The organism is Rhodococcus sp. AC861 (assembly GCF_979256035.1).
Genome location: NZ_CEEDMW010000001.1, coordinates 854,448 through 912,118 on the forward strand (window position 1 = coordinate 854,448; position 57,671 = coordinate 912,118).

50 protein-coding genes and 2 pseudogenes (1 of these 52 only partly in view) are annotated in these 57,671 nt (G+C 66.0%); 23 read left to right on the plus strand and 29 right to left on the minus strand.

The genetic code is table 11. The features are described 5' to 3' along the window. Positions 1-308, plus strand: partial view of a pyruvate carboxylase gene (locus tag AC0IX4_RS04095; RefSeq protein WP_056071165.1) — the final stretch only. Its footprint begins 3,076 nt before the window's first position; the window shows 308 of its 3,384 coding nt (coding positions 3,077-3,384); its start codon lies off the left edge, out of view; it ends in the stop codon at positions 306-308. 19 nt (positions 309-327) lie between these two features. Here the strand turns inward: AC0IX4_RS04095 and AC0IX4_RS04100 are convergent, their stop codons facing one another. Genes AC0IX4_RS04100 through AC0IX4_RS04115 form a run of 4 tightly spaced genes read right to left on the minus strand, consistent with a single transcriptional unit; the run spans position 328 to position 4,987 of the window. Continuing rightward, positions 328-1,380 (minus strand): acyl-CoA dehydrogenase family protein, encoded by a 1,053-nt coding sequence (locus AC0IX4_RS04100; protein WP_471828129.1) that lies wholly within the window; start codon positions 1,378-1,380, stop codon positions 328-330. A gap of 9 nt (positions 1,381-1,389) precedes the next feature. Beyond that, entirely contained in the window at positions 1,390-2,580 is a 1,191-nt protein-coding gene (locus AC0IX4_RS04105; protein WP_056071159.1) for an acyl-CoA dehydrogenase family protein, read from the minus strand. Next, entirely contained in the window at positions 2,577-3,347 is a 771-nt protein-coding gene (locus tag AC0IX4_RS04110) for an enoyl-CoA hydratase-related protein (RefSeq protein ID WP_056071156.1), read from the minus strand. The genes AC0IX4_RS04105 and AC0IX4_RS04110 overlap by 4 nt, the downstream gene beginning before the upstream one ends. A gap of 8 nt (positions 3,348-3,355) precedes the next feature. Next, positions 3,356-4,987 carry an AMP-binding protein gene (locus AC0IX4_RS04115; RefSeq protein ID WP_056071153.1) on the minus strand — a complete coding sequence of 544 codons (1,632 nt, stop codon included), beginning with the start codon at positions 4,985-4,987 and terminating at the stop codon, positions 3,356-3,358. A 113-nt stretch (positions 4,988-5,100) separates the two neighbouring features. Between AC0IX4_RS04115 and AC0IX4_RS04120 the strand changes: the two genes are divergently transcribed. The 9 genes from AC0IX4_RS04120 to AC0IX4_RS04160 all read left to right on the plus strand — a co-directional run bounded on the left by AC0IX4_RS04120 (position 5,101) and on the right by AC0IX4_RS04160 (position 16,149). Further along, positions 5,101-5,820 (plus strand): FadR/GntR family transcriptional regulator, encoded by a 720-nt coding sequence (locus AC0IX4_RS04120; protein WP_056071150.1) that lies wholly within the window; start codon positions 5,101-5,103, stop codon positions 5,818-5,820. A gap of 1,209 nt (positions 5,821-7,029) precedes the next feature. After that, positions 7,030-8,478, plus strand: a complete 1,449-nt coding sequence (locus tag AC0IX4_RS04125; protein WP_056071001.1) for an APC family permease — start codon at positions 7,030-7,032, stop codon at positions 8,476-8,478. Between the two features lie 4 nt (positions 8,479-8,482). After that, positions 8,483-9,319, plus strand: a complete 837-nt coding sequence (locus AC0IX4_RS04130; RefSeq protein WP_471828130.1) for an alpha/beta fold hydrolase — start codon at positions 8,483-8,485, stop codon at positions 9,317-9,319. 103 nt (positions 9,320-9,422) lie between these two features. Continuing rightward, a complete protein-coding gene (locus AC0IX4_RS04135; protein WP_471828131.1) occupies positions 9,423-11,351 on the plus strand; it encodes a primary-amine oxidase in 1,929 nt (642 codons plus the stop codon). Next, complete coding sequence (locus AC0IX4_RS04140) at positions 11,342-11,833, plus strand: hypothetical protein (RefSeq protein ID WP_471828132.1); 492 nt, start codon at positions 11,342-11,344, stop codon at positions 11,831-11,833. Before AC0IX4_RS04135 ends, AC0IX4_RS04140 begins: the two co-directional genes overlap by 10 nt. 80 nt (positions 11,834-11,913) lie before the next feature. Beyond that, a complete protein-coding gene (locus tag AC0IX4_RS04145; protein WP_471828133.1) occupies positions 11,914-13,098 on the plus strand; it encodes a multidrug effflux MFS transporter in 1,185 nt (394 codons plus the stop codon). 75 nt (positions 13,099-13,173) lie between these two features. Further along, the gene (locus AC0IX4_RS04150) at positions 13,174-13,962 is read left to right on the plus strand and encodes a 2-keto-4-pentenoate hydratase (RefSeq protein WP_471828134.1); all 789 of its coding nucleotides are present in this window, start codon (positions 13,174-13,176) and stop codon (positions 13,960-13,962) included. A gap of 55 nt (positions 13,963-14,017) precedes the next feature. After that, a complete protein-coding gene (locus AC0IX4_RS04155; RefSeq protein WP_471828135.1) occupies positions 14,018-15,541 on the plus strand; it encodes an aldehyde dehydrogenase family protein in 1,524 nt (507 codons plus the stop codon). Positions 15,542-15,576: 35 nt separating this feature from the next. Continuing rightward, the gene (locus AC0IX4_RS04160) at positions 15,577-16,149 is read left to right on the plus strand and encodes a TetR/AcrR family transcriptional regulator (RefSeq protein WP_471828136.1); all 573 of its coding nucleotides are present in this window, start codon (positions 15,577-15,579) and stop codon (positions 16,147-16,149) included. 7 nt (positions 16,150-16,156) lie between these two features. Here AC0IX4_RS04160 and AC0IX4_RS04165 read toward each other — a convergent pair whose 3' ends face one another. Both AC0IX4_RS04165 and AC0IX4_RS04170 read right to left on the minus strand, forming a co-directional pair. Further along, positions 16,157-16,492, minus strand: coding sequence for an indolepyruvate ferredoxin oxidoreductase subunit alpha (locus AC0IX4_RS04165; protein WP_056070978.1), 336 nt, complete (start codon positions 16,490-16,492; stop codon positions 16,157-16,159). A 33-nt stretch (positions 16,493-16,525) separates the two neighbouring features. After that, positions 16,526-17,521 (minus strand): NAD(P)/FAD-dependent oxidoreductase, encoded by a 996-nt coding sequence (locus tag AC0IX4_RS04170; RefSeq protein WP_471828137.1) that lies wholly within the window; start codon positions 17,519-17,521, stop codon positions 16,526-16,528. A 241-nt stretch (positions 17,522-17,762) separates the two neighbouring features. On the opposite strand from AC0IX4_RS04170, the gene AC0IX4_RS04175 reads away from it, so the two are divergent. Genes AC0IX4_RS04175 through AC0IX4_RS04205 form a run of 7 tightly spaced genes read left to right on the plus strand, consistent with a single transcriptional unit; the run spans position 17,763 to position 24,239 of the window. Then, positions 17,763-18,977 carry an aromatic ring-hydroxylating oxygenase subunit alpha gene (locus AC0IX4_RS04175; RefSeq protein ID WP_471828138.1) on the plus strand — a complete coding sequence of 405 codons (1,215 nt, stop codon included), beginning with the start codon at positions 17,763-17,765 and terminating at the stop codon, positions 18,975-18,977. A gap of 50 nt (positions 18,978-19,027) precedes the next feature. Continuing rightward, the gene (locus tag AC0IX4_RS04180; RefSeq protein ID WP_235579539.1) at positions 19,028-19,969 is read left to right on the plus strand and encodes a DODA-type extradiol aromatic ring-opening family dioxygenase; all 942 of its coding nucleotides are present in this window, start codon (positions 19,028-19,030) and stop codon (positions 19,967-19,969) included. Continuing rightward, entirely contained in the window at positions 19,966-20,862 is an 897-nt protein-coding gene (locus AC0IX4_RS04185) for an alpha/beta fold hydrolase (RefSeq protein ID WP_056070973.1), read from the plus strand. The genes AC0IX4_RS04180 and AC0IX4_RS04185 overlap by 4 nt, the downstream gene beginning before the upstream one ends. A gap of 22 nt (positions 20,863-20,884) precedes the next feature. Then, positions 20,885-21,028, plus strand: a complete 144-nt coding sequence (locus AC0IX4_RS04190) for a hypothetical protein (protein WP_156388265.1) — start codon at positions 20,885-20,887, stop codon at positions 21,026-21,028. Positions 21,029-21,058: 30 nt separating this feature from the next. Next, positions 21,059-21,934, plus strand: a complete 876-nt coding sequence (locus AC0IX4_RS04195; RefSeq protein WP_056070966.1) for an alpha/beta fold hydrolase — start codon at positions 21,059-21,061, stop codon at positions 21,932-21,934. Beyond that, the gene (locus tag AC0IX4_RS04200; protein ID WP_471828139.1) at positions 21,931-22,917 is read left to right on the plus strand and encodes a quinone oxidoreductase family protein; all 987 of its coding nucleotides are present in this window, start codon (positions 21,931-21,933) and stop codon (positions 22,915-22,917) included. Before AC0IX4_RS04195 ends, AC0IX4_RS04200 begins: the two co-directional genes overlap by 4 nt. Next, positions 22,914-24,239 carry a M20 family metallopeptidase gene (locus AC0IX4_RS04205; RefSeq protein ID WP_471828140.1) on the plus strand — a complete coding sequence of 442 codons (1,326 nt, stop codon included), beginning with the start codon at positions 22,914-22,916 and terminating at the stop codon, positions 24,237-24,239. The genes AC0IX4_RS04200 and AC0IX4_RS04205 overlap by 4 nt, the downstream gene beginning before the upstream one ends. A gap of 3 nt (positions 24,240-24,242) precedes the next feature. Here AC0IX4_RS04205 and AC0IX4_RS04210 read toward each other — a convergent pair whose 3' ends face one another. The 6 genes from AC0IX4_RS04210 to AC0IX4_RS04235 all read right to left on the minus strand — a co-directional run bounded on the left by AC0IX4_RS04210 (position 24,243) and on the right by AC0IX4_RS04235 (position 31,765). Further along, a complete protein-coding gene (locus tag AC0IX4_RS04210) occupies positions 24,243-25,019 on the minus strand; it encodes an enoyl-CoA hydratase/isomerase family protein (protein WP_471828141.1) in 777 nt (258 codons plus the stop codon). Continuing rightward, entirely contained in the window at positions 25,016-27,295 is a 2,280-nt protein-coding gene (locus tag AC0IX4_RS04215; RefSeq protein ID WP_471828142.1) for a CaiB/BaiF CoA-transferase family protein, read from the minus strand. Before AC0IX4_RS04215 ends, AC0IX4_RS04210 begins: the two co-directional genes overlap by 4 nt. Positions 27,296-27,305: 10 nt before the next feature. Continuing rightward, entirely contained in the window at positions 27,306-28,847 is a 1,542-nt protein-coding gene (locus AC0IX4_RS04220) for an AMP-binding protein (protein WP_471828143.1), read from the minus strand. Further along, positions 28,844-29,869 (minus strand): 4-hydroxy-2-oxovalerate aldolase, encoded by a 1,026-nt coding sequence (gene dmpG, locus AC0IX4_RS04225; protein WP_471828144.1) that lies wholly within the window; start codon positions 29,867-29,869, stop codon positions 28,844-28,846. Before dmpG ends, AC0IX4_RS04220 begins: the two co-directional genes overlap by 4 nt. After that, on the minus strand, positions 29,866-30,819 hold the full coding sequence (locus AC0IX4_RS04230; RefSeq protein ID WP_471828145.1) for an acetaldehyde dehydrogenase (acetylating): 954 nt from the start codon (positions 30,817-30,819) through the stop codon (positions 29,866-29,868). The genes dmpG and AC0IX4_RS04230 overlap by 4 nt, the downstream gene beginning before the upstream one ends. Before the next feature lie 112 nt (positions 30,820-30,931). Next, entirely contained in the window at positions 30,932-31,765 is an 834-nt protein-coding gene (locus tag AC0IX4_RS04235) for an IclR family transcriptional regulator (protein ID WP_056070943.1), read from the minus strand. A 235-nt stretch (positions 31,766-32,000) separates the two neighbouring features. Here AC0IX4_RS04235 and AC0IX4_RS04240 point away from each other — a divergent pair, with 235 nt between their 5' ends. Then, positions 32,001-33,446: an aldehyde dehydrogenase family protein gene (locus AC0IX4_RS04240; protein ID WP_056070940.1), complete on the plus strand. Its 1,446-nt coding sequence runs from the start codon at positions 32,001-32,003 to the stop codon at positions 33,444-33,446. Between the two features lie 1,106 nt (positions 33,447-34,552). Here the strand turns inward: AC0IX4_RS04240 and fdxA are convergent. The 4 genes and pseudogenes from fdxA to AC0IX4_RS04260 form a co-directional block, all read right to left on the minus strand. Continuing rightward, positions 34,553-34,834, minus strand: a pseudogene (gene fdxA / locus AC0IX4_RS04245) (ferredoxin); the annotation flags it as partial. Beyond that, positions 34,831-35,850: an arsenic resistance protein gene (locus AC0IX4_RS04250; protein ID WP_471828146.1), complete on the minus strand. Its 1,020-nt coding sequence runs from the start codon at positions 35,848-35,850 to the stop codon at positions 34,831-34,833. The pseudogene fdxA and the gene AC0IX4_RS04250, both read right to left, overlap by 4 nt. Then, positions 35,847-36,281 (minus strand): MerR family transcriptional regulator, encoded by a 435-nt coding sequence (locus AC0IX4_RS04255; RefSeq protein ID WP_471828148.1) that lies wholly within the window; start codon positions 36,279-36,281, stop codon positions 35,847-35,849. Before AC0IX4_RS04255 ends, AC0IX4_RS04250 begins: the two co-directional genes overlap by 4 nt. Before the next feature lie 63 nt (positions 36,282-36,344). After that, positions 36,345-36,551, minus strand: a pseudogene (locus AC0IX4_RS04260) (ArsR/SmtB family transcription factor); the annotation flags it as partial. A 288-nt stretch (positions 36,552-36,839) separates the two neighbouring features. Here AC0IX4_RS04260 and AC0IX4_RS04265 point away from each other — a divergent pair. Beyond that, entirely contained in the window at positions 36,840-41,321 is a 4,482-nt protein-coding gene (locus AC0IX4_RS04265; protein ID WP_471828149.1) for an EAL domain-containing protein, read from the plus strand. A 303-nt stretch (positions 41,322-41,624) separates the two neighbouring features. Here the strand turns inward: AC0IX4_RS04265 and AC0IX4_RS04270 are convergent, their stop codons facing one another. Continuing rightward, positions 41,625-42,251, minus strand: coding sequence for an alpha/beta hydrolase (locus tag AC0IX4_RS04270; protein ID WP_471828150.1), 627 nt, complete (start codon positions 42,249-42,251; stop codon positions 41,625-41,627). 48 nt (positions 42,252-42,299) lie between these two features. Next, entirely contained in the window at positions 42,300-43,031 is a 732-nt protein-coding gene (locus AC0IX4_RS04275) for a GAF and ANTAR domain-containing protein (protein WP_235579498.1), read from the minus strand. Between the two features lie 463 nt (positions 43,032-43,494). Here AC0IX4_RS04275 and AC0IX4_RS04280 point away from each other — a divergent pair, with 463 nt between their 5' ends. Continuing rightward, positions 43,495-44,169 carry a hypothetical protein gene (locus tag AC0IX4_RS04280; RefSeq protein WP_471828151.1) on the plus strand — a complete coding sequence of 225 codons (675 nt, stop codon included), beginning with the start codon at positions 43,495-43,497 and terminating at the stop codon, positions 44,167-44,169. 69 nt (positions 44,170-44,238) lie between these two features. Further along, positions 44,239-44,763 carry a hypothetical protein gene (locus tag AC0IX4_RS04285; protein ID WP_471828152.1) on the plus strand — a complete coding sequence of 175 codons (525 nt, stop codon included), beginning with the start codon at positions 44,239-44,241 and terminating at the stop codon, positions 44,761-44,763. Positions 44,764-45,339: 576 nt separating this feature from the next. Here the strand turns inward: AC0IX4_RS04285 and AC0IX4_RS04290 are convergent. After that, positions 45,340-45,477 (minus strand): hypothetical protein, encoded by a 138-nt coding sequence (locus tag AC0IX4_RS04290; protein WP_156148860.1) that lies wholly within the window; start codon positions 45,475-45,477, stop codon positions 45,340-45,342. 193 nt (positions 45,478-45,670) lie between these two features. On the opposite strand from AC0IX4_RS04290, the gene AC0IX4_RS04295 reads away from it, so the two are divergent. Next, the gene (locus AC0IX4_RS04295) at positions 45,671-46,369 is read left to right on the plus strand and encodes a hypothetical protein (protein ID WP_156148861.1); all 699 of its coding nucleotides are present in this window, start codon (positions 45,671-45,673) and stop codon (positions 46,367-46,369) included. 324 nt (positions 46,370-46,693) lie between these two features. On the opposite strand, the gene AC0IX4_RS04300 is transcribed toward AC0IX4_RS04295, so the two are convergent. The 4 genes from AC0IX4_RS04300 to AC0IX4_RS04315 all read right to left on the minus strand — a co-directional run bounded on the left by AC0IX4_RS04300 (position 46,694) and on the right by AC0IX4_RS04315 (position 50,536). Then, a complete protein-coding gene (locus AC0IX4_RS04300) occupies positions 46,694-47,482 on the minus strand; it encodes an alpha/beta fold hydrolase (protein ID WP_471828153.1) in 789 nt (262 codons plus the stop codon). A 692-nt stretch (positions 47,483-48,174) separates the two neighbouring features. Beyond that, a complete protein-coding gene (locus AC0IX4_RS04305) occupies positions 48,175-48,708 on the minus strand; it encodes an ABC transporter substrate-binding protein (RefSeq protein ID WP_156148862.1) in 534 nt (177 codons plus the stop codon). Further along, on the minus strand, positions 48,612-49,142 hold the full coding sequence (locus tag AC0IX4_RS04310) for an ABC transporter substrate-binding protein (RefSeq protein WP_042574335.1): 531 nt from the start codon (positions 49,140-49,142) through the stop codon (positions 48,612-48,614). The genes AC0IX4_RS04305 and AC0IX4_RS04310 overlap by 97 nt, the downstream gene beginning before the upstream one ends. 542 nt (positions 49,143-49,684) lie before the next feature. Beyond that, a complete protein-coding gene (locus tag AC0IX4_RS04315; protein WP_471828154.1) occupies positions 49,685-50,536 on the minus strand; it encodes a helix-turn-helix transcriptional regulator in 852 nt (283 codons plus the stop codon). A 102-nt stretch (positions 50,537-50,638) separates the two neighbouring features. Here AC0IX4_RS04315 and AC0IX4_RS04320 point away from each other — a divergent pair, with 102 nt between their 5' ends. Beyond that, on the plus strand, positions 50,639-51,400 hold the full coding sequence (locus AC0IX4_RS04320) for an SDR family NAD(P)-dependent oxidoreductase (protein ID WP_471828155.1): 762 nt from the start codon (positions 50,639-50,641) through the stop codon (positions 51,398-51,400). A gap of 77 nt (positions 51,401-51,477) precedes the next feature. Here the strand turns inward: AC0IX4_RS04320 and AC0IX4_RS04325 are convergent, their stop codons facing one another. The 6 genes from AC0IX4_RS04325 to AC0IX4_RS04350 form a co-directional block, all read right to left on the minus strand. Continuing rightward, the gene (locus AC0IX4_RS04325) at positions 51,478-51,648 is read right to left on the minus strand and encodes a hypothetical protein (protein WP_471828156.1); all 171 of its coding nucleotides are present in this window, start codon (positions 51,646-51,648) and stop codon (positions 51,478-51,480) included. A gap of 166 nt (positions 51,649-51,814) precedes the next feature. Next, positions 51,815-53,005 (minus strand): GDSL-type esterase/lipase family protein, encoded by a 1,191-nt coding sequence (locus AC0IX4_RS04330; protein ID WP_042574339.1) that lies wholly within the window; start codon positions 53,003-53,005, stop codon positions 51,815-51,817. A gap of 32 nt (positions 53,006-53,037) precedes the next feature. Continuing rightward, positions 53,038-53,865, minus strand: coding sequence for a class A beta-lactamase (gene bla / locus AC0IX4_RS04335; RefSeq protein ID WP_471828157.1), 828 nt, complete (start codon positions 53,863-53,865; stop codon positions 53,038-53,040). 104 nt (positions 53,866-53,969) lie between these two features. Then, the gene (locus AC0IX4_RS04340; RefSeq protein ID WP_042574340.1) at positions 53,970-54,239 is read right to left on the minus strand and encodes a metal-sensitive transcriptional regulator; all 270 of its coding nucleotides are present in this window, start codon (positions 54,237-54,239) and stop codon (positions 53,970-53,972) included. 59 nt (positions 54,240-54,298) lie between these two features. After that, entirely contained in the window at positions 54,299-54,718 is a 420-nt protein-coding gene (locus AC0IX4_RS04345; RefSeq protein WP_042574341.1) for a DUF302 domain-containing protein, read from the minus strand. Between the two features lie 18 nt (positions 54,719-54,736). Beyond that, positions 54,737-56,803: an MMPL family transporter gene (locus AC0IX4_RS04350; RefSeq protein ID WP_471828345.1), complete on the minus strand. Its 2,067-nt coding sequence runs from the start codon at positions 56,801-56,803 to the stop codon at positions 54,737-54,739. Between the last annotated feature and the right edge of the window lie 868 nt (positions 56,804-57,671).

Consider the following 57,671-nt stretch of genomic DNA (forward strand, 5'->3'; position numbering starts at 1 on the left):
TTCTGTGCATCCTCAACGGACAGTTGCGCCCGGTGCGGATTCGTGACCGGAGCATCGAGACCACCACCCGGTCCGCCGAGAAGGCCGACCGCACCGACCCCGGTCACCTGCCCGCACCCTTCAGTGGCGTCGTGACGCTGTCGGTGAAGGAGGGTGACGTGGTCGCGCAGGGTGAATCGGTGGGCTCGATCGAGGCCATGAAGATGGAAGCGACCATTACCGCGACCAGGGCCGGCACGGTCACCAGAGTTCCGATCGGCCGCGCGGCCCAGGTCGACGGTGGGGATCTGCTGTTGGTGGTCGCCTGACCTCAGCCGCCGCCCTGATTCAGATCAGGTCGGCGGCAACGGTTTCGGCGTGCACGGTGGTGGCACCGAACAGCAGCTCACTGGTCTTGGCCCGCCGAAAGTATCGGTGCAGCGGGTGTTCCCAGGTGAACCCGATGCCACCGTGAATCTGAACGGACTCCTCGGCGGCGAAGGTGGCTGCCCTGGATGCGAGCATGCGAGCGGTTGCCGCGGCGACGACGAATTCGCTTCGGCTGCGCTCGTCGGCCCCGGCCGCATCGAGTACGGCTGCTTCGGCCAGCTCGATTGCGATGAGCATGTCGGTGAGGCGATGCTTGATGGCCTGGAACGACCCGATGGCCCGGCCGAACTGGTGCCGGGTCTTCGCGTACTCCACCGACATCTCCAGGCAGGCTCTGGCCGACCCCACCTGTTCGGCGGCCAGGGCGGTGATCGCGGCCGCCTGCGCGGTGTCGAGGCCGGCATCGATGTCGTCGCCGGTCACGCGGTGGGCGACGGCCCCGGAGAACTCGATGCGCGCAAGCGATCTGGTGAAATCCAAGGCCTCACGGGGCGTCCGGATCACCCCGGCGGCGGCGCCCTCGATCACTGCGAGCTCCGGTCCGTCCGGCCCGGTGGCCACCACGATCAGCAGATCCGCATCGGCGCCGTCCACCACGGCTTCCTGTGCGCCGTCGAGGACAAGGGTGTCGTCGACGCCGGCGGTAGTCGTGATCGGCGAGGCCGCGAACGGAAACGCGGTCACCAGAGCAGCAGTCTTGCTACCGTCGGCGATCTCCGGAAGATGCTGTGCACGAGCAGATTCGGACCCGGCGTGCAGAACGGTGAAGCCGGCCAGGATCACCGACGACAAATAGGGGGCGCTGCCGAGCGAGCGACCCAGTTCGGTCATGACTACCGCTGTGTCCTTCAGTGTGAAGCCGGCGCCGCCGAACCGTTCCGGGAACGGGATCTCGGTGAGGCCCATTTCCAGCAGTGCCGGCCGAACGTCCTGGCCCGCTTCCGTTCTCGCGAGCGACGAACGCAGGCTGCTCTGCAGGTCCCGTTGTTCGACCGTCAGTTCGAGTGTCATGCCGTGCTCCTAACGTGGTTCGCGAGGCAAGCCGAGCCCGCGTTCGCCGATGATGTTGCGCTGAATCTCGTCCGAACCGCCCGCGATCCGGTACCCCGGAGCGCCGAGCAGATGCTCGGTCCACGCGAAGGTGTCGGGTGCCCCGGTGTCCGCCAGGATGGCGGGGCCGAGGAACGCCGCCGCCGCGTCGCCGATGCGCTTGAGGTTCTGGGTCCAGACCAGCTTGCCGATCGAACCTTCGACTCCTGGAACGCCTCCCGCCAGCTCGCGCTCGGCGTATCGGGCAACCATCAGGGCCGACGCTCGTTCGTAGACGGCGACCTCGGCCAGCTGCTGTCGGACCAGTGGATCGTCGGAGATGCCGAGGCTCTTCGCCAGCCTGACCAGGTCCGTGCTGTTCCCGCCCGCGCTGACGATGCCGGCGCTCGAACTGCGCTCGAACCCGAGCGTCGTCAGCGCGACCGTCCACCCGTCGCCCTCGGCGCCGATGCGCAGCGAGTCGGGCAACTCCACGTCGGCGAGGAACACCTCGTTGAATGTCGATCCGCCCGACATCTGCCGGATGGGTCTGATATCGACGCCGGGTGCGTCCATGGGCATCATGAACGCGGTCATCCCGCGGTGTTTCGGAACCGTGGTGTCGGTGCGGGCGATGAGAAGACCCCACTTGGAGAACTGAGCCCCCGAACTCCACACCTTCTGGCCGTTGACGCGCCAGCCGCCGTCGGACTTGACGGCCTTCGTCGACAGGCCGGCGAGATCGGAGCCTGCGCCCGGTTCCGAGAACAGCTGGCAGCACAGCTCGTCGGCTCGCAGGAAGGGCGCCACGAACTGAGCCTGCTGTTCGGGCGAACCCAGGGCGTGGATGGTCGGCGCCACCAATTCGACTGTGACCAAGACGGTCTCGTGTCGTTCGGGCACATCGTACTGCCGCTCGAGTCCGACGTAGACGCGCTCGTGACTCGCCGTCAGTCCCGGTCCGCCCCACTCGGGGGCCCACGTGATCGCACCGAATCCGGCGTCGACCCGGCGGCCCTGCCACTGTGCCGCAGCTTCGATCAGTTCGCGTTCCTCGTCGTGGCTGCGGTTGTGGAAGATCGCGTAGTTGGGATCGGACGTCGTGGTGCCCGTCCGGCGTTCCAGGTTCTCCTCGAGCCACGCCGCGGACTTCTCGGCGAATGCCTGCACGTCGATCGTCATGACTTCCTTCCTGCCATCTCGGCGATGCGCGCCTCGACGGCGATCTTGGAATCGGGGTGTTCGGACAAGCGGAGGGTGTACGACTGCTCGAGTTCGTAACCGCGCTTGATGTCTACGTCTTCGCAGCCGTTGAGCGACTGTTTGGCGAGGGTCAGCGCGTACCGACTCTTGGTTGCTATCGAACGAGCACGAGACATCGCGGTTGCCATGAACTCCTCGTGCGCAACGACTTCGATCGGAGCACCCCAGTTCTTCAGCGTCTCCGCATCGACGGACTCGGCGGTGAAGAACATCCGGCGCATGGCTTGCTGGGGCAGCATCCGCGCGGTGAAGCGTCCACCGCCGAGCACGCCGACCCCCATCTCGGGAAGGCCGAACGTCGCCCGGTTGGAGGCGACCACCAGATCGCACATCGACGTGAGACCGAATCCGCTGCCGAGGCAGGGTCCGTTGATCGCGCCGATCACGGGCAGGGCGCAGTCCAGCACTCCGAAGATCGCACGCTTGGCCTCGCGCATGTCGACCACGCCGCTGGTTGCGTCCATCACCCGGAAGTTGCCGAGATCGTTGCCGGCGCAGAAGATGCGGCCGCGTCCGGTCAGCACCACGACCCTTACGTCCTGGTTGTCGGACAGTGCCTCGAAGACGCTGGCGATCTCCCGGTACATCTGCGTGTCTATCGCGTTCACCTTGCCGCGGGCCAACTCGACCAGCGCGATACCGGGTTCGGGCTCGGTGACCACGACGTGTTCGGGCTTTGAAGACAAGGGAGCCTCTATTTCTCGTGTGACGCGGCGAAGGTCATCGCCGCCATCTGCGCCGGCACGGCAGCGCGATCGCGTGTCCAGTTGCGCAGGGCGAATTTCTGCACCTTGCCGCTGGCGGTCTTGGGGAGCGAGTCCACCACGAAGATGCTTTCGGGAATCTTCTGCACGGCTATGTCGCGGTCGAGGAGGAAGCGGTGGACCTCGTCGAGGGTGATGTCCTGATGATCGCGGGTGACGACGAACGCGCATCCCCGTTCTCCCGTAACGGAATCGGGTCCCGCGACGACGGCGACCTCGATCACGGCGGGATGGGCACCGAGGTGATTCTCGACGTCGTGGGCGCTGATCTTCTCCCCGGAGCGGTTGATGATGTCCTTGATCCTGCCCACCACGTGAATGGCGCCATCGGCGTCGAAGCTGCCGAGATCGCCGGTACGAAAGAATCCGTCGGGCGTGAAGGCGTCGGCGTTCAGGGCGGGGTCCAGGTAGCCGAGGAACGTGTCCGGTCCGCGCCACAGAATTTCGCCGACTCCGCCGGCTGCGTCCGACACGATCACCTCGGTGGGTGCGATGGGGCGCCCGTCGGAGTTCTGGCGCACAGCCGGGGAATCCCACCGATCGGCCGTGGTGACGGACGGCCCCTCGGTGGCGCCGTACATGCGGACCACGGTGCCGAGGCGAATCGTGGCCGCCGCGGTGAGAGTGTCGGGTACGTCGGCTCCGCCGCAGACGATGTACCTGATCGACGGTGTTTGCTCCTGCGCCGATTCGGCTGCGTCGAGCAGCCCGCGGAGAAACGGCGTCGAGAAGATCATGAAACTGCAGCGCTCGTCGACGATGTGACGCAAGGCCGTCGCCGGGTCCCAAGTCTGTTGGAGGACAACGGTCGTGCCGAGAAGGAACGGAAGAACGAGCGCGCAGTTGACACCGGTGACGTGGGTGACCGGTGAGGGGTTGAAGATCACGTCGGTCTCGTTCAGCCCGAACCAGTCGATCATCGACATGTTCTCGAAGACCAGGGTGTTGTGACTGTGGAGCGCGCCCTTGGGGTCGGCGGTGGTGCCCGACGTGTAGAGCAGTAGACAGACGTCGTCGGCGGAAGGTGATGTAAGCGAACGTAATTCGGTGACCATCTCGTCCGTGACCTGGCTCAGCAGATCGTCCAACTCTCCGACGGAGACGACGAGTTCGAGGTTCGGTAGGTCGGCTGCCAGATCGCGGTACATCGCGTCGACGTCGACTCCACGCAACTCGTCGGGAACGAAGACGACCTTCGCCTGTGACTGTCCGAGGATGAAGCGGAGCTCGCGTGATCGGTAGATGGGCACGATGGGGTTGGCCACAGCGCCCAGTTTCATCACGGCCTGGAAGACGACGACCGCCTCGACGCAATTCGGGAGCTGGAACGAGACGACGTCGGCGGACGTGACGCCTCGGGCGTGCAGGGCCGCCGCGAGTCGCGTCGCGTCCCGGTCGATGTCGGCGAACGTGGCGCGTCGATCACCCTGCACCACGGCGACCGCGTCCGGGTACTCGCGTGCCGCGCGGGTCAGGTAGTGCCCGATCGGCCGGTCCTGCCAATGCCCGCCGGCTCGATACGAGTGCGCGAGAGCGGCGGTCGGCGGCCTTGTCGGCAACATGGCTACTCCCTGCCGTGAGTCGTTACTTTTCTGACAACAACTACAGTAACTAACCGCGCAAACTATGTATAGAGTTAACGTAGAGCACACCTGCCGACGGCTATGGTTGTTCGATGGTCCGGGCCCCGAAGATGTCAGCGAAGATCGCCAACCTCATCGCCGACGAGATCCTGGCCGGTGGCATCGTCGAAGGGCAGCGACTGCCCACCGAGAAGGACATGGTGGCCGAGCACGGCGTCGCACGGACCACCGTTCGTGAAGCGCTTCGGCTGCTCGAGAGCCGTGACCTGGTCACGATCAAGTCGGGCATCGGCGGCGGTCCGGTAGCGAAGCGCCCTCAACTCGAGTCGCTCGGCAACACGATGAAACTCTTCCTGCAGATCGACGGGGCCAACATCAGCGACGTCATCGACGTCCGGCTCATGCTGGAACCGATCGTGGCGCGTGAAGCGGCCGCGAACATCAGCGACGAGCAGGTCGACGTCATGCAGACCGCGCTGGACCGGATGCGCGAAGACCCCGGTGACTACGCCAACTTCCAGGAGAACAACGCGGCTTTCCAGCGCAGCGTCTACGACGCCGCCGGCAACCCGGTGCTCAACATCGTCATGGAAACCCTGTGGCTGCTCGTGCGGGACGCCGAGCCGAACGAGCACCCCATCGCGACGCGGCTGGCGGCGATCGAGATGCAGCAGGACGTACTCGACGCGATGCGGGCGCGCGACGAGGACGCCGCGGCGGCCACCATGAGCGCATTCGTCGAGGAGACGGCCAAGTACTACCGTCGCCGGCTGTCCGAGATCATATCCGGGCCCGTTCGGTGGCAGATGTAACTAGCGTCAGCTGTGCCAGAGAACGACTTGGAACCTGTAGGCATGGTCGTTGCCGCCGTGAGGTTGGGTATTCAGAGCGGTTTTGAGGTCTTCGATCGCCAACCCTAAGCTGGTAACCAGTTCGCAGCCCGCCTAGTCGGATTGAGCCCCGCCTTCGTCCGCTTGTGCAGACGTCGAAAGTGTGAAGTGCGGAAGGTCCAAGGGGTAAGGGCTTCTCGGCTCAACGGTGTCTGCCCCGATCAAGACCGCTGACCAAGCTGCTCAAGTGAGGCGTTCCGAACCGCGCGGATGCGATTCGGCCGCATGCAGTCTGCGCGGATTTTTGGTCAGCGTTACACCTGCGTCGACCGAGCGTTGGCGCAAGATACGCCTGTCGTCGAAGACAGGAACGAGCTTTTGTGGCTCCGCCGAATGCTCGACAATGGTAAAGGGACGGGCCGGTGCACGCACCGACAGAAACCTGGCGTCGACCGAACTGACCGATGGCTGTGTGACACCCTGTGGCACAGCTAGTTACACGCCGATATTTGGGCCGGGCGGCTCAGTCTCGGTGTCACGAGAGTGTCACAAGTCGGGACGGACGGAGGTGGACCGCGGCGGACGGTGATGGACGAATACGCAGATCAGGACGGTCTTCGTGAGTCCAGGTGTATCCACCTGATCGTGCCGTCGAAGCCTTGTAAGCGAGCGGTCTTCGGTTCAATCCCGAAAGGAGGCTCTAGATATGCCTCTGACCAGCAAAAGTGTTCCGAATTAGCCTGATCTGACCTCTCGTTTCACGACTTCCCGCGGTACGTCCGTGCAGGTCCACCACGGTCCAGGGACGTCCGGTCACCTGGCAGAACTAGTGGATTTCGGCTCGATGTCACGAGTTGTCACAACTCATCCGTAACCCGTTCGATGGACTCGGGTGGACGTCAGTGGCTGTGGGTGAACTTTTGCGCCGAAGAGTCCACGACGGTCGGTGGACCTCCGGAGACTTCTGTGGACGGACACCACTCGCTTCACCTCCCGTCACGGGTGGCGTGGACGCGTGCGGACGTCGGTGGACGCCGACAGCAACCACTCGCATCGATCGAGTTCGGTGCGCACGGGTCCGTGGTGTCGCTGAGTGAACCATGCTGGTGATGATCGGGGCGACAACTCTTCACACTGATCGCGTCCGACGGCATCCGCCGTCACTTGCACAGGTTCGAGGAGTTGACATCTATGGTGCCACGCACGCAGAACGGCACGTCGTCGGCGGAGGATACGACCGAGCTGGCGCAGGGGAGCCTGAACGTCGCCCACATCGTGTTCATGGTGATGGCCACCGTCGCACCTGCAGGAGGCGCGGTGGCGATCCTGCCGCTCGCGTTCGGGTTGGGAGTGGGACTCGGCACGCCCGGCATGTACGTGTTCGTGGTGGTGATCATGCTGTTGTTCGCGGTCGGTTTCACACGGATGGTTCCGTACGTGCAGAATGCCGGGGCCTTCTTCGCGTACATCGTCAAGGGGTTGGGCCGTCCCGTCGGATTGGCCGGTGCCTACATCGCCAGCAGTGCGTACATCGCCCTCTCCGTCGCCACCGGTGGCGCCATGGGCTTCTTCGCCGCCGGCAGCATGAACAAGCTGGCGGGCATCGATCTTCCGTGGTGGGTCTACACACTGGCTGGTCTGCTGATCACGTTCCTCCTGGGGTATCGCAAGATCACCCTCGCTGCTGGAGTCCTGGGCGTCGCTCTCGTCATCGAATTGGTCGTGATCGTCGTGCTGGACGTCGCGATCATCGCGCGGAACGGGTTCGGAAGTCTGCCGCTGGAATCCTTCAGCCCCAGCGAGGTCTTCGTTCCAGGAGTCATCGGCGTCGCCATGATCTTCGCGTTCTCGTGCTACCAGGGTTTCGAGGGAACGGCCATCTACGCAGAAGAGGCGCGTGATCCGCAGCGCACAGTTCCACGGGCGACCTACATCTCGATGGCCTGCATCGGACTGTTCTTCGTCCTGACATCGTGGGCCTTCCTCGCCAGCTCGAGCGGTGCCACGGCTGCAGCGGCCGCGAGTCCGGGCACGTTCGTCTACGACCTCAGTGACGAGTTCGTCGGGCCGGCGTGGACCACGACGCTCGAGGTGCTGATCGTGACCAGCTGCTTCGCCGGGATGCTCGCGTTCCACAACGCGGCGTCGCGCTACCTTTTCGCTCTGGGGCGCGACGGATTCCTACCGCGGTCGATGCGTACGTTGCATCCGCGCCATCAATCTCCTGTCGTCGCCGGCTCGACGAGCTACGTGATCGAGACGCTCGTCATCGTGGCGTTCGCTCTAGCCGGTCTCGACCCCCTGACGAACCTCTCGTCCTCGCTCACCGGTTTCGGAGCGGTAGGCCTGATGGTCCTGATCACCACCACCTCGCTGGCAGTGCTGGTGTTCTTCGCGCGGCAGCGCCAGTTCGGTTGGGCCCGAACGGTTGCGCCCACCCTGGCATTGATCGGTTTCGGCGCGATCACGTACTTCGCACTGTCCAATTTCCCCGCTATCACCGGCACCGATTCGGTGATCATCAACGGGTTGCCCTTGCTTCACGTGCTCACCATCGTTGTCGCTGTCGGGGTCGCGCTCCATGCACGGAGGAACCGCCCGGAGGCGTACGCCAACATGGGACGCACCCTTGTCGACTGACGCTGTGCCGAAGGATGACGCGACCGCGGTTCGGCACGGCTACGCGGACACACCGCTCGGGCAGTTGCACTACGCCGAAGCCGGTTCCGACGGCGTCCCGCTCATCTGCTTGCATCAGACTCCGCGCTCCTGCGACGAGTTCGCCGAACTTCTGCCCCTCATCGCGTCGTCACGTCGCGTGATCGCGATGGACATGTACGGATTCGGTCAGTCGGCCAAACCGTCCGGGCCGCAGTCGATCGAGCAGTACGCGTCGGGTGCCCTGTATCTGGCCGATGCCCTCGGGCTCGACCACTTCTCGGTCCTGGGTCATCACACGGGGGCCGTCGTCGCCGTGGAACTCGCTGCCGCAGCAGCCGGTCGTGTGGATGCGTTGGTGCTGTCGTCCCCCTCCTTCACCGGACCCGAATACCGCGCTCGTCACAAGGACGGACCCTCCGTCGACGCCGCGGAGAGAGACGACGACGGAGGTCACCTGATCACGTGGTGGAACCAACGCGCCCCGTACTACCCCGCACATCGTCCCGACCTTCTCGATCGCTTCGTGCGCGATGCTCTCGCGCCCGGAGTCGATCCCGCCGAAGGTCACAACGCCTGTGCGCGTTACGTGATGGAGGACCGCATCGCCTCGGTGTCCGCGCCGGTACTCGTCCTCGGCGGTGATGCGGACCCGTTCTCGTTCCCCGATGTCGAGGTGATGAGACGAGCGCTCGTCGGTGCGTCCGCCGTGGAGATCGTGGTCGTCGAGGGCGGGACGATTCCGATGATGGAGCAGTTGCCGGTGGAAGTCGCCGGCGCGGTCGTGGAGTTTCTGAACGCTCGAACGACCGTGGATCGCTGAGCAGAACCTTCAGCTGCACGCAGGTCGACTCGCTGGTTGTGTGGGCATCACACGCCGGCACATCGCAACCCGAGCCGGATGAACGCCATGAAAGGAACCACCCGTGCGTAACCCGCTCTTCGATTCCCTGACTGCTGACGAGTTCAGCCTCGTCGCGGATGTCGTCCGCCGTGAAGCCATCGCTGCGAGGCCTGGATTCGCCGCGGTCTATACCGACGAACCCGACAAACGACTGCTCCGTGAGGGCCATCGAATCCCCCGTCGTGCACGGGTCTTGCTCGTCGATCGCGCATCCGGCACGACACACGACGTCGTCGTCGATCTCGAGGCTGCTGCAGTCGTCTCCTCGGAGGTGATCACGGACGGCGCCGCACCTGTCCTCCTCGACGAGTTCGACCTCGCTCCGGACCTGATCAAGCAGGACCCGCGCTATGTAGCCGCGTTGGCCCTGCGAGGCATCACCGACATGAGCAAGGTTCAGATCGACCCGTGGGGAGTGGCCAACATGGCAGTTCCCGGCGTGCTCGACTACGAGGTGGAGGGCCGACGTCTCGCGGGATCAGTGTCCTACTACCGCGATTTCCCCGACGACAACGGGTACGCGCATCCCATCGAAGGCGTCATCGCTGTGGTCGACCTGGTCGCGATGAAGGTCCTCGAGGTGCACGACTTCGGGGTTCGGCCGATGAACGTCGACCAGGCCAACTACACGGCGGACGCCAATCAGCCGATGCGTTCCGACATCGCTCCGCTGCACATCACCCAGCCGGAGGGCGTCGGATTCACCATCGACGGCCATGAACTGACGTGGCAGAAGTGGCGATTCCGCATCAACTGGCATCCGCTCGAAGGCTTGGTCCTGCACGCGGTGGAGTACCAGGACGGCGACGACTACCGCTCGGTGCTCCATCGCGCGTCCCTGGGAGAGATGGTCGTTCCCTACGGCGATCCGTCCAAGGAGCACTTCTGGCGCAGTGCGTTCGATGCCGGCGAATTCGGCCTCGGAAAGCTCGCGAATTCTTTGCGGCTCGGGTGCGATTGTCTGGGCGAGATCGTCTACCTGGACGCGGTGAACGCCGGTGAGAGCGGCGAGCCGACCACGATCGAGAACGCCATCTGCATTCACGAGGAGGACGCCGGCATCCTGTGGAAGCACACCGACTGGATGACCGGCAAGGTGGATGTGCGTCGCTCACGTCGGCTGGTCATCAGCTTCATCGCCACTGTCGGCAACTACCATTACGGCTTCTACTGGAACTTCTATCAGGATGCGTCCATCCAGATGGAGGTCAAGCTGCTGGGCATCGTGCAGACCCGTTCCGTCGAAGCGGGAGAGACGTCCGCGCACGGCACCCGCATCGCCGAGAATCTCGTGTCCAGCTATCACCAGCACCTGTTCTCCTTCCGATTGGACACCGAGATCGACGGTTGGGAGAACACGGTCGTACAGAACGATGCCTACGGGGTGCCGGTGGGTCCGGAGAACCCGTACGGCAACGCGATCGGCGTCAAGAAGACGATCATCGACCGCGAGCTGACCGGTGACGACCACACCAACCCGCAATCGTCTCGCAGCTGGTCTGTCGTGAACACGTCGAAGCGCAACGCGTGGGGAAACCCGGTGGGGTACAAGTTCTTGCCCGGGTGGTCCTCGGCGACGATGTTGGCGCAAGCACCGTCTCTCATCGCAGCTCGCGCTGGCTTCGCCACCAGGAACATGTGGGTGACGCCGTATTCTCCCGCCGAGATGCGCCCCAGTGGCGATTTTCCCAATCAGAGCCGCTCCGGTGACGGTCTTCCCCGGTGGACCGCAGAGAATCGCGCGACCGACAACACGGACGTCGTTCTGTGGCACACCCTGGGCGTGACGCATATCCCGCGTGCCGAGGACTGGCCGGTCATGCCGACCGAGGTGGTGGGCTTCCATCTGTTGCCCGTCAACTTCTTCGACAAGAACCCTGCACTCGACGTGCCCGCCTCGTCGACGGCACACACCGGCGGTACGTCCGACAGTGGCCCGTCATGTCACTGACGCATCGACCGGTCGACGCCATAGCGCTGTCCGGCACTCGGCGGGAGAACAGCGCGTCGCCGGTCGATCTGATCATTTCTGCGCTTCCCGCAATCGCCGTCTTGTGCTTCGGAATGCACGTGGTGCTGCTGCTGGTCACCGGAACGTCGATGCTCGCCATGGTCGTGCCGATGCTCCTGCTGTCCGGTCTCTGCATGGCGTTCACGTGCCGACGGGGGAGCGGTGGCTCGCTCCGGGGGTACATGGTGACCGCCGGTTTCGGGATCGCGATGCTGCTGGTGCACTCGAGTGCGGGCCACCGGATTCACGCCGGAATGGACCACGCGGCGATGGGTCACACCGACGCGGGCATGACCGGATCCGGCAATCCGGCAACCACAGGACTGATCGATGGACCGATGCAGGCCGGACTGATTCTCGCGGTCCTGCAGGTCGTGGTGGCCGTAGGCGCGGCCGTGCGCGTTCTGCGCTCGTCGCGTTGACCGACTTTCTTTCCACGACGGCCGCCGGCCGCAGTCGGGGTAGCGGCTCTGTCGTCCCCGCCGCGAGTGCACCGAGCGGCATGACCCGACGTCGTCTGGTCGTGCTGCTCGGTGCACTCACCGCGCTCGGACCGTTCACCGTCGACATGTACCTGTCTGCTTTCCCGTTCATCGCGACAGAGTTCGCAATCTCGGAGACGGCGGTGCAATTCACGCTCACCGGTACCTTGCTCGGGTTCGCAGCCGGACAACTGGTGATCGGTCCGCTCTCGGATGCGATGGGTAGGCGACTACCGCTGATAGTGGGCTCGGCACTGCACGTGGTCGCCTCACTGGGCTGTGCCGTCGCGCCGGGGATCGAGGCACTCGCGGTGTTGCGAGTGATCCAAGGTTTCGGAGGCGCCGCGGGGGCCGTTCTCGCCATGGCCGTGGTGCGAGATCTGTACGACGGTGATGCCGCCGCCGCCATGCTGTCCCGGTTGATGCTGGTGATGGGCGTGGCACCCATTCTGGCGCCGTCGATCGGTAGTCTCGTCGTCGACGTGTCGACCTGGCGGGTGATCTTCGTCGTCCTGGCGGCATTGGGGCTGACGTCGGTCGTTCTCGGGATGGTGGCACTGCCCGAGACACTGCCTCCGAGCGCACGCCAGAAGGCGGGCGCGCGCAGAGTGATGAGGAACTACCTGGCCCTCGGCTCCGACCGCGCTTTCGTATCGATGGTCCTCGTGTGCGGTCTCGGGCGGGTGGTGATGTTCTCCTATATCTCGGCGTCGCCGTTCGTCCTGCAAGGCAGCTTCGGGCTCACGCCGTACCAGTTCGGGTGGGCCTTCGCCGCCGGCGCTGTGGTGCTGATCGCCTCCTCCCAGCTCAACGTGCTCTTCGTCCGTCGATGGCCGACACGCACAGTGCTGCTGAAGGCGTTGTTCCTCGGCGCGGCCGTGGCAGTCGTCTTCGTGGTGCTGGCGGCGACCGGCTCCGGCGGAGTGACCGGGTTCATCGTTCCGGTGTTACTGATGCTGGCGGTGATGGGCACAGTCCTACCGAACGCTCCGGCGCAGGCCATGGCCGACAAGCGAGCGGTCGCCGGAACCGCGGCGGCGGTGATCGGCGGCGTCCAGTTCGCCTGTGCCGCAGCGGCCGCCCCGGTGGTCGGACTCCTCGGAAACGATGCTCTCGCGGTCGCATCGTCGATGGCGTTCGCCGCATCGATCGCCGTGGTACTCGCCGTTGTCGGCCTTCGGCCGCGTCCGGTGGCGTCCGTGTGACTTGGCGTGGCCGGGGGGATCACTGAGCGAGACGCGGGTGTTGTCGGTGATGTACCCGTGTCCGAAGCTTGCGACATGACTGTGAGCCGAAGAAACATCGAGGCCGCCGCTGCGCGGCTGTATCATGCTGCTGCCCAGAACAATCCATGCGAGCCGGTGCGCGACCTGATAGGCCGCGACGACGTGTCGGCAGCGTACGACGTGCAGGAAATACTCGCCCTACGACGTCAGGAGGCGGGGGCGACCGTCGTGGGGCGGAAGATCGGCCTGACCTCCGAGGCCGTGCAGGCTCAACTCGGTGTCGATCGTCCGGATTTCGGAATTCTGTTCGACGACATGGCTCATCGTGACGGTGCCGAGATTCCCACGGGCGCAGTGATGCAACCTCGTGTCGAGGCCGAGATCGCCTTCGTGCTGGGCGACGATCTTGCGGACGGGCCGCTCGATGCGGACCAGATACGGTCGGCGACCGACTACGTGGTCGCTGCTCTCGAGGTCTGCGGAAGCCGTATCGCGAAGTGGGACATCAGCTTCGCCGACACCGTTGCCGACAACGCGTCGGCGGGCGCCTACGTGCTCGGCGAGAACCGGGTAAGAGTGCAGAACCTCGACCTCGTCGGCGTATCGATGACGATGACCATCGACGGTGATCAGGTGTCCGAGGGCACCGGTGCTGCCTGCCTCGGGGACCCGGTCACGGCTGTCCGGTGGCTGGCGCGGACCGCTCGCGACCTCGGCCGCCCTCTGCGTGCCGGGCAGGTGGTCCTGTCCGGAGCGCTGGGTCCGATGCGCCCGGTCGTGGCAGGACAGACGGTCACGGCGTCGTTGACCGGTCTCGGATCCGTCACGGCGTCGTTCCGTTAGCACCGTCGTCGGGATGGACCCGTCGCCGACCGAAGTCACGTCAGAAGGAGAAGCAATGTCCACCACATTGTCGACGGAGTCCGCGCGCGCGGCTTTCGTACCCGGAGGGGACTACGAGCAGTTCATCGGAGGCGAGTGGGTGCGCTCCCGTGACGTCTTCGACGCTGTCGATCCGAGCGTCGGTTCCCCGTGGGCGGTGCTGCCGCAGGGGACGGCCGACGACGTCGAATCCGCTGTCGAGGCGGCGGGCCGCGCGTTCACGCTGTGGCGCAGGACGACGCAGGAAGATCGTCAGAGAGTGCTACTGGCCATCGCCGATCGATTCGAATCGGACGGCGCACGTTTCGGCGCCCTCCTGGCGACCGAGAACGGCCGGCCTGTGCGGGAGGCGGGCATCGCCGACATCCCCACTGTCACCGCGATCTTCCGGTTCTACGCCGGCGTCGTGCGCGCCTTCAACGGTGAACAGATCCCACTGTCGAACGCCGACACTCTGCTCTACACCAAGCGCGAACCCCTCGGAGTCGTCGCAGCGATCATCTCGTGGAACTCCCCGCTGATCACCTTCGCGAACAAGGTGGCACCGGCACTCGCCGCGGGTAACACCGTGGTGGTCAAGCCCTCCGAGTACGCCTCCGCGAGCATTCTGGAATTCACCCGCCTGATCGCCGATCTGCTGCCGGCCGGGGTGCTCAACATCGTGACGGGCTTCGGACCCGAGACGGGCGCGGCTCTGGTCTCCCATCCGGGCGTCGCGAAGATCTCGTTCACCGGAGGTCCCGAGACCGCGAGGGCGATCCTCGGCTCGGCGGCGCAGATCCTTCGCCCCAGTCTGATGGAACTCGGTGGCAAGGGACCCATGATCGTGGCTGCCGACGCCGATCTCGATCTCGCTGTCCAGGACGCCCTGATGGGGATCTATCTCGCCAACGGGCAGGCGTGCATAGCCTCGTCGCGATTGCTTCTGCACGACGACATCCACGACGACTTCGTCGACCGGTTCGCGGCGGTGGCGCGCACGATCAGGGTGGGCGATGCGACCGACCCGCGCAGCGAGATGGGCCCACTGGTCTCGCGTCGTCAACTGGAGCTGGTCAGCGCTCACGTCGCGAAGGCGCGCGCCGAAGGTGTGTCGGTCGTCGTCGGTGACGAACCGCTCGAGCTCGACGACTCGTTACGCGAGGGTTTCTACCACCGACCCGTGTTGCTGGCCGATCCGGAGGGACGGTCGACGATCGTGCGTACCGAGGTGTTCGGCCCGGTCACGGTCGCGGAGCGATACCGCACCGACGACGAGGCGATCGCGCGCGCCAATGCGTCGCCGTACGGCTTGGCCGCCGGGGTATGGACCCAGAACCTGCGCCGCGCGCACCAGTTCGCCGATCGTCTGAATGCCGGCATCGTCTGGGTGAATCGTTGGTTCGACCTCCCGCCCGGTATGCCGATGGGTGGCCGGGGCGACAGCGGATTCGGACGTGAACTTTCGTTCGAGACCCTCCGGGAGTACACCGCGGTCAAGTCCGTCAACATCGATCTCGGGGACGCACGGCCGCCTCTGTGGGGTCTGACCGGCCAGTAGAGACCGGGTGGTCGGCGGCGTGATTGGCTGTGTGCATGAGCGCCGCCGACGACTCCCTGGACAGTGACACCGACCAGTCCACCCGCGATCGACTGCTCGACGCTGCCATCGACATCGCCGGCGAGACAGGTCTTCAGGCGGTCACCTACCGAGCGGTCGCGGCACGTGTGGGAATGGCACACGGATTGGTCCGACACCATTTCGGAACCCGTGAGCAGCTGCTGGTCGAAGCGTTCCGCCGGGCAGCGACTCAAGACTCCGACGAGGCAGGACTGGCGGCGAACTCGATAGACGAGTTCGCCGCCGGCCTGGTCGAGACGTTGAATGGTTCCCGGCGTCGTCAATTGCTGCAGTACGACGAGACGACACAGGCTGTGCGTGGGAATCTGCCGATCGAGAACGTGCGGGGGCTGTATCGGCGATACACCGACCAGGTCGCCGGCACGCTGCACGCTGCGCACGTCCCCGATCCGGACGGATCGGTGTCCGGCCTGGTGTTCTCCGCTCTGGATGGAATCGTGTTGCAACACATGATCTTCGCCGACGACGACCGCACATCGCGGTTACTGGAACAAGTACGGGAGATGCTGCGACGAATGGTGACCTGACGGTCGATCAGTGGTTCGCCGTGAACTCTGTGTCCACGCCCAACGGTCCGAGTTTCTGGGATCCGCCCGGGTCGCCGATGGGCTCGTCGCGGCCGGGCAACGGCTCGGCGAAGAATGCGATCGAATCCGCGACGAACTCGGCGAGTTCGGGATCTTTGCGAGCCTTGCGGTCGACGAAGACGGCGTCCACGGGACATTCCACCTCGCAGGCACCGCAATCGATGCACTCGTTCGGATTGATGTAGCTCCGCCGGTCTCCGATGTAGATGCAGTCCACGGGGCACACTTCGATGCACGACCGATCCAGCTGGTCGATGCAGTTGATGCCGATAACGTAGGACATGGTTGTTCCTCCTGGTGATGGTGGGTGTGGAGCTCAGGCGCCGTCGGTCGAATGGCCGGGAAAGAGCACGAGATCGGGATCGAGATCCACCGCGACGTGATTCATCGCTGTGGCAACCTCACCGAACCCGACCGACATGAGCTTGACCTTGCCGTCGTAGTCGGTGACGTCGCCGGCGGCGTAGACGCGCGGGAGGTTCGTCCGTCCCGAGCGGTCCACCGCGATGGAGCGACCACGAAGTTCGAGGTTCCACTCCTTGATGGGTCCGAGATTGCTGATGAAACCCAGCGCCGCGATCACATGGTCGGCAGCGACGACGGTCTCGTCACCACTCTTGGCGCGCAGGGTCACCTCGGTGAGTACACCGGCCTCCACATCGCCGACGAGACCGGTCACCTCCGTATCGGTATGAATGGCAACCTTCCCCGATCGGACACGGTCGAGAGTCGCTGCATGGCCCCTGAACGTGGCCCGGCGGTGTACCAGGGTCACCGATCCGGCGATCGACGAGAGAGCGTCAGCCCAGTCGAGCGCGGAGTCACCGCCTCCGACGATCACCACGTCCTGACCGGTGTGGACGGTGGGATCGACGACGAAGTAGGAGAGGCCTGAACCGAGCCATTCCGTCCCCGTTTCGATGGCACGTGGTGTCGGGGTGCCGATGCCTGCTGTCAGCACCACGGCGCCGGCGCGGATCACGGTGCCGTCGTCGAGTGTCAACACCGGTGCGCCGTCCTCGTGGCTCAGGTCGACGGTCTGACGGCCGAGCATGTAGGTCGGTGAGAATGCGTCGGCCTGTTTCACGAGGTTGGCGATGAAGTCCCGACCCCGTATCGAGGGCAGCGCGGCGACGTCGCGAATCTGCTTCTCGGGGTACAGCGCCATCACCTGGCCCCCCGCTTGGGGAAGAGCGTCGATCACCACGGTGTCCAGGCCGCGAAAGCCGGCGTAGTACGCGCCGTAGAGGCCGGTCGGGCCGGCCCCGACGATGGCGACATCGGTGGTGACGACCGGTGGCTGAGAGGTCATCGGTTCTCCTTGGTTCTGGTTGTCTCGCTGGACGGTAGGTGCGACCGGCAGAGACAGCGCAGCACTGGATCGCTGAGCGGAACCCGGCTCGCGCGGTGACCGGGCCGGCTCGAGATCTCGGTAGGTGAACCGCATCGATTGTGGGGCCGGTCGGCGGGTGGTGTCCTGTGGCCACTCGGAGCGATCCGACCACGGCGGTCGTTCCGCCCGACACGACTCGAACTGCACCTGGAGAACACATATGAGCGAGACGCGGGAACCGCGAGAGGCGACGCCGGCGCGGAAGAAGAAGGAGGGCAACCTCCCGGGCCGCCAGGACTGGTCGAGTTGGCCCCTCTACCAAGCGGCCGGTGCCGGCTTCCGAGGCTACTGGTACCCGGTCGCGTTCTCGTCGAAGGTCGGTGAGCGCCCCCTTCGCGTCATGCTGCTCGGTGAGGACCTCTTCGTCATCCGCGACGGCGGGGTGGTTCGCGGCATGGCCAACCGGTGCCCTCACCGCGGTGTGCCCTTGAGCTACGGGAACAAGCAGTTCCCGGGAACGATCTCCTGCGTCTACCACGGGTGGACGTTCGATCTCGAGTCGGGCGATCTCAAGGCCGCGATCACGGACGGCCCGAAGTCGCCGATCTGCGGCAAGGTCACCCAGCCGACTTACCACGTCGAGGAGCGTCTGGGGATGGTGTGGGTGTTCGTCGGAGACGGCGAGGAACCGCACCCGATCGACGAGCAGTTGCCCGAGGAGCTGGTCGGCAACGCCGCCGTGATCGGAGCGCGCATCCAAGCGCGCGAGGGCAACTGGCGCTTCGCCTGTGAGAACGGGTACGACGAGGGTCACGCCAAGTATCTGCACAGGACTGCGCTGTGGCGGGTGTTCAAGTCGATGCCGGTGTGGAACACCACCAAGATCGTCAAGCGTGGACGGTGGATCTATCGCGTTCAGCTCGAACAGTTCTGGGATGCGGACTTCCCCGGGCTGGGGAAGTGGAGCAGCCAGGCCTGGCACAAGACCAAGCCCCCGAAGACGACCACCAACATCGGTAACACCGGCTCGCACCGTGAGGTGAACGAGGTGATCGCGGCGCAGGAATTCCCGGGGTTCGCATCGGTCAGCATGCCGGGTGTCCTGCGTATCGCCTATCCGACCTTCATCCACTACGAGTTCTACGTGCCGGTCGACGAGGACAATCACCTCTACGTCGGAGTTCTCGCGGACTTCAAGAAGGGGTGGCGGACGATCCCCTTCTACCTCAAGTATCTCGGCGCTGTCCGATGGTTGTTCCACGGGCAGTTCTCCGGGCAGGACAAGTGGATGGTCGAGGTGACCGACGCACCGCCGGAGAAGCTCTACCGCCCGGACGACTCGCTTCTGCAGTGGCGCAAGCTCGCCGAGGACACCACCGAGGACCGGATCGACGCTCTGGCAGACCAGGGCATCGAGGTCTCCGGGCCGGCCTGACCGCACCTGACACATTCGAATCTCGACCGAAAGGAACACCCTTGTCCATCGTGCTGGGCGTCGGGGCATCCCACTCCACGCTGATGAACACCCATTGGGACCAGGTGGTGCACACCGACCGAGCGGAGGCGTTCCGAGCCGGCCTCGCAGTCGCTCGTGAGCGCATCGTCGAAGCACGCCCGGACGTCGTCGTCCTGGTGGGGTCCAACCACTTCCGCGGCTTCTGGCTGGACCTCATCCCGTCCTTCACCCTCGGTGTCGGCGAGGTCGTCGCCGCCGGTGACGGCGGAACACCGAAAGGCCCGCAGAAGACGGATCCCGAATTCGCCCGCGCTCTCGCTCAGCGCCTCGTCGACGCCGGTACCGAAGTGGCCATCTCCGCGCGCCTGCAGATCGACCACGGGCAATCGCACGCGATCCAGTACCTGCTCGACGGGATCGACGTACCGGTCGTACCGCTCGTGGTGAACGTCTTCGCGGCACCTCTGCCGACGCTTCCGCGAGTCGCCGAGCTCGGCCGCAACATCGCCGAAGCGGTCGCCGCGATCGGTGATCGACGCGTCGTGGTCATCGCCTCGGGTGGGTTGTCCCACCAGCTGCCCTGGCCCAGTGACTGGACGTCTCCGGACGGCGAGGACGAGGAATTCCTCGTCGAGGCATGGTTGAACGGGCGCGGCGAGTGGGAGCGGTACGACAAGCGCCGTCGGGAGATCATCGTAGGTGCCCAGCCGACCATCTTCCCCGAGTTCGACGAGCAGTTTCTCCGCGATCTCGAACTCGGTGCGTTGGACCAGTACACGCGGTGGACGTCGGAACGGATCGCAGAGAACGCGGGTAACGGCGGGCAGGAGCTGCGGACCTGGTTGCTCATGGCCGCCGCACTCGGTTTCGCACCGGGGAAAGCCCTCGCGTACTCGCCGATGCCGGAGTGGCTCACCGGGATGGGCGTGGCCCTGATCGAACCCGATTCCTCGCGAGAAGAGACGTCATGACTGTCGCATCGCCGGTCGCGGCCCCGACATCGCCCGCCGCGTCGGCACCCCCGGAAAGCCACTTCGTCGACGCGGACGGTGCCACCTACCACTACTACGACATAGGTACCGGCCCGGACACCCTCTTTCTGCACGGTGGCGGCCCGGGGTGCACCGCATGGAGTGACTTCGGACCGGTCGCGCCGTATTTCGAGGCTGATCGCCGCTGCGTCCTGGTGGACATCCTGCAGTACGGGCAATCGGAGAAATGTCTGATCACCGGTCCGATGTGGGACTTCCATGCGGCCAAGACCGTCGCGCTGATGGACGCGCTCGGCATCGAGCAAGCCGACTTCGTGTGCAACTCCTGGGGCGGAACGATCGCACTGAATCTGGCGGCGCTGTATCCCGAACGTGTTCGGTCGCTGGTGATCACGGGAAGCATGCCGGTGTTCTACGGTCCACTGGCCCCGCTTCCCGAGCGCGGTCATCGGGGACGAACGGCTCGTGACGTCTACTACGGCGGCGAGGGGCCCACCCGGGAGAAGATGCGGACACTGATCACCCGTCTGGAATGGTGTGACGCCGACCGTCTCCCCGAGGAGACCCTGGACATGCGGTACCGGCAGAGCCTCGATCCCGAGGAGACAGCTCTCGCCGCGATGTCGGACAGCCCGCGCGGCGACTGGCAGGACCTGACCCGGCAACTTGGCCTGATCGAGGCGCCCACCCTGTTCATCTGGGGGCGTGAGGACGCATTTCTCACGCCCGACTACCCGATGATGTTGGCTCGCATGATCAAGCGCGGCAACCTCCACGTGATGGACAACGTCTCGCACCACCTGCAGGAGGAGCGCCCCGCTGCATATCACGCGGTGGTCGCAGGCTTCTTCACCGCCAGCCGGCACCCCTGACCGACAAGACGAGGACACCGTTGTGAAGTTCGTGTACATCCCTCTCGCCGCCGCTCTGGCGGTGGGCGCGCTGCGTCAGCTGAGTGACCGGGTCGCCACCCACCAGCGCGTCATCCCCAATCCGCTGGCCCACGTCAACACCCAAGTACATCGCATCAATCAGTAGCACGCACACCTCTCGGTAGGAGCAACGATCATGACACAAGAACTCGCACAGACGATCTGGACAGAGCTCGCGGGGCTGGACTTCAGCGTCAGCACCGTGAACGCGGGTGGAATCCCCACACGATCACTCAGGGCCGGCAACGGTGCCGAGCACGTCGTGTTCCTTCATGGCACCAGTGGCCACCTGGAAGCGTTCGCCCGTAACATCAAGCCGCACGCGGAGCGCTACACCGTCCACGCGATCGACATGCTCGGCCACGGCTACACCGGAAAGCCGGACTACCCCTACGAGATCCCGCGCTACCGAGATCATCTTCTGGCGTACTTCGATGCCGTCGGAATCGACAAGGCGCATATCGGCGGAGAATCGCTCGGTGGGTGGGTCGGCGGTCGGACTGCGATCGACAACCCCGACCGCGTCGCCTCGTTGCAGATGATCGCCGCCGGAGGGACGGTTGCGAATCCGGAGGTGATGGACCGCATCCGGACGAGTACCCGCAAGGCCGTCGAGACGGACGACGTCGAGCTCACCCGGCGCCGTATGCAGCTGCTCATGCACGATCCGGCGAACGCGACCGAGGAACTGGTGTCGGTCCGCCACACCATCTATCACCAGCCGGACTTCGTCGCCGGCATCGACAACCTGTTGTCGTTGCAGAATCTCGAGACCCGCATGCGAAACATCCTCACGCCCGAGGACCTCGCGCAGATCACCGTTCCTACCCTGGTCGTGTGGGGTCGCAACAACCCGTTCGGGGATATTCCGGAAGCGACGGCGATGCACCAGAACATCGCCGGATCCGAGCTTCTGTTGTTCGACAACTGTGGCCACTGGCCGCAGCGTGAGCACGCGGACGAGTACAACTCGGCCAGTCTGGCGTTCCTCGAGAAGCACCCGATCGCATGAGTGCGGCGATGCGAGCAGCCCGGGTCCACGCGTGGGGACAGGCACCGGTCGTCGAGGACGTCCCGGTGCCGACCCCCGGCCCGGGGGAAGCCCTCGTTCGAGTCGAGGCCGCCTCGGTGGCGCACCTCGACGTCACCGTCGCCAGTGGCGAGTTCGGCATCAAGCCGACCCTGCCCTACACCGGTGGCGTGGAGGGAAGCGGCGTCGTCGTCGAGTCGGCTCTCTTCCCCGCAGGCACCAAGGTGGTCCTGCGCGGCGGTGGTCTCGGTCTGTTCAAGAACGGAACCTGGGCCGAGTACGTGGTCGTCAAGGACAAGGCGTTGGTCGAGGTGCCCCACGGTCTCTCACCCGAGGTCGCTGCGACGTTCTGGGTCCCGACGACGACCGCGCACACCGCACTCGTCGACGTCGGGCGACTCGGATCCTGGTTGCCCGACGTCGGCAGCGCTGCCGACGAGCACGTCATCGTGGCCGGTGCCGCCGGGGCCGTCGGCTCGATGGTCACCCAGTTGGCCCTGCGACACGGGGCGACCGTGACTGCCCTGGTGGCCGATCACGAGCAGGCGTCGCGGGTCGCGGACGGGGCCGCCGCTGTGGTCGCCGACGACGACGAGCGATTCGCCGAACTCACCGAACAGCGCCCGGCCACCCTGCTGGTGGACACACTGGGTGGGTCGAACCTGGTCGTCAGGTCACGGTGGGTACGCCCCGGTGGCCGCGCAGTGTCGATCGGATACGTTGCCGGCAACGATGTCTCGATCGGTCTGTCGAACTGGCTGCTCGACGACGTTGCTCTGCTGCCGGTCAACATGATTCGGCGTGAGGAGTCGGCGCGTGCCGCGGTCCCGGAACTCGCCGCTCTGCTGGCTGCGGGAGAGCTGACTCTCGACTACGAGACCTTCACGTTGGAGGAGACCGGAATAGCGCTCGACAAGTTGAGTGCGGGAAAGGTCCGCGGCCGAGCGGTCGTCCTACCGACGTGACGATCGAGAGCACTCGGCCCTCTGCCGACGAGGCCGTCGAGCGCGTTCTCGCACAGGTCACGCGAGAACGTCTGCTCGCTGCCGTCCGCGCGATGGTGGACATCGCCAGCCCCACAGGTGGCGAGGCACCGTTGGCCGAGTGGATCGCGTCGGACCTGGCGGCAGCGGGAGTGGAGGCCGAGGCCCAACGTCTCGACGCCAGCCAGGCGAATGCCGTCGCCACCATCCGTGGTGGTGACGGACCGTCCCTTCTGCTCTATGCCCCGATCGACACGTTCACCACCGGCGATCCCGCGCTCGACATCCCCGGTGCCGCTGCGCGGTGGCGGCCGGATCTCGCTGCGCGGTCGGTGGTCTCGGGCGACATCGTCGAGGGACTCGGAGCCGGTAATCCCAAGGGCCACGGCGCTGTGGTGCTGGCCGTGGTGCAGGCGTTGCACGCGGCCGGCGTCACTCCACCCGGCGATGTCGTCGGGGGCTTCGGAGCCGGCGGCATGCCGAGTTTCGCGGTGTCGGGTATCGGCGCGCCCGACCGCACGAATACCGGTCACGGGGTGGGTGCGGGGTTCATGCTCGAGCGCGGTCACACCACCGACTTCGCCGTCATAGCCAAGCCCGGGTGGACCGTTCTGCACGAGGAGGTCGGGTTGGTATGGATCGACGTGACCGTGCACGGTCGACACACCTACGTCGGCAGCCGGCACCGAATCCCGTACAGCAATGCGGTCGCCTCCGCCGGCCGCGTAGCCATCGCTCTCGAGGACTGGCTCGAGGAGTACGCGCATCGCCACCGACACGCGACGATGACACCGCAAGGAATCGTCTCGTCGATCAACGGCGGACTCGAACGGTTGGCGGCGTCGACCCCTGCGGTCGTGACGCTCCGGCTCGATCTCCGGCTGACCACCAGACAGACTCCGGCCACGGTGCTGCGGGACGTGCGCGCCATGCTCGACGGTGTGAGCGAACAGCTCGGAGTGGAGGTGTCGGCACGACAAGTGGCGGCCATCCCCGCGACGCACACCCGGCCGGACTCGCCGGTTGTCCTGGCGGCCGTCGACGCGTTCGAGACCGTGTCCGGTGCACCCCACGCGGTCACCATGGACAACAGCGGGGCGACCGACGCCAATATCCTGCGCATGCGCGGCGTGCCGACAGCTCGGGTCGGAATGCCGAAAGTGACTGCGCTACCCGATGGTTCGGATATCGACTTCACGCGGGGGATGAACCTCGTCGACCTCGGTGACATGCGGCGGTTGGCCGAGATTCTGATCCGCACCGTCTTCCTTCTTCCCACCAAGATCGACCACCGAACGACGTGACGCTCAGCGCCCCTCGAACAGCGCAGTGCGCTTGTCGAGGAACGCTCCGATTCCCTCGGCCGCGTCGTCCAGTTCGAGGTTTGCCAGAACGTGCTGCTCCTCGACCGACATGGCCTCGTCGATCGGAAGGTCCCAGCCCCGGTCGATCGCAGATTTGACCAGACCGATCGTGGCTGTGGGGCGCTGAGCCAGGCGCCGGGCCTCCCGTGCGACCACCTCCTCGAAGTCCTCGCCTGCGACGAGGTCCACCAAACCCTCTCGGAGTGCCTGCTCCGAGGTGAACCTGGTGGCGTCGATGATGAAACGCTTCGCGCGGTGGGGGCCGACCAGTCGGGGCAGGCGCTGTGAACCGCCTGCACCGGGGAAGATCCCCAGGTCGGTCTCGGGGAAACCGAACAGGGCGTCCGCGTGAAGGATTCGCAGATCGCACGCGAGCGACAACTCTGCTCCTCCGCCCAACGCATGTCCGTTCAACGCGGCGATCACCGGTTTCGGTGCCAGTTCCAGCAGGCGCTGAACCACTACCCACCGCCGCATCTCGCGGTAGGTGTCGGCATCGAGGCGATGCATGACGCGTAGGTTCGCGCCGCCGACGAATATCCGGCCCTTCCCGCGGAGTACGACGCACCGCACCGTCGGGTCGTCCAGTACCGACGGCAGGTGCGTGATGAGCGACTCGATGAGGTCCGGGTCGACGATGTTGATCGGCCCGTGGTCGATGACCACGGTGACGATGTCCCCGTCGCGCTCGTAACGGTGGCCGGTGGGTCCAGTGCTCATGTGAGTACTCCTTCGGTGTGCAGGTCGGCGAGCTCCTGCGGGGTCAGCCCCAGTCGCTCGCGGAGAATGTCGTCCGTGTGCCGGCCCAGCAGGGGAGCGGAGGTGTGCAGGCTTCCCGGCGTCTCGGAGAGGTGGGCCACGAGGCCTTCGTGAGCGACCGGGCCGGCGAGCGGATGCTCGAGATCGACGTAGAAGCGGCGGTCACGCAGCTGCGCATCCGTCTCCACGAGGTCGCGCCCGTCGCGGACTGCGTACGCAGCAATTCCCCGACCCTGCAAGACTTCTGCGAGTGAGTCGGCGTCCATCTGCGCGGCCGCCCTCGTCAGCGACTCCATCGGATCGTGGTCGGTCCCGAACCCGAGGTCGGATGCCACGCTGTGCAGTGTGTCGGGTGCACTCGCGCCGATCGCAATCCACCGGTCGTCGCCGAGGCAACGGAGAATGCGAGCAGGGATATCGTCCGTCGATTCCGTCGGCAGCTGGCTCTCGGCCGCGGCGGTACCCAGATGAGATGCCATTGCCTCGAGCTGAGACAGGTCGACGTGTCCGCCCTCCCCGCGGTGGAGGAGCTCGAGCGCACCGATCACGGCCGAGTTCGCCGCGACCATGTCGCCCAGTCCGAACGTCAGCCCCTGTGGGTCCCGATCCGGGCGGGCGGTCTCCGCTGTCAGCCCCGACATGGCGGCCAGGGTGTCGGCGAACGTCACCGCGTCGCGCCATGGTCCCGTCTGGCCCACACCCGCCATCGACACCAACACGACGCGCGGATTGAGTTCGCGCAGTCGGTCGAAATCGAGACCCCATCGCGCGAGAACACCCGGACTGAAGTTCTCGACGACGATGTCGACGTCCGCAGCGAGTCGGCGCAGAAGAGCCTGACCGCTGTCCGTCTTCAGATTCAGGGCGATGCTTCGCTTGTTGCGGTTGAAGTTGAGGAAGTATCCGCTCTCGTCGAAGTCGGCACCCGGGCGCAGCCGCATTCCCGGCGCGAAACGAGTCGGGTCCTTCCGGTGGTAGGACTCCACCTTGAGGACGTCCGCACCATGTTCGGCGAAGACTTTGGTGACGTAAGGCCCGGCCAACACCCACGTGAGGTCCAATACGCGAACGCCGTCCAGCGCACCGGCATGGCCGGGCGACGTTTTTTCCGACCGATGGTCTCCGCGGCCCGCGCCGGCGGATCGAGGGGATCCCGTCGCCCATGCGTCGTCGGTCGAGACGTCGAGCGGTGGGGCCAGACGTATCGGGCGGGGGAGAGCTGGTGATTCCCAGCCGAATCCCACATCCCGGATACTGCCGTTCTCGCCGGTGTCGGCGAAGAACATCCGGTCCAGCAGTTGAGGGTTGTCCAACAAAGCGTGAGCACTCGCCACTTCGGCCCACGGCAGAGCGCGGCGCCGCGCCTCCTCGGCGAAGGACCGGGCCGAGCGGCGGCCGGTGAATCGCGCGACCACAGCGTCCACGTGCGCTCGCTCGCGCCACCGGACATCGGTGTCCCGCCAACGGTCGTCGACAAGATCCTCGGCTTCGCCCTCGTCGATCATCCAGGTGAGGAAGTCGTCCCACATGCGGGGTGATCCGGAGTAGCCACCGCCGAGAAATCCGTCCCGTGCTCGGAACACCCGGTGAGCGACATGGCCGTAGACCCCCGAGGTGCGCGCGGGAATCGTCCGGCCGTGAATCCACGAGATGGCACCGATCTCCAGAGTGGCGGCGACGGCTTCCTGCGCGGAGATCTCGACTAGTTGGCCTGTCCCCGTGCGCCGCCGCGCGATCAGGGCAAGGAGGGCGCCGATGGCGCCGTGCGTACCGGCGAGTTGGGTGCCCTGCTCGCGGGGTGGCGCCTCGGGAGCCCGACCCGCGTCACCACACAGCCATGCCATGCCGCCGGCCGCAGTGATGACGGTGTCGTCCCCGAGCCACTCGCGTCGTGGTCCGGACAGTCCGAACGGTGTGATGAGGGTGTGCACGATCGGGCTCCAGAGTGCCGGCTGCGAATCCCGTAGAGCGAGGGTTCGCAGCGTCGACACCGGGCCGGACTCGAGCACGACATCGGCCTCGGTGATCAACGAACACAAGTCTGCATGCGTGAGCTCGGTTGCGGAGTGTCGCAGGATCCTCTTCCCGGCGTGCCAGTGAACATCGTCGACTGCCGAGTCGGACTCGTCCGACCGAGGCGCTCGGACGACATCGGCGCCGAGGCCGACGAAGATACGTGCGGCGTTGTAGCCGAGCCGATCGGTCAGGTCGAGGACGCGGAGAGGTTCGACGGACACAGTGGTGCTCCTAGTCATGGTGTAGCGCCTCGGCATCCCACGCTGCGGTCGGCAGACCACGATCGCGCAGGGCACGGCGATCGAGCTTCGTGCCGGTCGACGTGGGCAGGTCCGTCTCGATGGTGATGTAGCGGGGAACGGCGTGGCGGGGTAATTCGCGAGCGCAATGCCGGAAGAGGTCGGCCGGGTGAATGATTCGTCCGACGCGCGGGACCACCGCCAACAGGACCTCGTCCTCCGTCAGTTCGGACGGCACCCCCACTGCAGCGGCGTGTGCGACATCGGGGTGGACGGACGCCACCTGTTCGACGTGCTCGGCGTCGACGGTCAGTCCTCGCCGCCGAATGGTGTCGGCCGATCGCCCCTCGTAGTGGAGCCAGCCGTCCACCAGTCGTCCACGGTCACCGGTGACGAACCAGCCATCACGCCACGCCTGTCGAGTCGTCTCCGGCTCGCCGACGTATTCGGTGAACGTCGAATCACTCCTACGGGGAAGCACTTCCAGTGAACCCGTGAGGCCGTCTTCGAGGATGCTGCCGTCATCGGCGGTCACGCGAACCCGATAGTCGGCGACGATCTGCCCGGCCGCACCCGGTTTCACGAGCCTGCCGGTGGTCGCGACATCGCCGAGCTCGGTCGACGCATACGCCTGACGCAGTTCGACACCGAACCGTCGGGACACTTCCCGGCACATCCACTCCGGCGCCGGTCCTCCGTAGGCGCGGGAGATGCTGTGGGCGCGGTCGTCATCGCTCTCGTTCCCGCGCAACAGGATCGCACACACTGCACCCATGAAGTTGAAGGCAGTGACGTTCTCCTCGCGTGCCGTGCGCCAGAACCGACGCGCGGAGAAGTCGTCCACCACGAGTCGAGCCCCGGATTCGACTGCGGGGAGGAAGGCGGCGTGTCGGGCGTTGACATGTTGCCACGGAAAGACATTGAGGAGCACGTCACGAGAGTCGTACTGCATGGCTCGTCGTACACGTGCGGACTGACCGAGGCCGACACCGTTGCACAGCAGTGCGCCCTTGGGCCGCCCGCTTGTGCCGGAGGTGACCATGATCGCGGCGGGATCGTTTCTCGACGTCCGACGGCGTGACGGGCGGGGTCCGGTCCGGTCCGACAGCGCTGCGAGTCCGTCCCATCGACCGTCGACCGTGACGACGGGGATCCCGACAGCGTCGGCGAGGTCGATCGAGTGCGGTTCGGCGCTCAGCCGGTCCGTCGAGGCGACGACGAGGACACACCCTGCAGCGGTCATCAGTCGAACCGCGACACGGGACTCGAGTGTGATGGGAATCGGTAGTTCGACTGCTCCCAGCCAGGAGAGTGCCGTCGTCAGCGTCACGGCGGTCGGTCCCGACGGGCAGGCTGTCGCGACGACATCACCGGACCCGACGAGCGTCGCAAGTGAGCCCGCCATGTCGACAGCGTTCTCCAGCAACAGCCCGGCGCTCATCGACGACCCGCCGACGCGACGGATGACCTCACCGTCCGCGTCGGCGTGCGCTCGACGCTCGACGGCGTCGGCCAAGGAGCTTGGAGGAGTCACGCCGGCTGTGCTTGTCTCCCGGCCGCCAGGCCGAGCGCGATGTCGATGATCATGTCCTCCTGGCCACCCACCAACCCGCGGCGTCCGCACTCCATGAGCAGATCTCGCACGTCGATTTTGTAAGCGGCCGAGGCCGATTCGGCGTGCCGGAGGAAGCTCGAGTACACGCCGGCGTAGCCGAGGGTCAGAGTCTCCCGATCCACGCGAACCGGCCGATCCTGGAGAGGACGGACGATGTCGTCCGCGGCATCCTGCAGCGCGAACAGATCGCTACCATGCCGGAGCCCAGTCAGATTCGCGGCTGCGACGAACGCCTCGATGGGGCAATTTCCGGCGCCTGCACCGTGCCCGGCGAGTGATGCGTCCACTCGGTATGCACCGTTCTCGACGGCGACGAGGGAATTGGCGACCGAGAGAGACAGATTCTCGTGCGCGTGGATCCCGATCTGCGTGGTCGGTTCGAGGACGTCACGGTATGCGCGTACTCGCGCTGCGACCTCACCCATGGTCAGCCGGCCGCCGGAGTCCGTGACGTACACGCAGTGGGCCCCGTAAGACTCCATCAACTTGGCCTGCTCCGCGAGGTCACTCGGTTCCGCCATGTGAGAGAGCATGAGGAACCCGGACACATCCATGCCGATCTCGCGAGCGGCCGCGATGTGTTGAGCGGAGATGTCTGCTTCCGTGCAGTGAGTGGCCACGCGCACCGACCGGACTCCGAGGGAGTACGCCCGTTTCAGGTCGTGTATCGAACCGACGCCGGGCAGGAGGAGAGTTGTGAGCGTGGCTCGCTCGATCACGGAGGCGGCTGCTTCCAACCAGGACCAGTCGCTGTGGGAACCCGGGCCGTAGTTGATCGACGACCCCGCCAGACCGTCGCCGTGTGCGACCTCGATCGCGTCGACGCCGGCGTCGTCGAGAGCCACCACGATCCTGGCGACGTCGGTGGGAGACATCCGATGGCGGACGGCATGCATGCCGTCACGCAAGGTGACGTCCTGAACATAGATGGACGTGCTCATCGGAGGGCCACCTTCCGGGTCGCGATTCGCTCGGCCACCTGAATGGCGGCGGAGGTCATGATGTCGAGATTGCCCGCGAAGGCGGGGAGGTAGTCCGCTGCACCCTCGACTTCGAGGAAGACCGAGATCTGGTGTGTGGGTCGTGGTGTCGATGTATCGGCGAGCAGAGTCTCCACCGGTTGATCGTCGGGTACAGAGGTCACCTGAACCTCCTGTTTGAGTCGGTAGCCCGGCACGTACGCGGCGACGTCGGCCACCATGGCGCGAACGGAATCACGCACTCGTTCGGTCAGGCCGGCACTGTTGTCGGTCGTGACGAGAGCGAAGACGGTGTCACGCATGATGAGCGGGGGTTCGGCGGGGTTGAGAACGATGATCGCTTTGCCACGAGCGGCGCCTCCGACCGACTCGATGGCGGCGGCGGTGGTTTCCATGAACTCGTCGATGTTGGCTCTGGTTCCGGGACCAGCGGACCGCGACGCGATCGACGCGACTATCTCCGCGTAGGCGACGGGGACGACGCGATTGATCGCGGCGACCACCGGTATCGTGGCCTGGCCGCCGCAGGTGACCATATTGACGTTCCGCGCGTCGACGTGACTGTGCAGGTTGACCGCGGGAACGACATACGGCCCCACTGCCGCGGGGGTCAGATCGATCATTGTCTTGCCCAGCGGTTGCAACCTGGCGGCGTTGGCCACGTGTGCCTTCGCCGACGTCGCATCGAACACGATCTCGATGTTGTCGAACCCGTCGAGGCCGATCAGTCCCTCGACGCCACGGTGAGTGACGGGTACGCCGAGTGCAGATGCACGCGCGAGGCCGTCCGACTCGGGATCGATCCCGACCATGGCACCCATTTCGAGTACGTGCGAGCGTCGAATCTTCACCATCAGATCGGTTCCGATGTTGCCGGATCCGATAATGGCGACCCTTACGGCGTTTGTCATGGTTGACCTCACTCACGGAACTGCGATGTCACCGCCCCTGTGGCAGAACGGCGTCAGCTTCACAGTCGATCGATGAACGAGGCGTTATCCGGGTCCGTTGAGCGATACGTGCCTATGCCGGACGCAAGGCGCCGAATGTCGTGGGCATGCTCATGACCGCGCGGGTGTGCTGCCGTGTGATCGCGTGCGAGGCACCTCGAAGTGCACTGACCAGTGCGGCGTCTCCGGCGTGATCCACGGGAACCGTGAGGGAGAGCGCCGCGATGGCATTGTCGCCGGAATCGTAGATGGGTACGGCGAAGCTCTTGTACCCGATAAGCGCCTCCTCGCGTTCCGTGGCCAGTCGCTGTGTCCGGATCGTGGCCATCTCGCGGCGGACGGCGTGCAGGTCGCGGGTGCTCTGCGTCGTGAGACGAGGGAGGTCACTGTCGACCAGCTGGGAAAGAAGCGCGTTCGTATCGGGTGCCATGGCGAGCAGGAGCTTTCCCGACGCCGTGCAGGTAAGGGGAAGTCTGCCGCCGACCTGCGACAGTGAGTGCACGCTGCGTGTGCCGCCCAGTTTCTCCAGGTAGCACGTGTGCGTGCCCTTCCGGACGGCGAGGTGGGCCGTCCCCCGTGTCGATGCGACGAGGTCGACGAGAACCGGGCGACCCACCCGTCGCAGCAGCGACGTGCTTCCGGCGCGTTGGCTGAGGGCGAACACGCTGAATCCGATGCGGTACTCGTACCCGACACGTTCGAGCAGGCCCAGGTCCACCAGTTCCTGGGCGAGGCGATACACGGACGGCTTGGGCACACCGCTGCGCTGACACAGGTCGACCAGGCGTAGTGACTCGCTTTCGCCGTCGAAGGCCGACAGGATCGAGAACGCCTTGCCCAGAACCGAATTCGGGGGGGTGAGCAACGACTCGTCGTCCGAGTCGAAAGTGTGTGCCGACTCGGACATAGTTGCCTCCAGTGCGTGCTCGGTAGGGAGTGTGCTCCCTGTCACACCCATCATTATCCAGATGGATAATAAAGTCCAGCCGGGCAACACGACCGGAACACACTGTTCACAGCGGTGGGTCTCGGAAGTCGGTTCGCTGACCGATACGCCCGAGGGTCTCTGGGTTCTTTCGCTGGGACAGTGGCCGCTACAAGCCCGAGACGGCGCTCGTCGAACGAGATGTTGAGGAAACACCATGCACAACACACAGCTGCTCATCGCGAACGAGTGGGTCGACGCGTCCGACGGTCGCACCGGCGAGACCGTGAACCCGGCGACTAATCAGGTGATCGGCCGATTCTCCGAGGCCACCGGTGCCGACGTCGACGCCGCAGTGGCGGCGGCGCGTACCGGATTCGAATCCGACGACTGGCAGAACATGACGCCGGATGCGCGCGGCCGACTGCTGTGGAGGATCGCCGACCTGCTCGACCGTGACGCCGAGGAGATCGCCGCGCTGGAGACTGCCGATCAGGGGCAGCCGTCCTTCATGAGCGTCGGCGTCAACCTGCCGCTGACCGCGCAGGTGTTCCGGTACTACGCCGGATACGCGACCAAGATCGAGGGCACGGTGTCGCCGGTGTCGATTCCCGGCAATCTGAGTTTCCAGCAGCGAGTCCCGGTGGGGGTCTGCGCGTTGATCACACCGTGGAACTTTCCGCTGGCCATCGCTGCGTGGAAGTTGGCACCGGCCCTGGCCACTGGCAACGCGGTGGTCATGAAGCCCGCGGAGCAGACCCCGCTCTCGACTGTGCGGCTGGTGGAACTCTGCCGCGAAGCGGGAGTGCCCGCAGGTGTGGTCAACCTGCTCACCGGTGGGCCCGAGGTCGGTAAGGCGCTGGTGGCGCATCCCGGCGTAGACAAGGTGTCCTTCACGGGTTCCACCGAGGTCGGCCAGCACATCGTCCGCGCATCGGCCGGGAATCTCAAAAGGGTGTCGCTCGAACTCGGGGGCAAGGCACCCAGCATCATCACGGCCGACGCCGACATCGATGCTGCGGTGGCCGGCAATCTGCAGGGCGCACTGTTCAACACCGGCCAGGCGTGCGGTGCATATACCCGCTTCTTCGTGCACAGCTCACGTGCGGAGGAGTTCACCGCGAAGATCGCCGCCGCGGCCGATGCGCTACCGATCGGACATGGATCGGATCCGTCGACCGTCGTCGGGCCGTTGGTGTCGCAGGAACACCTCGATCGCGTCCATTCCTACGTCGAGTCCGGTCGCTCGCAGGGGGCCGAACTGGTGACCGGGGGAGGGCGTGTCGGAGGGGACCTGGCCGACGGATTCTTCTACGCCCCTACCGTATTCGCCGGCGTCCGTGACGACATGGTGATCGCGCGCGACGAAATCTTCGGGCCGGTTCTCGCCGTCATGCAATACGACGACGAGGACGAGGTCGTGGCGCGCGCCAACGACACCGACTACGGACTCGCCGCGGTGGTGTGGACCAAGGAGCTCCACTCGGCTCTCGCGCTCCCGCCTCGACTGCGTTTCGGAACGGTGTTCGTCAATCAGCTGCCTTTGATCGATCCCGCGTCACCCTGGGGCGGCTTCGGGATGAGCGGCTGGGGTCGTGAATTCGGCTCGCATTCGATCGATGCTTACACCGAGACCAAGACGACGTTCATCAATCTCGGGTGATCGACCGATCGCGTGAACTCCAGTCAGTCGACTCTGCTCTGTGTGTGCGATGCCTGACCTCGCGATCTTTCCCATCGGGAAGCGCCATGCGATGCAACGCAATACGGACCAGGGCTTCGTGAACGGGCATGCTCTCGGTGTCACGAGAGTGTCACAAGTCGGGACGGACGGAGGTGGACCGACACGGACGGTGGTGGACGAATGTGCAGCTCAGGCCGGTTTTAAGGAGTCCAGGTGAATCCACCTGATCGGGTCGTCGAAGCCTTGTAAGCGAGCGGTCTTCGGTTCAATCCCGAAAGGAGGCTCTTAATATGCCTCTGACCAGCACAAATGCGCCGAAATAGCTCGATCTGACCGTTCGTTTCACGACTTACCCCGGTACGTCCGTGCAGGTCCGCCATGGTCCAGGGACGTCCGGTCACCTGCAAAAACTGTCGAGATGAAGCTCGATGTCACGAGTTGTCACAACTCATTCGTAACTCGTTCGATGGACTCGGGTGGACGTGGGTGGCTGTGGATGGACTTTTGCGCGGAAGAGTCCACGACTGTCCGTGGACTCCCAGGGACTCCTATGGACGGATTCCACTCGCTTCACGCTGTGGCTGCGGCTGGCGTGGACGTGTGCGGACCAGGGTGGACCAACCACCTCTCGCTCACGGGTGAAGCAGTAGTCGACATCAACAGCGCTGATCGCAGGGCAACGGGTTCCGTAACGCAATTCGTGGAATTGGCATTTTCAAGCATTGTTCGAATGGTCCGTACCATTACTCCGCAGCGATCGCGGCAGCGTCTCCGAGGTGGAGCGGTGGCGCCCTCGATGGTCACGGACGGACCGGCGTCACCGGTGCGATGCACGCGACGGTGTCGCCTCGATATGGGCGGTGACCGTGCCATGCTCCTGGTGCGTCACCCGCTGGCCTCCGCGGCGCAACCGTGTCGGCACGGGCATGAAGTCGCCGCGGCGTACAAGAACCACCTGGTGTCCGTCAGTGTCCGGGTGGCCGTCCTCGCCGGTCTCGTGGACGCGCGCTACTGGTCTTCCGGCGAAACGCGACAGCGAGGAGGCGGCGAGACCAGCCCGCACCGTGACGCGCCACGTGCGAATGGTCTTTGTCGACGGGGCCGGTCTTCGCGGCGCCTCCGAGGGAGCCGAGGTCGTCGAAGAAGTCGGCGTCGACGGTGACGTAGTGCGCCCACTCGGCGGGGAGGTCGTCGTCGTAGAAGATGGCCTCGACGGGGCAGACCTATTCGCACGCACCGCAATCGACGCACTCGTTCGGGTGGATGTAGAGCATCCGCCGGCCTTCGTAGATGCAGTCGACGGGGCATTCCTCGATGTACGCCTTGTCCATGACGTCGATGCACGGCTCGGCGATCACGTAGGTCACGGCGCCGATGGCCCCGTCGCGGCGGTGCTGTCGTCCGGGACCGCGTCCGGAACGAGGCGTGGTACGTAGCGGACGTAGAGCACCATCCCGATCAGCTCCACCAGGGTTTGCGTCACGACCACCACGGCGGCCAGGCTCAACGCCGGTGGCAGCGCCAGTGCGAGGGGGAGCACGACCAGCGAGTTGCGGGTCGCGCCGGAGAACACCAACGCCCGCGTCGCCGGCACGTCCTGCCCGAACACCTTCCCGGCGCCGACACCGATGAACGCCATCACGATCAGGAACACGACGAAGATAGCGGCGGCCGCGGCGAGTTGACCGATGCGGCTGCGGACGGCGTCGATCTGCGAGGCCACGACGACCGCGAGCGTCACCATCATTACCGGCACCATCGCTGCCGCCATCACCTGCATCAGCCGCACGCCCGCGGCTCGGCGGCGCGCCCACCACTGCGTCGCCGCCGCCAGAGCCAACGGGAGCACGATGAGTAGGACGAACGCTTCGGCGAAGGGTGCGATGTCGATGATCGAGACCGTGTCGGACCCGACGAACAACCACAGCCACAACGGCAGCAGCGCGATCTGCAGCAGCATCAGCAGCGGTGCCCCGGCCAGCAGGCGTTCCGATGCGGCGCCGGTGACGCCGCTGAAGACGATGACGTAGTCGATGCACGGGGCGAGGAGCACCAGCACCACACCGACCAGGACCGCCTCGTTCCCGGCGATGATGCGCGTCAGAGCGAACACCACGATCGGGACGGCCACGAAGTTCAGGACGATGACTGCGGTGGTGAACCGGGCATCGCGCAGGGAGCGGCCGATCGCGGCGAACGGCACGGCGAGGAACGTCGCGTAGAGCAGCACGATCAGCACCGGGTTGATGGCGTGCTCGAACGCCGGCGCCGAGGCGGGAGCCGCGAGGCCCACTGCGGCACCGGCGGCGAGCGCGAGGAGATACAGGCCGATCTGGTGGGTGTCCCACCACTGCACCACCGAGGTCCGCCGCGATCCGGTCATGACGCGTGTGCGGGTGTGGGCATCGTCGACGCCAACCAGCTGCACTGCGGGTTGCACGGCATCGCCGCGTCGGGAGTGTCGTCCAATCGGTCCAGCGCCCCGGTCAGCGCGTCTCGCAGCACGGTCAGCTGCGCGATCGACTCCTCCGCTCGGGCGATGTGCTCACGCAGGGCTGGCCGCAGCCCGGACTTCACCGCGGCGCACGAGTCGTTCTCCCACACGCGCAGCATCGTCTTGATCTGCGGCAGAGTCAGATTGAGGCTCTTCGCGGCGGTGATGAACGCCAACCGTTGCTGCGCGCGCTCGTCGTAGATTCGGTACCCGTTCGAGGCCCGGCCTGCCGGGAGCAGGCCCTCGCTCCCGTAGAAGCGCAGCGTCGTCGCCGGCACTCCCGTCGCCGAGGACAGTTGCGAGATCAGCAGCGCGGGCATGACCGAAGACTAAAGGTTCGAGTCGGCTCGAAGGCAAGTCGGCCGAGTCGCCGGCACGACGGGTCAGCGGCAGCACGCGGGGTCGAGGACCACGCGGAGCGCGTCGAGGGACTCCGGTCGCGCCGAGTAGTACACGTTGGTTCCCCGCCGCTCGGAGACCACCATTCCGGCCTTGCGGAGCTGCCCGAGGTGGTGACTGACAGTGGATTCGGCCAAGTCCAGCGCGTCGGCGAGATCGCACCTGCAGACAGCGCCTGCAGTGTCGGTGAGCTCAGTGAATCAGGGGGCAAACGAACAACGCGTGAACGACCCCGATCGGAGCGTCGGAGCGCGTCGGGGTTGTCGGGTCCGGGTGCGGGTCGAATCGCCCACCGCAGCGCGCACGTCGTCGCCGGAGTGAGGTTCTCATCCACGTGTGGTGAATCCCGTGGCGTATCCGGCCTGTGTCGATGTCGTCTTCCGGCTGATCGGAGATACTGCGTGCGGACGTGTGACACTGTGTCGGTTCGAGGCGTGAAAACCGCGCGGCAGGTTCGCAAGTCCGGGGAGGAGATTTCTGTGCCCTGGGATTCGCACGACGAGGCGAAACCGTCGTACGTGATCGTGGTCGGCGGCTCGGCAGGCGGACTGGACGCGCTCACTGCGATGCTCGGCGCGGTAGAGGTGGGCCTGGGGTGGTGTGTCGTCATCGCGCAACACACGGCACCGACAGGGACGAGCGAGCTCGCTCACCTTCTGGACCGCGCGAGTGCACTGCACGTGGTCGAGGCGGCCGACGGTGACGACCTGCGCCCGGACACCGTGTTCGTCGCCCCACCGGGTCATGACATCGCGGTCCGCGAACGAAGCATATCGATCGACGTCCCCGATCTGACCACGCGTCCCTGGCCGAGCATCGACCGCCTGTTCGTGTCCGCGGCGCAGGCGTTCGGGGATCGATCGGTGGCGGTCGTGTTGTCCGGCACGGGGAGCGATGGAGCGTCGGGGGTCGAGGCCGTCGAGTCGGCGGGTGGCGTCGTGGCGGTGCAGGAGCGGGCGACCGCCGCGTTCGACTCGATGCCGTCGGCGTCGTTCGCCACCGGGTCGGTGGACATCGAGGAAGCAGCTGCGGACATCCCCGGCGCGCTCGAACGTTTTCTCCGCGGCGCTCCGCCCGACTCGCCGCCGTCCGAGGTCATCGGCACGGGCGTGGTCGACGACGTCGTGGCCGCGTTGTACGAGCAGAGTGGGCTCGATTTCTCGGGTTACAAGACCTCGACGCTGCAGCGGCAGATCATCCGCCGCCAGCGTCTGTCGGCCATCGCCGAGACTGCGCTCTACCTACAGCATCTCCGGCAGTCGCCGACCGAGGCCTCGGCGCTGGCCCGCGCCCTGCTGGTCACGGTCACTGCATTCTTCCGCGACCAGGGCGTGTGGAACGGGCTGCGCGAGCATCTGGACGCGGTCGTCTCCGCGTCGGAGGGTGGTCAGGTCCGGATGTGGGTGCCTGGATGCGCCACCGGACAAGAGGCGTACACCCTCGCCGTACTCGTCGCGGAAGCCCTGGCAGTACCGGATGTCGAACTGCCGCAACGGTTGAAGATCTTCGCCACCGATCTGGACGAGCGCGCACTGACGACCGCTCGGGTCGGGCGATACCCGATCGGCGAGCGGAATGCGTTGCCGGAGTATGCACGAGTGCGATGGACCCGTGATCTCGAGGGGGAGTTCGAGATCTCCCCAGTCTTACGGGAGTGCATTGTCTTCGCTCGACACAACGTGGCTTTCGATCCCCCGTTTCCCGATCTGAACATGATCTCGTTGCGCAACACGTTGATCTACTTTCAACCCCGGTTGCAGGAGCGGGCTCTGCAGCTGTGTCAGTTCGCTCTCAATCCCGGGGGACTGCTGCTGCTCGGGCAGAGTGAACGCGTACCGCGCACCGACGACGCCTTCGTCTCCGTCGACGCCGAGCGCAGACTGTATCGGCGACGGCAGAGTCCACGTGCCCTCGGCCTGCCGCTGAGCGGCATCGGGCACCCGGCCCGCGGGGCGAAGGTCGTCGATCGTGGAGACGTCTCACCGCGCTCGACAGCCGTCGGCGGCGACTTCTACAGCGACATCGTCAAGGCGGTGGCGCCGTCGGCGCTGATCGTCGACGACCGAGCGGTACTCGTGGAGGTCATCGGCGACGTCACACCGTGGGTCGCCGTGAGCGAGGGGGTCCACAGCGGGCACGTCGTCGATCTGGTGAAGGACGACTACCGCGCGGCGGTGCGCGCGATGCTCAGTCAGCTCCGTTTCAGTGCGCCGCGCACGGTGACTCGGTCGATACGCAGCGACCGGGAGTCCGTTCGGATCTCGGTCACTCGCATCGACACCGCTGAAGGGAGGTCAGGTGCGGGCGCGATCATCGCCTTCCAGGCCGAGGCCGATTCCGATTCGCGGCCCGAGAACACACCCGACGCCGACGTCGATGCGCCACCGGTGGAGGTGCGCGTCGAACTCGACACCGTGTACGACGCGCTGCAGGCGACTGTGGAGGACCTCAGCGCATCCAACGAGGAACTGCAGGCCCTCAACGAGGAGTTGCAAGCCTCCTCCGAGGAACTGCAGGCATCATCGGAGGAGGTTCAGGCCTCGAACGAGGAACTCGAGGCGACCAACGAGGAACTCGTCACCCTCAATCAGGAACTCGCTGTCCGCGGCGCGGAACTGACCCGCGCGAACACCGACCTGGAGAATATTCAGAGCTCTCTGACGAACGGGCTCGTGCTGCTCGACCGGGATCTCCGCGTCACCCGGTACACCGCCCTGGCGGTGCGCTTGTTCTCCCTGATCCCCTCGGACGTGGGGCGCGAGCTGTCCGCGATACCGACCACCATCGCGATGCCCGGTCTGACCGACCTGCTCCTGCAGACTCTGGCGGGGGACTCGAGGATTCTCGAGTCGGGCGGCGACGGACGGGATCTACTGGTCCAGACCCAGCCGTACCGTGGGGACCACGAGGAGATTCTCGGCGTGATCGTCGTGGTCATCGACGTCACCGACATCACCGCCGAGCGCCGCGCCCGCGAACGCGCGCTGGCGAACCTCGAAGTCGTCACCGACTCGGTCCGCGAGACGGTGTGGCAACGGGACTCGTCCGGGGCGTTGACGTTGCTCACCCGCCGGGTCGAGGAGATGTACGGGCTCGATCGGGCCAGGGTCCTCGCCGACCCGTCGCTGTTGCTGATCGCCGTGCACCCCGCCGATCGCGACCGCGTGGCCGCCGTGTCCGCGTCCGCGTCCCCTGACTGGCAACTTCGATACCGCATCGTTCGCCCGGACGGCACCGTCCGATGGATCGACGAATCGGCCGCTCGAATACACCCCCCGGACGGATCGCCGCCGCTGCGCGTGGGGACCGCACTCGACGTCACCGAACAGCACGAACTCACCGAACAACTCGAGCGCCGCACCGAACTCGTGTCCGCCATGTTCGACTCGAGCTCGCTCGGACTACTCCTCGTCGACAGCGACGGGCGAATCGAGCGGAGCAGCCCCGCGATCGAGGCGATGACCGGCCATTCAGCAGACGCGCTGACCGGCCGCACGGTACTCAGCGTCCTGCCGCCGGACGACCGTGCCCTCGACGACGACGACACACAGAGCCGCCGGGTGCTGCACGCGGACGGGCACAGCACACCGGCGACGATCGAGATCCTCCGGAAGGCCGGCAACGGCCGCACCGTGGTGGTCGTTCACGACAGTTCCCGGCTGCGCCATCTGAGTGCAGAGTTGGCCGCACGCGAGCAGTTCGACCACCAGACCGGGCTGCTCAACCGAGCGTTCTTCCGGGCGCAGGCCATGGAGATGGTCACGGCGGAGGGTGCCGCGTCCGCAGTGCTGTGGATCGACCTTGACGGATTCAAGGAGGTCAACGACCGACTCGGCCACCGGAACGGTGACCTCGTTCTCGGTGTCATCGCGACCAGACTCCAGCGCGCCGCGCGCACCGATCAGCTCGTCGGCAGATTCGGTGGCGACGAGTTCGCGATGCTCGTGACCGGGGCCGACGACCTCGACACGCTGGACGGTCTCGTCCATCGAGTGCTCGCTGCCGTTCGTGAACCTGTCGTCATCGACGACGTCACCGCATTCGTCTCCGCCTCGATCGGAGTCGCCGTGCAGCCGGTCGACGGGACCACCGTCGACGACCTGCTCCACAACGCCGACGTCGCGATGTACTCGGCGAAACAGAACGGTCGAGATCGGGCGGTCTACTTCACGGCCGAGATGGACCACGACGCCGATGTCAGAGCGACCATCCGCCACCAGCTCGCATCCGCGGTCAGAGCGCACGAATTCGAACTGCACTATCAACCCATCCGGTCCATCTCCACGGGTGCGACAGTGATGGTCGAGGCCCTCATGCGGTGGCGGCGAGACGGTGAACTGGTCACCGCGAGCGAGTTCATCACCCTTGCCACCGAGACCGGTCAACTGCGCGCCCTCGGGCACCTCGCGCTCGACTGTCTCATCGACGACGTCGCGGCCCTGTACCGGCAATTCGGTGTCGACCACCCGCGAGTCGCGTTCAATCTCTCCGTCACCGAGCTCCGAGAACGCGAGCTGATGGACAGGCTGCTGTCCTGGCACCCGGACGCCGGCTTCGACAGGATCGTCATCGAGGTCACCGAGCACGTGACCCTGATACCCGGTGACCGCGCTTTCGGTGCGCTGACGTTGCTGCAGAGACTCGGAGCGACGATCAGCATCGACGACTTCGGTACCGGGTACTCTAACCTGGAGCTGCTCGGGCGACTGAGACCAGGAATCATCAAGATCGATCGCACCCTCACCGAACGTGCCGCCGAAGACGTACGCGGCGGGCGGATCCTCGACGCAGCCGTGCGACTCGCCCATGCACTCGAGGCCACCGCGGTCATCGAGGGCGTCGGTGATGCGAGGCTGTCCGCCGTCGCCGCCGCGACCGGTGCGGAGTTGGCGCAGGGGTACTACCACGGTCACCCCATGCCCTTGCTGGAGCTGATCGAGACGATCCGTGACGGCGGATGAAAGATCCCACCCAGCAGTCGCTTTCGGTCCAGCCGCATGCAGCACCAGCGATGCGTCAGCCGGCCGTGTGACACCGCCCGACTCAGAGAGGTCGTCGAGATCGATCAGGCCGTCCTGCAGAGCGCGACCAGTGCCACTGTGGTGGGTGCTGGGCGCCCGACCGCCGCGTACTTCTGCCGGATACGCGTGAGATGCGGACGGCGAAGGACGTGACGCACCGAGGGGTGAGGACAGTACAGATGCATGCCTGTGCGGATCCTCCGGTGGGACGTGTCGCGAATCGCGGACACACCGGGACAATCGTCACTTCGCGGTGAGTTCGCCGGGGCCTGGTCGAGGTCCCCGGCTAATCAGCGACCGGCAATCGACCTGAACCTGTCCGAAGTGTTCGAAGATCATGCCTCTTTCGGTGCAGTCGAGAATCAGTCGAGTGGCTTCTTTCGGTGCGTCCCATTGCGGAAAGTGACCGCATCGCTCGAACCAGTGCAGAACGGCATCGGGGAACAGCTCCGATGCGCGCGCCGCTTGCTTCGGCACTGTCACCAGATCTCTTCGTCCCCAACCGATTGTGACCCGCCCGGGCACTGTGCCGGACGAGGCGCCTTCCTGCTTCGGCCCGTGGATGAGGGCATCGAGAGCGGCCCGGGTCGACGGGGAGTCGGCGAGACCGCGCACGTCGGGCAACACGGTGTCGCGCGAGAGCGCCCATGGCCGCGCCGACAACTGTGCCAGCAGCAGGGTCCTTCCCGCAGGGTTGCCCAGAAGCGCAGGCAGGAAGCGCCGCAACACTGTGACAAGGGCTATAGACGGCCGGAGTGTGGCGCCGAAGACAGCGCGTTCGCGGTCGCTCCAGAAACCGCCGGGGTCGAGTGCCACGGTGTCGCCGCCGACTCCCCGCCGCGCAAGTTCGAGGACGATTCGACCGCCCATAGATTGACCGTTCCCGTCGGGTTATTCGTCTCCGGTGCTAGGTCGTCGTCATTCGGGTTCGCGTCGCGCGATCTTCGTCGCCAGATCCGTCACCGGTGTGTGCCAGTCCTGGGACAGTCGCACGAGCATCGCGAACGCAGCGTCGGCGCGCAGGTCATAGCGCTCCATGATGATGCCTTTGGCCTGTCCGATGACATCGCGGGTCGCGAGCGCGGACTCGAAATTGTGCTCCTGCTCGGCGGCCACGAGAGCGAGGGCGGCGTGCGTGGCGAGCAGGACGCCGACGTCATCGTCGGCGTCGTCGAAGCCGTGAACGGCGTCGGAGTACAGGTTCAGCGCCCCGAGGTGATCGTGGTGGGTGTACAACCGGAACGTCAGCATCGAGCGCACTCCGGCCTCTGAGGCCGCGGGAGCGAACTGTGGCCACCGATCCTCACGGGCCATATCGGGGACGGACACACTGTGGTGTTTCCACACCGTGTCCAAGCACGGCCCTTGCCCGGTCTCCTCCTGCAGGGCGTCGACACGGCGAGGGAGTTCGTCGGTGGCACCGCGGGATTCGATTCTGCGATTACGAACGACGAGGGTGATGCCGGCGTGATCAGCGCCCGGTATCAGCCGGACCGCCTCCGCCGTGATCGAGAGCAGGGTGCCCTCGACGCTGCCGTGTTCTTGTTGGATCACCCTGGCCATCTCGGCCATGGCGGCGCCCAAAGACACTGTCTCGGAATCACTGTCGGCGCGCGCCGGGTCGAGCGGCGGGTCGGAAGTAGCGGTCACGAACGTACCTTCTTCCAGATCCTCGGTCGTGAGAACGTACGCCGAGGTCGAGCACACCATGTCACACGGGTGTTGGGCGCCCGCAACGAAGTGCACCGCCGCTGTCGAACGGCAGTCCTCGACAGTTCGTCGTCACCCGGTGTAGGGCGACGCGGCGTACAGTTACCGTCAGTTCGGTACAACCCTTGCCGTTCGGACCGATCATCCGAACCAGTCGTCTCGCCGCTGCGGCGCGAAGACGACCTCGAGGAGTGTGCGCGAAACATGTCTCAGCATTTACCCGACCGTTCCGATATCGTCGCGGCGGTCGGTCACGTGTCGCCCGCCCTACCTGTCCCGCAGCTGACTCCGCACCTGCGGGCGAGAGCTGGCGCTCGGATCCAGATTCTCGAACAACGTTGTGCGTCAACGTCGCCGCGTGCCCCCGTCGTGCACACCAGGTTGTGCCGGTCTGCGAGTCCCGGTGACCGGTGACGCCGACGACCGTCAGCCGAGGGATCATCCACTGTCCGGCCTGGAGTCGTTGTCGCAGTGGGTGGAGGTGTGCGTCGACCTGTCGTCCGCGGACGGCGCAGCTGTGATCGCAGCCACCGAGCGCCACGATGACAGGCACCGGATCCTCTATGCCACCGACCCGACAGCCGAGCGCGTGGCGGACCTGCTCTTCGTCCTCGGCTACGGACCCCGCACGACGCCCACGCATCCGGTGCAGACCGTGACGACCACCGATCCCGACGACCGCCGCACCTGGCCGTTGTTGATCGACGAACTCGTCGCGGTGGGCGTTCACTGGCTACAGGTCCATGCGATCGGGTCACCCGGGTCGGCGTTGGGAACCCTGCAGCTCTACCGGCGGCGTCGACCGCCCGCGCGGTCGCTCGATGCGGACACCACGGTCAGCGCGCTGGCGCGAGCGCTCGGTAGCGAACCGGTCGCCGACCGGGTCCTCGGTGCATCATCGGAGCCGGTTGCGGGCTCCGACGTCGTCAGCGTCGCGATCGGCGTTCTCGCTGCCCGACACAGTCTTTCGGTGCCGGCGGCGTCGGCGCTGCTCCGAGCCGGCGCCTACGCGCGCGAACATTCGTCGCTGGACGAGGCGCAACGCGTTGTCGAGTCTCTCGGCGACCATGAATCGTGACAGCAGGGAACATCGCGCCGTGGTGAACGGCACGTCGGGTATCACCACACGTGAGAGCGAAGCCCGTCGATGACCGACCGTGTGAATCCGACACCGCGCTCGTGTGACTTCCTCGACCTCGTCGGCCCCACCGCCGAGACGCCCGCACCCGACGCGACCGCACCCCATGTCACCGACGAGCGAAGGTTCCTGGTGTGGATGGTCGACGACCGGGACACAGTCATCCTGCGCACCGCGAGCTCTCTGACCGATGCCGTCGACGTGGCCCGCGCGTACTGCGCAGCGTGGGGTGCGCAGGTGCGTCACATCGAGGATCCGCGGGGCGAGGTGGTGCCACGTGCAACGTGGGAGACGCTGTGTTCGGGCACTGCGCCCCTGCCCTACGTCTACACCGTCGAGCTCCGTTCTCCCCGCTCCACCGGGCGTGAGGAATTGGTGACAGCGCTCTGGACCAGTACCCATCTCGACGAGGCGCTGCGCTGGCGGCAGCTACTACCGCCCGACCTCCACAGTCGCGCCCTCGTGGTCAGCAATGCCCCCGACGGGCACTTCCCGCGTTCGACACCCTCACCGGCAGGAACCTCATCGAGATGACGTCGACGGACGGTATGGCCGGCAATTCGGAAGACGCCGTTGCCGCAGCACCCCCGAGTCCGACCACCGACGGCCCGGAACACGCAGCCCATCGGGCCACCGGAAACGCCGGCGTGCCCGATGCCGCCGCGATTGCGACGGGAACGTGCGCACGCTGCGCGACCACGACGCCTCAGCTGACGCCCGCCACGAGAGTGCCGGGCATGTCGCTGCCGCATCGGCGCTGTGGGTGCGCCCACGCGGGAAGGGACTGTGCCCACCATGTGCGTGGATGTACCGGTCCGCCGACACCCGTCGTACCCCGCACCTCTTCACTCGCCTCTCCGACAGTGTCACCGCGATCGAACCCACCGACCTGTTCCACACATGGGGCCTCCTCAGGCGCAGAAGCGGTTCGGTCCCCGCTCGCTGTTCTCGGGGTGCCCCGGTGCCCCCCCGGGCTCAATCAAAACACTGCGCTGACGCGGGCGCTTCGTTGATGAACTGATATGAATCAGCTTGCCCGACAGCGGTACTCGTAGCCCGGCCGTCAGTCGCGGGTCGACCCGTGCGTGCGGACGAGTCGCCGCGGGCAGCTCATCCGCGATCACGTTCTGCCTCCGCGAGCTGGTCTCGGGTGGTGTCGAATAGTTCGCCCCACGACGCCTCGGACTTCCGGACGCCCTCCTTCTCGAGGACGAGGAAGACGTCGATCAGGTAGCTGCCCAGTGCCATGATGGCGCCGAAGGTCGCCTGCGATGCCTTGCCTTTGCCTGGGATTGTGTTCCCGGTGGCCTCACCGTGGTCCCGGAGAGCATCCGTCGTCTCGACGACCGGGGACCCGAACGCTTCCTCGGTTTGCCGGACGATGTCGTGGGTACCGTCGTTGTGTTCGTACGCTGCCGTAGCCGATGCAGGGAGGACCCCAATGTGGGGTGACGACGACGCACATCCGATGCGTGATGCGCGCGGACCGTTCGACGGTGTCACCGCGATCGATTGGGTCGATGTGTGCGTCGATCTGGCCGCCGCGGACGGGGCCGCGCTCGTCGTCGCTGCGGAGGACCACCCCGATACCCATCAGGTGGTGCACGCCACCGACTCCGTCGCTGTGCAGGCCGCCGACCTCGGGTACATCCTCGGATGTGGCCCCCACATAGAGGCCATGTCGACTAGTAATGCGTGCGCTGTGGACGTCGACGACGCTGCCGACCGGGGCCGCTGGCCGCTACTGGTGGACGAACTGGCCGTCAGCGGGATCGGATGGGTGCAAGCGCACCCGCTCGGCGACCATCGCGTGCCGTTGGGCACGCTGCAGCTCTACCGCCGGACGAGGTCACCACACAGACTCGCGGGGGACGACCGCGCCACCCACACCATGATCGCCCAACTCGCCCGGATGCTCGGCACGGGCATCGTCGCCGCCGGCGTGGCCGCCGACATGCTCGTCCGGCGTCACCAGGACAGCGAGGCAGTGAACATCGCCATCGGAATCCTCGCCGCCCGGCACGGCTGCACCGTTGCGGTGGCCTCGGCGATGCTGAGAGCCGGCGCCTACTCCCGCGGGCACGGCTCCGCGAGCGAAGCACACCGCGTCATCGACACCATCAACTCCGTCGACCCCTGACGACCCGGCCGCTCCCATCATGGGCGCATCGCCGGCCATAGATGGCGACACGGATCTCCGCGAGTCGGCTCGTGGGCAAATCCGACTTCTGCGTCCGGCACGGAGGGGACACGCCGGGTGATCGTCGAGGGTGGCTGAGCAACCTCCGGCGCTGTCGCACGCCGCCTCGGAGCTGATGTGCAGGTCTACGTGAATCCCCCGGTAGGTGCGCCGCGAACCTCGCGACGGTCGTTCCTTCGCGGCGAGTTCGCCGAGGGCCCGGGCCAGTTCACCGGCGAATTGTCGACCCGCAATTCACATGAACTGGTCCGAAGTGTTCGAAGATCATCCTCTTTCGGTGCGGTCGAGAATCAGTCGAGTGGCTTCTCTCGGTGCGTCCCATTGCGGAAAGTGACCGCATCGCTCGAACCAGTGCAGAACGGCATCGGGGAACAGCTCCGATGCGCGCGCCGCTTGCTTCGGCACTGTCACCAGATCTCGTCGTCCCCAACCGATTGTGACCCGCCCGGGCACTGTGCCGGACGAGGCGCCTTCCTGCTTCGGCCCGTGGATGAGGGCATCGAGAGCGGCCTGGGTCGACGGGGAGTCGGCGAGACCGCGCACGTCGGGCAACACGGTGTCGCGCGAGAGCGCCCATGGCCGCGCCGACAACTGTGCCAGCAGCAGGGTCCTTCCCGCAGGGTTGCCCAGAAGAGCAGGCAGGAAGCGCCGCAACTTTTTGACAAGGGCTATCGATGGCCGGAGTGTGGCGCCGAAGACAGCGCGTTCGCGGTCGCTCCAGAAACCGCCGGGGTCGAGTGCCACGGTGTCGCCGCCGACTCCCCGCCGCGCAAGTTCGAGGACGATTCGACCGCCCATGGATTGACCGACGGTGGAAATGCCACCGAGATCGTGTTCGCGAATGAAGTCCGCGACGGAGTCGGCGAGAGCAGCGATCGACACGTCGCCCGTCAGCGGCGGCGTTTCGCCGAACCCCGGTAGGTCGACCGCGATGACATCACGGTGTTCCGCCAGTTCGTCGATGATCGGAGACCACGATCGCCATCCGACGCCCAAGCCGTGCACCAGCAACAGCGGGCTGCCATGTCCGAATCTGACATAATTCAGCGTCATATGGTCGACGGTACGCGAATGCCCGGTCGACGCACGGGCTCCGGAAGACCGATGGCATCGGCTCACCCAGTGTTCGAGTCGGCCACTCTTCGCCGGGTGTGACTGTTCGGGACCACGTCACCGGCGTGGCGATTCGCGTTCGCTGACGATCGCGAGATGTCCCGGAGGCGACAGCGCGTCCTCGGGTTCCGGCTCGTCCCGCGGTGAGAACGCACCCCCGGCACCATGCACGTGCCGATGGTCGGCGATCTACAGGCACTGGCGAATGCTGTCGGGTCCTGCCTCGGCGATCACGCGGCGACGGTCGACTTCGCCGGGAGCAACAGCCGATGCGTTGGGTGAGGCATGCCCGCGCCGGCACGGGCCGCGCGGAAAAAGACCGTGTCGGGTTTTCCCTCGGTTGCCCGTTCTCATCGGGCCGGTCTTGTACGGACATGGTCTCGCCGACGCCGGTTCGCATCCATCGATCGCCGAGCGAACGGATCGATGATGACCGAGTCACCCCGCGCGGACCCCACCACGGGCGGGCACGTCGACGATGCTGTTTTGCGTACGGATACCCCTGGGGAGCGGTGCAGTGGCACATCCTGGTCATGCAGCCGGGCGACCTAACCGCATCTTGCGCGGTGGACGCCGCAGGGCAGCGCATGCCCCCGCCACCGGGCCACTTCCAGCACCGATGACCGGTAGAGCTAGAACCTGGGCACGATGTTCTGCACCGCCCATGTGAGGCTGGATGGGGACGGGAATGCGATCGATTGCGCGTCGGTCGGAGCGAGCGGCACGTAGTCGCCTCGTTGCACCGCGGCGAGGGCCGAGATGCCGGGTAGTGCCCGGAACTCGTCGAGAGCGGCGGGCTGACCCGTGGCGATGACGAGATCGGCATCGTTGTTCGACAGGTCCTCGTAGGTGATCTGCGCCCGTCCCGGAATGGAGCTGGTCGGCAGCGTCGTCGCGTGATCGGTGGGCCGCATCCCGAGGGCGTCGAGGAACTGTGCACCGGCGTCGTCGGTCGAGTTCACGACGTACACACCACCCTCGGTGGGACCGACGAAGAACGTGAACGTGCGGCCCGCGAAGTCGGGGTGCGCTTCGGCGGCAGCGGAGATCGTCGATTCGGTTTCCTCGATCACGCGCTCGCCGTCGGCGGTGCGACCGAGCGCGCCTGCGATGGTCCGTGTGGCCTGCTGCCATGTCTCGGCGGATGGGGTGCTCGCGTAGTGCACGACGGGGCGATCGCCGACAACTGCTCGTATCGGGTGTCGAGCCCGAACGCTTTGGTGCCGACGATCAGGTCGGGTTCGTAGGACAGCACGTCCTCTATCGACAGGTCGGCGTTGGCGCCCTCCAGGAAAGCGGGAGCGTCCTTCGTAGCCATCGCGTCCTCGGTCCACGGCTGGAACCCCGACTCGGCCGTCGTGCGCGCGGTCGCGACCGGTGTCACGCCCAGTGCCAGCAGGATGTCCGCGTCGGTCCACGACAACGCGACGCCGCGTGTCGGTTCGCTCTCGACGGCGGCGGATCCGAGCGCCCCGTCAGTGGTGGTAGGGAACGACGCAGCGGCGCCTGCGGTCCCCGTCGGCGACGCCCCGGTGGGCTCGTTCGACGAGCATCCTGCGAGCGTGACAGCGACGATCAGGCCAACGAGGAGTCTTCGCATACCGGACCATTTTAGGGCCCGGTGGTTCGCCGCGGGGGTGCTACCTCGACCACCTGCTCCCGTCGAACGGTCACCACGACTGCCGCACAACCGGGCCCGTGAGCGCTGGTGCCCACGGCATCGAGATACTTTGTTGGACAACATGTTTCTGGATACGTGACGTCGAACTGTCGGATTCTCGGTGTCACGAGAGTGTCACAAGTCGGGACGGACGGAGGTGGACCGAAACGGACGTTAGCGGACGAATGTGCCGGTCTGAACAGTTTTTTCTGAGTCCAGGTGACATCGAAGCCTTGTAAGCGAGTGGACGTCAGTTCGACCCTGACAGGCTCTCGATTGCCTTTGACCCGCAAGAATCTCGAATTAGCCCGATCCAACCTCTCGGTTCACGACTTCCGCTGTACGTCCGTGCAGGTCCGCCACGGTCCAGGGCGTTCGCTCACCTGCGAAATGCTCCGAACCGGGGCTCGATGTCAGCAGTTCTACCCAACTTGATACCGGTACCACGAAGCGGACCGACCGATCGATTCATCGTCCGCGCGTCAGCCCATCGACTCGGCGGATGCCGGGCCCCACGACGCCAACATCGGAAGTGCCCGAGCAGTAGACGACTCGGGCTCGACGGTGTAGATGATCAAGCGTTGCTCCGGATCGTGCGGCGACACGAGCGATTCGATGCCGAACGAGAGACAGCCGACCACGGGGTGAGCGATCTTCTTGTCGACGGACGTGCGATCCGTTACACCGTGATCATCCCACCACCGGGCGAAGTCTGCACTTGCCGAACGTAGTTCGTCGATCAGAACCGTCAACCGGGCGTCGGCGACGTGACGACCGCCCTCGTAGCGCATCGCCCCTACCGCGGCCGACGCGTAATCGGACCAGTTGACGATGCGTTCCCTCGCACGTGGGTCCAGGAAGAGCCAGCGCACCAACACGGCGCCCGCGTCTATCTCTGCCCCCAGGACCGCCCGCGCCAGCGTGTTGCACGCCAGGATTTCGGACCGGCGCCCGAGGACGAGCGCAGGAACGTGGTCCATGATGGTCAGCACCCGCAGAAGGCCGGGATCGGGACGCTGCGCAGACTCCCACGTACTCGAGCGTTTCCGGCGAAGCGGAGCGGCGAGATTCCGCAGGTGTGCGTCCTCGATCCGGTCGAGGCGCAGGGCCCGGCTCAAGGCGTCGACGATGTCGTCGGTGACCGTGTGCTGGCGGCCCTGTTCGAGCCGGCTGTAGTGGTCGGGGCTCAGTCCCGCGAGCACCGCGAGTTCCTCCTTGCGGAGGCCCGGAACGCGCCGCGGTCCGGGGAACGGCGCAATCCCCGCCGTTGCCGGCGTGAGTGCGTCACGTCGTGACCGGAGGAATGCCCCGAGTGCGGATCTGTCTGCTGGCACCCTGGTCAGACTACTGAGAGACCGCTTCCTGCGCCTGGTCACGCCGTGACCAGGCAGCGCTCGCCCTGGTGCGTTACCGAACCGGACGGTGAACTGGTCTGCATGAGCAACCCACTGAATTTGTCCGACCGCACCGCCGTCGTCACCGGCTCGACGAGCGGGATCGGCGCCGCTACCGCCCGCGAACTCGCAGCCCGTGGGGCTCGCGTCGTGATAACCGGGCGTGACGCCGAACGTGGTGCGCATCTGGTCGCCGAGATCGAAGGCGCCGGCGGATCGGCCGCGTTCGTGAACGGCGATCTCGCCGCGTCACCTGCCGACCTGCGTGCGCTGGCCGCCGCGTGGACCAGCGCTCTCGACGGTCGGGTCGATATCCTGGTGCACAACGCGGCACTGTGCCCCGCCGTCGACACCGTCTCCCTCACCGACGCCGATCTGGAAGCGACACTTGCCGTCAACGTCCGGGCACCGCATGTTCTCACCGCAGCCCTGGCGCCGGCAATGACCGAACGAGGCAACGGCGCGATCGTGGTCGTCGGGTCGTGGATGGCCACGGTGGGCCATGCATTCGTCGGCCTGTACTCCGCCACCAAGGCGGCCGAAGCTCAGCTCGCTCGAAGTTGGGCCGCCGAGTTCGGACCACGGGGGGTGCGAGTGAACACGGTCGCGCCCGGCGCCACCCGTACTCCGATCAACGATTCGGACGGTGACGTCATTGCCGCAATGACCGCCGGCATACCGGCCGGACGTCCGGGTAGGCCGGAAGAGATCGCGTCGGCCATCGCGTGGGTGGTCTCGGACGATGCGGTCTATCTGCACGGGGCGACGATTGCGGTGGACGGTGGCATCACCGGAACCCGTTAGGCGGCGGACGGAGACCCACCACGGGAATTCACCGAACTCAACCTTCCCGACCGGGGGACGGTCAGGCCAGTTGCAGCTCAGAGGGGGAGCGTGGTTCCGGACTCCGATGCCAGAGCATTGAGGTCGTCGAGGGTTCGGTCGGCGAGGACCACTCCGCCGTTCGACAGGTTGCTCTCTGCAGCAACGTCTTCGACTTCGCCGGGGTAGTAGATGCGGTCGTTTCCGTGCGCGAGTGGAGTGGAGTGCACTTCGTCGATCAGTCCTTGCACGGCGGCGAGGTACTGATCTGACGGGTCGGCGCTGCGGACGTCGAGGTGAATCCGAGGCTAAGGATGACGGACGAACGTGCTTATCGAAGAACAGCTTCAGCGCCGGCGACGACCGCAGTGGCGGAGGATCCGGCCGCAGCCACCGTCACCCTCTCGACGACTGATCGGGCACGTCTTCTGTAGTCGTTCTCGGCGCGAACGGCCCTGATGGTCCGAAAACGGTGTTCGCGAAGCGCTGTCCCATGAGGGCGTGGGCATCGGTGTCGGGATGCAGACGGTCCGGAAGTGGATTACGCCGTTCGTCGTCCTCGCCGAAGAGCACTCGCCCGTCGAGGTAATGGAGGTTAGAGTCGTCCGATCGACTCTCGACGATCTGAGCGAGCGCGTCACGGATCACGTGAAGTGTCAGTCGTCCGAAGGCGGTATCGCCCTCCGTACCCGTCGCGCGGAATCTCACGGAGCCGGCGGCGAATGCCTCGGGATCGAATGCCCCCGGGCCCGGTGTGTTCTCGTGGATCGCGCAGTGAATCGGCGAGATCAGCAGCAGCGGTGTGGTGGGGTGCCCGTCGCGGACAGTGTCGAGGAACCCGTGAACGGCGGGAACGAACGAACGAAGGCGCATCGCATCGAGATTGACGACGTTGATGCCCAATTTCACGCTGATGACGTCCGCGGGGGAGTCCCGCACGACGCGAGCCATGAACGGATCGACGAGGGCGCTGCCCCCGAACCCCAGGTTGCGCACCCGAACGCCGGCACGACGGGCCGCGACGACAGGCCAGATGCGCGTGGGGCTCGCGGCGTTGGAACCCTGGCTGATGGAGCTGCCGTGGTGCAGCCACCTCGGTCCGCTCGTCGGAGCCGGGTGCAGAACGGCGTCAGCTGACAGGGAAACCAGATCCACCTGTTCGTTGTGGGGGAGCCAGATTTCGATCGTCTTCTCCCCGGCCGGCAGGTCGGTGAGGGTGATGGATTCGGTTGTTCCCGGGTGAACCGTGCTCGTCCCGGTGGTCGGATCGATCTCGATGGTGTCACCACCCGAGAGCACGTGCGACTGGTGAACCGAGTTGTCGATCACCACGTCGACTGCGCCCCGGTCGCGCTTCACACCCCGGTAGGTCATGCGCGTGGTGTGGACCTCGACGACCATCTCGACGGCGGTCGTGCGCGTAGCGATACGCACTCCGGACGGTTGCGCCTCCATCATCGCGAGCTGCGGATCCGCGTCGCGTTGCCGGACTGCACTGGGGAGACGGTGCGGGCGTACCCCGCGTTCGACCTGCTCGAGCTCGGCTGCACCGAGAACGAGGTCGTCGGTGAGCGGTGCGGCAATCATGCTGTCCGAGGCTACCTAACGGTGTTCAGGGGCTACCGAACGGTGTTCAGGACGACCGCGGCGCTCTCGCTCACCGCGGCGTCCTCGTACGGTGCCGAGGGGTCGTTCTTCCGTGTCAGCGCCGTCAGGACGAGTGGGGGACGGCCGGGTGGTGTGACGACGGCGATGTCGTTTCGCACGCCCCCGGCGCCACCCGACTTGTCGGCCACCGTCCATCCGCTCGGCGCCCCCGCGCGGACGAGGGCATCGCCGGTGGCGTTTCCGCTCATCCACTCGACCAGAGTCGCTGCGTCGGAATCGGTCGACGAGCCGTCACCTCGCAATGCGGCCAGATTCGCCGTGAACGCATCGGCGGTGGTGGTGTTTGCGGTGCTGTCGGGTTCGACCGTGTTGAGACCCGGCTCCACGTCGACGATGTCCGTGACCTCGTCACCGAGTCGGGAGAGAGCAGCATCGAGTTCTGCGGGACCGCCGATCCGGTCGAACACGAGGTTGGTCGCCGTGTTGTCGCTCGCCCTCACGGCCGCTTCTGCCAACTCGGCCGCAGTGAGTCCGGTGTCCAGACGTGCCGTGGTCACCGGTGAGTAGCCCGCGCGCTCGATGTCGGCCGCGGACCACCTCACGATGGCGTCCCGAGCGTCCTGAGGAGTTCGTCGCAGGAACTCGGCTGCCAGGAACACCTTCACAGTGGAGGCGAAACCGAAACGTTCGGCACCGCGATAGCTGATCGTCTCTCCGGTCCCGGTGTCCAGGAGGCTGACACCCACCGTCACGTCGTAGCGATCCTCGACAGCCTGTAGTTCGGTCGAGAAGTCCTCGCGCACTGCTTGGTTCGACGTGGGATCCGTCGAGACAGGCACGCCTCCCTGGTCACCCCCCGAGGGAGCGCAGGCGGTGAGGGCCAGAGCGACGACAGCGAGCGCGGCGCACGGTCGGGCCGGCATGTGCCGCGGTACTCGACTCGTCACGCCAGTGCGAGGAACAGCTTTTCCAGTTCCGCTTCGGTCATGGGTTCCTTGTTGTCGGCGGTGGCACCGGTCATGCATTCGCGCAGTCCCGTGGCGACGATCTTGAACCCTGCCTTGTCGAGTGCACGGGAGACGGCGGCGAGTTGGGTGACGACCTCCTTGCAGTCGCGGCCGTTCTCGATCATCGAGATGACCCCGGTGAGTTGACCGTTGGCGCGTCGGAGCCGGTTGAGTACCAGTGCGATGCTGTCTTCGTCGCCGATCATGTGAACTCCTGTCAGAATTACCGTGAGACTCCGATGGTACCCCCGGGGGCATCGAGGTCTCAGCTTTCGGGTGTCGGCTGCTCGGCGAGTGTTGCGATGGCGGCGCGGAGCTTGGTCGCGGCGTCGCGGGCGACGTCGCCGAGTGCGGGCTCTCCGGTTGCGTCGACCATGATGTCGGGGTTCATCGCGTCGACGATGATCACATCCGCGTTGTCCGGGTCTTCGCGGACGACGACGTTGCACGGGAGCAGCAGTCCGATCTGTCGCATGATGCCGACAGCGCGGTGGGCCAGGGGCGGGTTGCACGCGCCGAGGATCAGGTAGCGCTCCATGTCTTCGTCGAGCTTGGCTTTCATGGTGGCCTGCATGTCGATCTCGGTCAGCACGCCGAAACCCTGCTCTGCCAGAGCGTTGCGGGTGAGCTGGACGGCGGTGTCGAAGTCGGTGCCGGTCAGTGTCGTGGTCAGTGCGATGCTCATGGGGAATACTTCGTGAGGTCAGTGGGAGAAGCTGATGGACGGGAGAGCCTTGCGGAGCCACGTGGGCGACCACCAGGCGGCGGACCCTGTCAAGCGCAGCAGGACCGGCAGCAGGATCAACCGGATGAGCACAGCGTCGAGTAGCACGGCGACGCCGAGGATGATGCCCATCTCCTTCGGCGGCAGCGGGTCGGCGAGGGCGAAGGTGAAGAACACCGCCACCATGACCGCGGCGGCGGCGAAGATGACCCGTCCGGAGTGGGCGAGGCCGTCGATCATTGCCGTCGTCGCGTCGCCGGTGCGCTCGAAGTGTTCCTTGGCGGTGGCGAGGAGGAACACGGTGTAGTCCATGGCGATGGCGAAGATCATCGCGAAGAAGAACACCGGTCCCCACCCGTTCAGGAAGCCCTGCGGGGTGAAGCCGAGCAGCGAGGCGCCGTGTCCGTCCTGGAAGATCAGCTTGGCGACGCCGAACGCGGCGGCGGTGGAGAGCAGGCTGACCGCGGTACCGAGGAAAGCGATCAGGGGTGCTTGCAGTGCGACGAGGAGCAGCACGAATCCGAGGATCAGGATGATCGTGACGACGAGCGGTAGGTAGTCGTTCAGGGACTGTTGCAGGTCGAGGTTCTCCGCGGGGGCGCCGCCGACCAGTGCCGACTCCGGAAGCTGGCCGCGTAGGTCGGCGAGGATGGTGTCCATCGACTCGTCGGAGGGGTTGATCGCCGGGATCGCCTGCAGCAGTGCGTAGCCGGAGCTGTCGGCAGCGCGTTGCGGTGGGGTGACCATGGTGATGCCGGGCACCTGCGCCGCGGCGGCGGCCGTGTCGGCGGCGTCGGCCGAGGGGACGACTATCTGCAGTGCGCCGGGGGCGCCGTCACCGAACTGCTGCTGGACGAGGGCGTAGCCCTGCCGCACGGGCGCGTCGTCGGGGACGACGGAGATCGACGGCATCGCGACCTTCAGGCCCAGGACCGGCAGTGCGAGTGCGACGAGGACGCCGATCGAGGCGAGCGCGAACGGCCACGGGTGCTTGTGCAGGAGTGCGCCCCATGCGGCGAACATGGGTGAGCGGTGCTGCTGGCGCTTGGCGTAGGGGAGGGACGCGGCGTTGACCTTCGGTCCGAGCGCACCGAGGGCGGCGGGGAGCAGGGTGAGGGTGGCGAGCAGGACGAAGGTGACGGCGAGCATGATGCCGACCGCCATGGTCCGCACCGCGGGGGCGGGAACGATCAGCACGGCGGACAGGCTCACCAGGACGGTGAGTCCGGACAGGACCACGGCCTTGCCGGCGGTGTCCATGGTCTCGGCGACGGCCGCGCGGGGATCGCGGGAGCGCAGGGCGTCGCGGAAGCGGGCGACGAGGAACAGGGCGTAGTCGATGCCGAGTGCGAGCGCGAACATCATGGCGAAGTTCATGGCCCACACCGAGATCGGGGTGATCTCGTTGAGCAGGACCAGCCCGCCCGCGGAGGCGACGAGGCCGGCGATGGTCAGCAGCAGGGGTAATCCGGCGGCGACGAGTGAGCCGAACGCGAGGACCATGATGGCAAGGGTGACGGGCCAGGAGATGAGTTCGGCCTGGATCATCGCGTCGTGGTTGGCCTTGTTGAAGTCCGACCACAGCGCCGATGCGCCGGTGGGATAGACCTCGATGCCGTCGCCGGAGAGTGCGGTGAGCTGGTCCTTGACGTCGTCGACGGCGGCGACCATCTCGTCGGTGGTGCCGTCGGCCCCGGCAATGAGGATGCCGGTGCGCCCGTCGGGGCTGATGGTCATCCCCGGCTGCGGGGGCACGATCTCACCGAAACGAGGATCGCCGGTGAGGATGGCGGTGGCCTCGGCGAGAACGGCGGTGGAGGCTGGGTCCGTCAGCGCACCGGAGTCGCTGTGGACGACGACCTGCACGGCGGCGGAAGAGTTGCCGCCGAAGTGTTCCTCGGCCAGCTCGCGGACCTGGACCGATTCCGATCCGTTCGCCTGCCATCCGGCGCCGGCGAGGGACGAGAACACCGACGGCGCAACGGATCCGAGGGCGATCAACAAGATCAACCAGGTGCCGAAGACCCAGCGGCGGCGGGTGACCATGGCCGCGCCCCACCGGCCGAGGCGGCCGGGGGAACTGTCGTGGTGGTCGCCAGGTCGGGATTCGGCGACGGTGTCGGACTGGGACACGATGTACTCCTATACGGGTGGGGGTATCAGAACGGCCGAACTGCGCCCACCGTGCCACATACGAGGGGGGGTATGCAAGTACCCCCGGGGGTATCAAACTATGTCGCTGTGCTGTCGGGACTATGCTGATCCGGGTGCGTAGCGAGAACCGTCATGGCGCCAGGTGCGCCTGAGCAGACCGTTCACCCAACGAAATGTGTTGACCAGCAGCTGCGATTGCTGGTTTCACGGGAGTAGCGCAAGTCGGTATGAACCGAGGTGGACGCCAATAACCGATCGTGCAGCAGAGGAAGTTTCGGCAGTCCAGATGAATGGACGAGGCGGGTGGTCGACGCCGGGTGAGCGAGCGGTCTTCCGTCTACTCCCGAAAAGAGGCTTTGGAATGCCTCAGAACTGCATGAACTCTGTTGCGCGGCCACGACGGCCCGGTCGCGATCAGACCGATTGCCGTCCCGCACAGGATGAGCACACCGACATTCTCGATCGGAATTACAGGATCACCGGATGTGTGCTGCGCTCGTTCAGCGAAGTAGCTCTGACCGAATTGGAACGCCGCCAACACCGCTACGACGACCGCGGCCCATCTGTTGCGACACCGCGATGCGAACAGCGCGGCCGCCAGCAAGGCTTCGGCGAAGGCCATGGCAGCCAACGCAATCCACAGCGATGTTTCGAAAATGTCCAGTCCTGTCCACGAGACCACTATGACGAGGACGAGCCCTGCGGTTACACATTTCTTCATTCACGCCTCCAGTTCTGAGCTGCCTGTCCTCGACGTTCG

Bases quoted from the DNA above. Each gene is read 5' to 3' on its own strand.
- AC0IX4_RS04100 (WP_471828129.1), bottom strand. From the start codon at position 1,380: ATGACACTCGAACTGACGGTCGAACAACGGGACCTGCAGAGCAGCCTG.
- AC0IX4_RS04105 (WP_056071159.1), bottom strand. From the start codon at position 2,580: ATGACGATCGACGTGCAGGCATTCGCCGAGAAGTCCGCGGCGTGGCTC.
- AC0IX4_RS04115 (WP_056071153.1), bottom strand. From the start codon at position 4,987: ATGTTGCCGACAAGGCCGCCGACCGCCGCTCTCGCGCACTCGTATCGA.
- AC0IX4_RS04120 (WP_056071150.1), top strand. From the start codon at position 5,101: ATGGTCCGGGCCCCGAAGATGTCAGCGAAGATCGCCAACCTCATCGCC.
- AC0IX4_RS04125 (WP_056071001.1), top strand. From the start codon at position 7,030: ATGGTGCCACGCACGCAGAACGGCACGTCGTCGGCGGAGGATACGACC.
- AC0IX4_RS04140 (WP_471828132.1), top strand. From the start codon at position 11,342: ATGTCACTGACGCATCGACCGGTCGACGCCATAGCGCTGTCCGGCACT.
- AC0IX4_RS04145 (WP_471828133.1), top strand. From the start codon at position 11,914: ATGACCCGACGTCGTCTGGTCGTGCTGCTCGGTGCACTCACCGCGCTC.
- AC0IX4_RS04150 (WP_471828134.1), top strand. From the start codon at position 13,174: ATGACTGTGAGCCGAAGAAACATCGAGGCCGCCGCTGCGCGGCTGTAT.
- AC0IX4_RS04155 (WP_471828135.1), top strand. From the start codon at position 14,018: ATGTCCACCACATTGTCGACGGAGTCCGCGCGCGCGGCTTTCGTACCC.
- AC0IX4_RS04160 (WP_471828136.1), top strand. From the start codon at position 15,577: ATGAGCGCCGCCGACGACTCCCTGGACAGTGACACCGACCAGTCCACC.
- AC0IX4_RS04165 (WP_056070978.1), bottom strand. From the start codon at position 16,492: ATGTCCTACGTTATCGGCATCAACTGCATCGACCAGCTGGATCGGTCG.
- AC0IX4_RS04170 (WP_471828137.1), bottom strand. From the start codon at position 17,521: ATGACCTCTCAGCCACCGGTCGTCACCACCGATGTCGCCATCGTCGGG.
- AC0IX4_RS04175 (WP_471828138.1), top strand. From the start codon at position 17,763: ATGAGCGAGACGCGGGAACCGCGAGAGGCGACGCCGGCGCGGAAGAAG.
- AC0IX4_RS04185 (WP_056070973.1), top strand. From the start codon at position 19,966: ATGACTGTCGCATCGCCGGTCGCGGCCCCGACATCGCCCGCCGCGTCG.
- AC0IX4_RS04195 (WP_056070966.1), top strand. From the start codon at position 21,059: ATGACACAAGAACTCGCACAGACGATCTGGACAGAGCTCGCGGGGCTG.
- AC0IX4_RS04200 (WP_471828139.1), top strand. From the start codon at position 21,931: ATGAGTGCGGCGATGCGAGCAGCCCGGGTCCACGCGTGGGGACAGGCA.
- AC0IX4_RS04210 (WP_471828141.1), bottom strand. From the start codon at position 25,019: ATGAGCACTGGACCCACCGGCCACCGTTACGAGCGCGACGGGGACATC.
- dmpG (WP_471828144.1), bottom strand. From the start codon at position 29,869: ATGAGCACGTCCATCTATGTTCAGGACGTCACCTTGCGTGACGGCATG.
- AC0IX4_RS04230 (WP_471828145.1), bottom strand. From the start codon at position 30,819: ATGACAAACGCCGTAAGGGTCGCCATTATCGGATCCGGCAACATCGGA.
- AC0IX4_RS04235 (WP_056070943.1), bottom strand. From the start codon at position 31,765: ATGTCCGAGTCGGCACACACTTTCGACTCGGACGACGAGTCGTTGCTC.
- AC0IX4_RS04240 (WP_056070940.1), top strand. From the start codon at position 32,001: ATGCACAACACACAGCTGCTCATCGCGAACGAGTGGGTCGACGCGTCC.
- AC0IX4_RS04250 (WP_471828146.1), bottom strand. From the start codon at position 35,850: ATGACCGGATCGCGGCGGACCTCGGTGGTGCAGTGGTGGGACACCCAC.
- AC0IX4_RS04255 (WP_471828148.1), bottom strand. From the start codon at position 36,281: ATGCCCGCGCTGCTGATCTCGCAACTGTCCTCGGCGACGGGAGTGCCG.
- AC0IX4_RS04270 (WP_471828150.1), bottom strand. From the start codon at position 42,251: ATGGGCGGTCGAATCGTCCTCGAACTTGCGCGGCGGGGAGTCGGCGGC.
- AC0IX4_RS04285 (WP_471828152.1), top strand. From the start codon at position 44,239: ATGACCGACCGTGTGAATCCGACACCGCGCTCGTGTGACTTCCTCGAC.
- AC0IX4_RS04290 (WP_156148860.1), bottom strand. From the start codon at position 45,477: ATGGCACTGGGCAGCTACCTGATCGACGTCTTCCTCGTCCTCGAGAAG.
- AC0IX4_RS04295 (WP_156148861.1), top strand. From the start codon at position 45,671: ATGTGGGGTGACGACGACGCACATCCGATGCGTGATGCGCGCGGACCG.
- AC0IX4_RS04300 (WP_471828153.1), bottom strand. From the start codon at position 47,482: ATGACGCTGAATTATGTCAGATTCGGACATGGCAGCCCGCTGTTGCTG.
- AC0IX4_RS04310 (WP_042574335.1), bottom strand. From the start codon at position 49,142: ATGCGAAGACTCCTCGTTGGCCTGATCGTCGCTGTCACGCTCGCAGGA.
- AC0IX4_RS04320 (WP_471828155.1), top strand. From the start codon at position 50,639: ATGAGCAACCCACTGAATTTGTCCGACCGCACCGCCGTCGTCACCGGC.
- AC0IX4_RS04330 (WP_042574339.1), bottom strand. From the start codon at position 53,005: ATGATTGCCGCACCGCTCACCGACGACCTCGTTCTCGGTGCAGCCGAG.
- AC0IX4_RS04340 (WP_042574340.1), bottom strand. From the start codon at position 54,239: ATGATCGGCGACGAAGACAGCATCGCACTGGTACTCAACCGGCTCCGA.
- AC0IX4_RS04345 (WP_042574341.1), bottom strand. From the start codon at position 54,718: ATGAGCATCGCACTGACCACGACACTGACCGGCACCGACTTCGACACC.
- AC0IX4_RS04350 (WP_471828345.1), bottom strand. From the start codon at position 56,803: ATGGTCACCCGCCGCCGCTGGGTCTTCGGCACCTGGTTGATCTTGTTG.